Source organism: Radiobacillus sp. PE A8.2, assembly GCF_045635475.1.
Classification (GTDB): Bacteria; Bacillota; Bacilli; order Bacillales; family Amphibacillaceae; genus JBJGXI01.
This window is the reverse complement of the sequence record NZ_JBJGXI010000038.1, coordinates 1-54,210: the sequence shown is the minus strand read 5'-3', so window position 1 is coordinate 54,210 and position 54,210 is coordinate 1. Positions and strand designations below refer to the sequence as shown.

At 37.6% G+C, this 54,210-nt stretch carries 57 protein-coding genes and 1 riboswitch; of the genes, 38 read left to right on the top strand and 19 right to left on the bottom strand.

Translation table 11 applies throughout. From position 1 onward, the window contains the following. Nucleotides 1–114: 114 nt before the first annotated feature. On the bottom strand, nt 115–1,581 hold the full coding sequence (locus ACI6MV_RS18100; protein ID WP_407271741.1) for a catalase: 1,467 nt from the start codon (nt 1,579–1,581) through the stop codon (nt 115–117). A gap of 607 nt (nt 1,582–2,188) precedes the next feature. Between ACI6MV_RS18100 and ACI6MV_RS18095 the strand changes: the two genes are divergently transcribed. Together ACI6MV_RS18095 and ACI6MV_RS18090 are read left to right on the top strand one after the other, a co-directional pair. Beyond that, nucleotides 2,189–2,974, top strand: a complete 786-nt coding sequence (locus ACI6MV_RS18095; protein ID WP_407271740.1) for an ABC transporter ATP-binding protein — start codon at nt 2,189–2,191, stop codon at nt 2,972–2,974. A 25-nt stretch (nt 2,975–2,999) separates the two neighbouring features. Continuing rightward, nucleotides 3,000–3,947, top strand: a complete 948-nt coding sequence (locus ACI6MV_RS18090; RefSeq protein ID WP_407271739.1) for a bile acid:sodium symporter family protein — start codon at nt 3,000–3,002, stop codon at nt 3,945–3,947. A 30-nt stretch (nt 3,948–3,977) separates the two neighbouring features. Here ACI6MV_RS18090 and ACI6MV_RS18085 read toward each other — a convergent pair whose 3' ends face one another. From ACI6MV_RS18085 to ACI6MV_RS18075, 3 genes are all read right to left on the bottom strand, one after another. Further along, on the bottom strand, nt 3,978–4,520 hold the full coding sequence (locus ACI6MV_RS18085) for a GNAT family N-acetyltransferase (protein WP_407271738.1): 543 nt from the start codon (nt 4,518–4,520) through the stop codon (nt 3,978–3,980). Nucleotides 4,521–4,877: 357 nt separating this feature from the next. Beyond that, the gene (locus ACI6MV_RS18080) at nt 4,878–5,003 is read right to left on the bottom strand and encodes a hypothetical protein (protein WP_407271737.1); all 126 of its coding nucleotides are present in this window, start codon (nt 5,001–5,003) and stop codon (nt 4,878–4,880) included. Nucleotides 5,004–5,038: 35 nt separating this feature from the next. Further along, nucleotides 5,039–5,359, bottom strand: a complete 321-nt coding sequence (locus tag ACI6MV_RS18075) for a hypothetical protein (RefSeq protein ID WP_407271736.1) — start codon at nt 5,357–5,359, stop codon at nt 5,039–5,041. Between the two features lie 157 nt (nt 5,360–5,516). Here ACI6MV_RS18075 and ACI6MV_RS18070 point away from each other — a divergent pair, with 157 nt between their 5' ends. Beyond that, nucleotides 5,517–5,870 (top strand): DUF1360 domain-containing protein, encoded by a 354-nt coding sequence (locus tag ACI6MV_RS18070; RefSeq protein ID WP_407271735.1) that lies wholly within the window; start codon nt 5,517–5,519, stop codon nt 5,868–5,870. 71 nt (nt 5,871–5,941) lie between these two features. Here ACI6MV_RS18070 and ACI6MV_RS18065 read toward each other — a convergent pair whose 3' ends face one another. Next, a complete protein-coding gene (locus tag ACI6MV_RS18065) occupies nt 5,942–6,064 on the bottom strand; it encodes a hypothetical protein (protein ID WP_407271734.1) in 123 nt (40 codons plus the stop codon). Between the two features lie 290 nt (nt 6,065–6,354). Between ACI6MV_RS18065 and ACI6MV_RS18060 the strand changes: the two genes are divergently transcribed. From ACI6MV_RS18060 to ACI6MV_RS18040, 5 genes are all read left to right on the top strand, one after another. Next, nucleotides 6,355–7,026: a lysozyme family protein gene (locus ACI6MV_RS18060; RefSeq protein WP_407271733.1), complete on the top strand. Its 672-nt coding sequence runs from the start codon at nt 6,355–6,357 to the stop codon at nt 7,024–7,026. A gap of 6 nt (nt 7,027–7,032) precedes the next feature. Beyond that, a complete protein-coding gene (locus ACI6MV_RS18055) occupies nt 7,033–7,539 on the top strand; it encodes a GNAT family N-acetyltransferase (protein ID WP_407271732.1) in 507 nt (168 codons plus the stop codon). A 57-nt stretch (nt 7,540–7,596) separates the two neighbouring features. Further along, nucleotides 7,597–7,992 carry a DUF2500 domain-containing protein gene (locus tag ACI6MV_RS18050; protein ID WP_407271731.1) on the top strand — a complete coding sequence of 132 codons (396 nt, stop codon included), beginning with the start codon at nt 7,597–7,599 and terminating at the stop codon, nt 7,990–7,992. 176 nt (nt 7,993–8,168) lie between these two features. Continuing rightward, entirely contained in the window at nt 8,169–9,107 is a 939-nt protein-coding gene (locus ACI6MV_RS18045) for a nucleoside hydrolase (RefSeq protein WP_407271730.1), read from the top strand. Nucleotides 9,108–9,118: 11 nt separating this feature from the next. Then, nucleotides 9,119–10,066, top strand: a complete 948-nt coding sequence (locus ACI6MV_RS18040; RefSeq protein WP_407271729.1) for a nucleoside hydrolase — start codon at nt 9,119–9,121, stop codon at nt 10,064–10,066. A gap of 37 nt (nt 10,067–10,103) precedes the next feature. Here the strand turns inward: ACI6MV_RS18040 and ACI6MV_RS18035 are convergent, their stop codons facing one another. The 3 genes from ACI6MV_RS18035 to ACI6MV_RS18025 all read right to left on the bottom strand — a co-directional run bounded on the left by ACI6MV_RS18035 (nt 10,104) and on the right by ACI6MV_RS18025 (nt 14,276). Beyond that, on the bottom strand, nt 10,104–10,904 hold the full coding sequence (locus ACI6MV_RS18035) for an SDR family NAD(P)-dependent oxidoreductase (protein WP_407271728.1): 801 nt from the start codon (nt 10,902–10,904) through the stop codon (nt 10,104–10,106). A gap of 468 nt (nt 10,905–11,372) precedes the next feature. After that, on the bottom strand, nt 11,373–13,976 hold the full coding sequence (adhE, locus tag ACI6MV_RS18030) for a bifunctional acetaldehyde-CoA/alcohol dehydrogenase (RefSeq protein ID WP_407271727.1): 2,604 nt from the start codon (nt 13,974–13,976) through the stop codon (nt 11,373–11,375). A gap of 63 nt (nt 13,977–14,039) precedes the next feature. Beyond that, nucleotides 14,040–14,276: a hypothetical protein gene (locus tag ACI6MV_RS18025; protein ID WP_407271726.1), complete on the bottom strand. Its 237-nt coding sequence runs from the start codon at nt 14,274–14,276 to the stop codon at nt 14,040–14,042. A gap of 268 nt (nt 14,277–14,544) precedes the next feature. On the opposite strand from ACI6MV_RS18025, the gene ltaE reads away from it, so the two are divergent. After that, nucleotides 14,545–15,570 (top strand): low-specificity L-threonine aldolase, encoded by a 1,026-nt coding sequence (ltaE, locus tag ACI6MV_RS18020; protein ID WP_407271725.1) that lies wholly within the window; start codon nt 14,545–14,547, stop codon nt 15,568–15,570. Nucleotides 15,571–15,676: 106 nt separating this feature from the next. On the opposite strand, the gene ACI6MV_RS18015 is transcribed toward ltaE, so the two are convergent. After that, complete coding sequence (locus tag ACI6MV_RS18015) at nt 15,677–16,099, bottom strand: pyridoxamine 5'-phosphate oxidase family protein (protein ID WP_407271724.1); 423 nt, start codon at nt 16,097–16,099, stop codon at nt 15,677–15,679. A gap of 142 nt (nt 16,100–16,241) precedes the next feature. Between ACI6MV_RS18015 and ytzI the strand changes: the two genes are divergently transcribed. Together ytzI and ACI6MV_RS18005 are read left to right on the top strand one after the other, a co-directional pair. After that, nucleotides 16,242–16,412, top strand: coding sequence for a YtzI protein (gene ytzI, locus ACI6MV_RS18010; protein ID WP_407271723.1), 171 nt, complete (start codon nt 16,242–16,244; stop codon nt 16,410–16,412). A gap of 235 nt (nt 16,413–16,647) precedes the next feature. Next, nucleotides 16,648–18,000: a glycoside hydrolase family 1 protein gene (locus ACI6MV_RS18005; RefSeq protein ID WP_407271722.1), complete on the top strand. Its 1,353-nt coding sequence runs from the start codon at nt 16,648–16,650 to the stop codon at nt 17,998–18,000. 100 nt (nt 18,001–18,100) lie between these two features. Here ACI6MV_RS18005 and ACI6MV_RS18000 read toward each other — a convergent pair whose 3' ends face one another. After that, a complete protein-coding gene (locus tag ACI6MV_RS18000) occupies nt 18,101–19,267 on the bottom strand; it encodes an iron-containing alcohol dehydrogenase (protein WP_407271721.1) in 1,167 nt (388 codons plus the stop codon). A gap of 428 nt (nt 19,268–19,695) precedes the next feature. Continuing rightward, nucleotides 19,696–20,586 carry an SDR family oxidoreductase gene (locus ACI6MV_RS17995; protein WP_407271720.1) on the bottom strand — a complete coding sequence of 297 codons (891 nt, stop codon included), beginning with the start codon at nt 20,584–20,586 and terminating at the stop codon, nt 19,696–19,698. Between the two features lie 198 nt (nt 20,587–20,784). On the opposite strand from ACI6MV_RS17995, the gene ACI6MV_RS17990 reads away from it, so the two are divergent. The 3 genes from ACI6MV_RS17990 (at nt 20,785) to ACI6MV_RS17980 (ending at nt 24,618) form a co-directional block, all read left to right on the top strand. Continuing rightward, on the top strand, nt 20,785–21,693 hold the full coding sequence (locus ACI6MV_RS17990; RefSeq protein ID WP_407271719.1) for a TetR/AcrR family transcriptional regulator: 909 nt from the start codon (nt 20,785–20,787) through the stop codon (nt 21,691–21,693). Continuing rightward, a complete protein-coding gene (locus ACI6MV_RS17985) occupies nt 21,686–23,122 on the top strand; it encodes an MDR family MFS transporter (protein ID WP_407271718.1) in 1,437 nt (478 codons plus the stop codon). The genes ACI6MV_RS17990 and ACI6MV_RS17985 overlap by 8 nt, the downstream gene beginning before the upstream one ends. Nucleotides 23,123–23,262: 140 nt before the next feature. Then, the gene (locus tag ACI6MV_RS17980; protein ID WP_407271717.1) at nt 23,263–24,618 is read left to right on the top strand and encodes an amino acid permease; all 1,356 of its coding nucleotides are present in this window, start codon (nt 23,263–23,265) and stop codon (nt 24,616–24,618) included. Here the strand turns inward: ACI6MV_RS17980 and ACI6MV_RS17975 are convergent. Beyond that, nucleotides 24,591–25,325: a YqcI/YcgG family protein gene (locus ACI6MV_RS17975; protein ID WP_407271716.1), complete on the bottom strand. Its 735-nt coding sequence runs from the start codon at nt 25,323–25,325 to the stop codon at nt 24,591–24,593. The two genes, ACI6MV_RS17980 and ACI6MV_RS17975, sit on opposite strands and share 28 nt — an antisense overlap. Before the next feature lie 60 nt (nt 25,326–25,385). Continuing rightward, nucleotides 25,386–26,018 carry a LysE family transporter gene (locus ACI6MV_RS17970; protein WP_407271715.1) on the bottom strand — a complete coding sequence of 211 codons (633 nt, stop codon included), beginning with the start codon at nt 26,016–26,018 and terminating at the stop codon, nt 25,386–25,388. Nucleotides 26,019–26,443: 425 nt separating this feature from the next. Here ACI6MV_RS17970 and pflB point away from each other — a divergent pair, with 425 nt between their 5' ends. The 3 genes from pflB to ACI6MV_RS17955 all read left to right on the top strand — a co-directional run bounded on the left by pflB (nt 26,444) and on the right by ACI6MV_RS17955 (nt 30,429). Next, nucleotides 26,444–28,699: a formate C-acetyltransferase gene (gene pflB / locus ACI6MV_RS17965; protein WP_407271714.1), complete on the top strand. Its 2,256-nt coding sequence runs from the start codon at nt 26,444–26,446 to the stop codon at nt 28,697–28,699. Between the two features lie 57 nt (nt 28,700–28,756). Continuing rightward, nucleotides 28,757–29,497, top strand: a complete 741-nt coding sequence (gene pflA / locus ACI6MV_RS17960) for a pyruvate formate-lyase-activating protein (protein WP_407271713.1) — start codon at nt 28,757–28,759, stop codon at nt 29,495–29,497. A gap of 512 nt (nt 29,498–30,009) precedes the next feature. Further along, the gene (locus tag ACI6MV_RS17955) at nt 30,010–30,429 is read left to right on the top strand and encodes an organic hydroperoxide resistance protein (RefSeq protein ID WP_407271712.1); all 420 of its coding nucleotides are present in this window, start codon (nt 30,010–30,012) and stop codon (nt 30,427–30,429) included. Between the two features lie 289 nt (nt 30,430–30,718). On the opposite strand, the gene yidC is transcribed toward ACI6MV_RS17955, so the two are convergent. The 4 genes from yidC to ACI6MV_RS17935 all read right to left on the bottom strand — a co-directional run bounded on the left by yidC (nt 30,719) and on the right by ACI6MV_RS17935 (nt 34,349). Then, nucleotides 30,719–31,525: a membrane protein insertase YidC gene (gene yidC, locus ACI6MV_RS17950; protein ID WP_407271711.1), complete on the bottom strand. Its 807-nt coding sequence runs from the start codon at nt 31,523–31,525 to the stop codon at nt 30,719–30,721. After that, entirely contained in the window at nt 31,477–31,845 is a 369-nt protein-coding gene (locus ACI6MV_RS17945) for a hypothetical protein (protein ID WP_407271710.1), read from the bottom strand. Before ACI6MV_RS17945 ends, yidC begins: the two co-directional genes overlap by 49 nt. Before the next feature lie 537 nt (nt 31,846–32,382). Beyond that, a complete protein-coding gene (locus ACI6MV_RS17940) occupies nt 32,383–33,828 on the bottom strand; it encodes a flotillin lipid rafts scaffold protein FloT (protein WP_407271709.1) in 1,446 nt (481 codons plus the stop codon). An 11-nt stretch (nt 33,829–33,839) separates the two neighbouring features. Beyond that, nucleotides 33,840–34,349: an NfeD family membrane protein gene (locus ACI6MV_RS17935; protein ID WP_407271708.1), complete on the bottom strand. Its 510-nt coding sequence runs from the start codon at nt 34,347–34,349 to the stop codon at nt 33,840–33,842. 177 nt (nt 34,350–34,526) lie between these two features. Between ACI6MV_RS17935 and ACI6MV_RS17930 the strand changes: the two genes are divergently transcribed. Next, a complete protein-coding gene (locus ACI6MV_RS17930) occupies nt 34,527–35,552 on the top strand; it encodes an EAL domain-containing protein (protein ID WP_407271707.1) in 1,026 nt (341 codons plus the stop codon). Here ACI6MV_RS17930 and ACI6MV_RS17925 read toward each other — a convergent pair. Continuing rightward, the gene (locus ACI6MV_RS17925; RefSeq protein ID WP_407271706.1) at nt 35,544–36,740 is read right to left on the bottom strand and encodes a CynX/NimT family MFS transporter; all 1,197 of its coding nucleotides are present in this window, start codon (nt 36,738–36,740) and stop codon (nt 35,544–35,546) included. The genes ACI6MV_RS17930 and ACI6MV_RS17925 overlap by 9 nt on opposite strands. 115 nt (nt 36,741–36,855) lie before the next feature. Between ACI6MV_RS17925 and lepB the strand changes: the two genes are divergently transcribed. The 15 genes from lepB to ACI6MV_RS17850 all read left to right on the top strand — a co-directional run bounded on the left by lepB (nt 36,856) and on the right by ACI6MV_RS17850 (nt 49,079). Continuing rightward, nucleotides 36,856–37,407 carry a signal peptidase I gene (gene lepB / locus ACI6MV_RS17920; RefSeq protein WP_407271705.1) on the top strand — a complete coding sequence of 184 codons (552 nt, stop codon included), beginning with the start codon at nt 36,856–36,858 and terminating at the stop codon, nt 37,405–37,407. Nucleotides 37,408–37,635: 228 nt separating this feature from the next. Continuing rightward, nucleotides 37,636–38,220, top strand: a complete 585-nt coding sequence (locus ACI6MV_RS17915; RefSeq protein WP_407271704.1) for an LOG family protein — start codon at nt 37,636–37,638, stop codon at nt 38,218–38,220. Between the two features lie 160 nt (nt 38,221–38,380). Further along, complete coding sequence (locus ACI6MV_RS17910) at nt 38,381–38,638, top strand: transcriptional regulator SplA domain-containing protein (protein ID WP_407271703.1); 258 nt, start codon at nt 38,381–38,383, stop codon at nt 38,636–38,638. After that, entirely contained in the window at nt 38,631–39,659 is a 1,029-nt protein-coding gene (gene splB, locus ACI6MV_RS17905; RefSeq protein ID WP_407271702.1) for a spore photoproduct lyase, read from the top strand. The genes ACI6MV_RS17910 and splB overlap by 8 nt, the downstream gene beginning before the upstream one ends. Nucleotides 39,660–39,762: 103 nt before the next feature. Continuing rightward, nucleotides 39,763–39,865: riboswitch (TPP riboswitch) on the top strand. Nucleotides 39,866–39,975: 110 nt separating this feature from the next. Continuing rightward, nucleotides 39,976–40,803, top strand: a complete 828-nt coding sequence (gene thiD, locus ACI6MV_RS17900) for a bifunctional hydroxymethylpyrimidine kinase/phosphomethylpyrimidine kinase (RefSeq protein WP_407271701.1) — start codon at nt 39,976–39,978, stop codon at nt 40,801–40,803. Then, nucleotides 40,800–41,615, top strand: a complete 816-nt coding sequence (thiM, locus tag ACI6MV_RS17895) for a hydroxyethylthiazole kinase (protein WP_407271700.1) — start codon at nt 40,800–40,802, stop codon at nt 41,613–41,615. Before thiD (ACI6MV_RS17900) ends, thiM begins: the two co-directional genes overlap by 4 nt. Further along, complete coding sequence (gene thiE, locus ACI6MV_RS17890; protein ID WP_407271699.1) at nt 41,596–42,273, top strand: thiamine phosphate synthase; 678 nt, start codon at nt 41,596–41,598, stop codon at nt 42,271–42,273. Before thiM ends, thiE begins: the two co-directional genes overlap by 20 nt. 489 nt (nt 42,274–42,762) lie before the next feature. Then, nucleotides 42,763–43,227 (top strand): NUDIX hydrolase, encoded by a 465-nt coding sequence (locus ACI6MV_RS17885; protein WP_407271698.1) that lies wholly within the window; start codon nt 42,763–42,765, stop codon nt 43,225–43,227. Nucleotides 43,228–43,309: 82 nt separating this feature from the next. Beyond that, on the top strand, nt 43,310–43,831 hold the full coding sequence (locus tag ACI6MV_RS17880; protein ID WP_407271697.1) for a type 1 glutamine amidotransferase domain-containing protein: 522 nt from the start codon (nt 43,310–43,312) through the stop codon (nt 43,829–43,831). Between the two features lie 209 nt (nt 43,832–44,040). Next, nucleotides 44,041–45,069, top strand: coding sequence for a LacI family DNA-binding transcriptional regulator (locus ACI6MV_RS17875; RefSeq protein WP_407271696.1), 1,029 nt, complete (start codon nt 44,041–44,043; stop codon nt 45,067–45,069). Between the two features lie 78 nt (nt 45,070–45,147). Beyond that, on the top strand, nt 45,148–45,633 hold the full coding sequence (locus ACI6MV_RS17870) for a DUF456 domain-containing protein (RefSeq protein ID WP_407271695.1): 486 nt from the start codon (nt 45,148–45,150) through the stop codon (nt 45,631–45,633). Between the two features lie 30 nt (nt 45,634–45,663). Then, a complete protein-coding gene (gene thiD, locus ACI6MV_RS17865) occupies nt 45,664–46,467 on the top strand; it encodes a bifunctional hydroxymethylpyrimidine kinase/phosphomethylpyrimidine kinase (RefSeq protein WP_407271694.1) in 804 nt (267 codons plus the stop codon). A gap of 275 nt (nt 46,468–46,742) precedes the next feature. Beyond that, on the top strand, nt 46,743–47,663 hold the full coding sequence (locus tag ACI6MV_RS17860; protein WP_407271693.1) for an ABC transporter ATP-binding protein: 921 nt from the start codon (nt 46,743–46,745) through the stop codon (nt 47,661–47,663). Beyond that, nucleotides 47,656–48,633, top strand: a complete 978-nt coding sequence (locus tag ACI6MV_RS17855) for an ABC transporter permease (protein WP_407271692.1) — start codon at nt 47,656–47,658, stop codon at nt 48,631–48,633. The genes ACI6MV_RS17860 and ACI6MV_RS17855 overlap by 8 nt, the downstream gene beginning before the upstream one ends. A 23-nt stretch (nt 48,634–48,656) precedes the next feature. Further along, on the top strand, nt 48,657–49,079 hold the full coding sequence (locus ACI6MV_RS17850) for a DUF4064 domain-containing protein (protein WP_407271691.1): 423 nt from the start codon (nt 48,657–48,659) through the stop codon (nt 49,077–49,079). 47 nt (nt 49,080–49,126) lie between these two features. Here ACI6MV_RS17850 and ACI6MV_RS17845 read toward each other — a convergent pair whose 3' ends face one another. Beyond that, complete coding sequence (locus tag ACI6MV_RS17845; RefSeq protein WP_407271690.1) at nt 49,127–49,915, bottom strand: carbon-nitrogen family hydrolase; 789 nt, start codon at nt 49,913–49,915, stop codon at nt 49,127–49,129. Nucleotides 49,916–50,243: 328 nt separating this feature from the next. Between ACI6MV_RS17845 and ACI6MV_RS17840 the strand changes: the two genes are divergently transcribed. The 5 genes from ACI6MV_RS17840 to ddlA all read left to right on the top strand — a co-directional run bounded on the left by ACI6MV_RS17840 (nt 50,244) and on the right by ddlA (nt 54,199). Beyond that, a complete protein-coding gene (locus tag ACI6MV_RS17840) occupies nt 50,244–50,624 on the top strand; it encodes a GntR family transcriptional regulator (protein WP_407271689.1) in 381 nt (126 codons plus the stop codon). Beyond that, nucleotides 50,621–51,466 carry an ABC transporter ATP-binding protein gene (locus ACI6MV_RS17835; protein WP_407271688.1) on the top strand — a complete coding sequence of 282 codons (846 nt, stop codon included), beginning with the start codon at nt 50,621–50,623 and terminating at the stop codon, nt 51,464–51,466. Before ACI6MV_RS17840 ends, ACI6MV_RS17835 begins: the two co-directional genes overlap by 4 nt. Nucleotides 51,467–51,626: 160 nt before the next feature. Further along, the gene (locus ACI6MV_RS17830; RefSeq protein ID WP_407271687.1) at nt 51,627–52,313 is read left to right on the top strand and encodes an ABC-2 transporter permease; all 687 of its coding nucleotides are present in this window, start codon (nt 51,627–51,629) and stop codon (nt 52,311–52,313) included. 15 nt (nt 52,314–52,328) lie between these two features. Next, nucleotides 52,329–52,988: an ABC-2 transporter permease gene (locus ACI6MV_RS17825; RefSeq protein ID WP_407271686.1), complete on the top strand. Its 660-nt coding sequence runs from the start codon at nt 52,329–52,331 to the stop codon at nt 52,986–52,988. Nucleotides 52,989–53,095: 107 nt separating this feature from the next. Continuing rightward, nucleotides 53,096–54,199, top strand: coding sequence for a D-alanine--D-alanine ligase (gene ddlA / locus ACI6MV_RS17820; RefSeq protein WP_407271685.1), 1,104 nt, complete (start codon nt 53,096–53,098; stop codon nt 54,197–54,199). Nucleotides 54,200–54,210: the final 11 nt, after the last annotated feature.

Here is a 54,210-nt window from a genome sequence, read left to right as displayed (position 1 = left end):
TGCCCGGAGCGGAAATCACGAGCGCTACGTTACGACGCATTCTAGCTGTTTAGTGTCAAAAAAACAGACAGTAAAAAAAGGCCGTTCTAAGAACGACCTTTCAACTTTACATTATTATTTAGCAGTTTCAGGAACTGACAATCCTAATTCTTCAGCAATACGAGTTCCTAACTCAGGATCTACTTTATAGAAGAGACCAATTTGGCGAAGCTTAATATCGTCTCTTTCTACGTCACGCATATGGTCAGCGAAGTTTTTGATTAAACGAGTACGCTCATCCTCACTCATTACATCTCGGAATAATGCGCCAGGTTGAGAGAAATGATCCTCACTGTCATAAGAAACACTGTCAGCGAATCCACTTACTTCAAATGGAGTAGTTTTGTTTTCTGGTGTTTCCTTTGGTCCTTGAAAACTATTCGGTTCGTAGTTCACGCTACCACCGCCATTACTGTCCGTGCGCATATAACCATCACGTTGATAGTTGTTTGCTTCTACTTTTGGACGGTTAATTGGTAATAATTCATGATTAGCACCAACACGATAACGATGTGCATCAGAATAAGCGAATAAACGACCTTGAAGCATTTTATCTGGTGAAGCTTCAATACCAGGAACGAAATGTCCAGGTGAAAAAGCAGCTTGTTCAACTTCAGCGAAATAGTTTTCAGGGTTACGATCTAATACCATACGTCCTACTTCAACTAATGGATAATCTTCATGTGGCCATACTTTCGTAACATCGAATGGATCGAGTCGATAGTTTTTAGCATCTTCTTCTGGCATAATTTGTACTTTAAGTGTCCAAGTAGGGAAATTGCCATCTTCAATTGAATTATATAAGTCTTCTAAGTGGTAATCAGCATTTTCTCCAGCAAGCTTATCCGCTAGGTCGGCATCTAAGTTTTTAGTGCCTTGATCTGTTTTAAAGTGATATTTAACAAATACAGATTCTCCGTTTGCATTCGTCCATTTGAATGTGTGGCTACCGTAACCATTCATATGACGAAGTGTTGCAGGAATACCACGGTCAGAGTGAAGAATTGTAATTTGGTGTAAAGATTCAGGTGAAAGAGACCAGAAATCCCAAATCGCGTTTACATCTTTGCGGTGTGTTTTTGGGTTACGTTTTTGTGTATGAATAAAGTCTGGGAACTTGATCGCATCACGAATAAAGAAGACAGGTGTGTTGTTACCTACTAGATCATAGTTACCTTCTTCAGTGTAAAACTTAACTGCAAATCCACGAGGGTCACGTACCGTATCAGCAGAACCTAGTTCACCAGCTACTGTTGAAAAACGAATAAACATTGGTGTCTTTTTACCAACTTCTGATAAGAAATCAGCTTTTGTATATTTTGATACATCATTTGTTACCTCAAAGTATCCATGTGCACCAGCACCTTTTGCGTGTACTACGCGCTCTGGAATTCTTTCACGGTTAAAATGTGCTAGCTTTTCTAATAAATGTACATCTTGTATTAGTGTTGGTCCACGATGACCTGCAGTAATCGAGTTTTGATTATCTCCAACAGGAGCACCTGAAGCAGTTGTTAAGTATTTTTTTTCATTTTGGCTCATTATATGAACACCTCTCCCTAATAGATTGATAGATTAAGAATAATACATATCTAATTATAAATCAAACATTATAGAAATCAATATTTAATTATAATTATTATAATTAAATATTTTATTTACCTAATTTACATATATGGTAGTAGGACATGCTTTATGCCTTAATATTAATTCATTCTATGATAAGTGATGAATAAATTGGAAGTTTTAAGTATTCAATTATCCGTCCGACATTTTATAAACAAAAAAATGAGAACCGTAGATTAATACACTACGATTCTCGTGATAATATGGATGTACCCTGAAAAATCAATAATTCAAATTTGTTGGTTGGGGGTAACATAACTCGAATATTTATAAGGAAGACATCCATATGTACAGCATAACTATTGGAAGTAACTATATACATTATACATGATAATGAGAATCATTTTCAATAGTGATTGCGAATATTTTTCGGAAATTCACAAATTTTTTTGATATCTAATGAGAATTTGTGAAAATTACTGATAATGAAAGAAAATAGTTAGAATTTTAGAGATAAATAGTAGATAATGTCTGTTAAACGTATAGTTGATCATAATAATCGATTTAGAAGAGGGGTATTCTTGTGGTGTTACAATTAGAAGGTGTTTCCTTGAAGAGGGAAGGAAGCTGGATCATTAATGATGTGAATTGGGCAATTAACAGTGGGGAGCACTGGGCGTTATTAGGATTAAATGGTGCTGGAAAAACGGCATTATTATACATGATGTGCGCCTATTATTTTCCCACTTCAGGACAGTTGACAGTTTTAAATAGAAGATTTGGTAGGGATGAGCTTGGCGAAAGCTTAAGAAAAAAGATCGGTTTAGTTTCCTCAACCTTAAAAGAAAGATTATACGATTCAGATAATGCGTATCAGATTGTCTTAAGCGGTGCTTTTGCATCAATTGGCTTATATAACACTCCAACTGATGAAATGCGAGAGAAGGCGCAATCATTATTAAAAGAACTTGGTTGCTTTGGGTACGCAAACAGGCGGTATGAAACACTTTCGCAAGGTGAAAAACAACGAGTATTAATTGCTAGAGCGTTAATGGCTGATCCTGAATTATTGATTTTGGATGAACCAACGAATGGTCTTGATTTTATCGCCAGAGAGCAATTGTTAGAAGCGGTCGAGATAATTTCGAGGAAAGCAGAAGCTCCAACAATTATTTACGTAACGCATCATGTTGAAGAGATTTTGCCAGTATTTACACATACCTTACTACTAAAACAAGGGAAGGTGTACAAATCAGGTGAAACTAAGGATATCATTGCCAAAAATGTACTGGATTCATTTTTTGAAATTCCTATTGAATTGAATTGGTACAATAATAGGCCGTGGATTAGGAAGCAAACCAATACATAGAGTATTTTGATTAGGAGCGAAACAAATGTTACATCAGTTTAATCGACAATTAGAACGAATTATGCCTTTGATTGCACCATCTAGTGTGATTGTTGGGGTGTTGTTTGCGGATAGTTTGAGCCAGTTCGCTTTTTTAGTTCCTTGGATTTTTGCATTTATGACATTTGCCGGAAGCCTTAGCTCAAATTTCAATTCCTTACAAAAAGCGATTGCGCATCCGTTACCAATTATTATTGCCTTTTTATCGCTCCATATTATTATGCCATTATGGGCATTTGCAATTGGTCATTTAACCTTTAGTGGGGATATGCTAACGATTACGGGGCTCATCCTAGCAATGGTTATACCAACAGGAATTACGAGTTTTATATGGGTGTCAATCTGTAAAGGAAATATCGCATTAACGTTATCAATTATCTTAATTGATACGATCTTATCTCCGTTTATTGTTCCTTATACAATGTCATTGTTCGTTGGAACGACAGTTGAGATGAATGTAAGTAGTATTATGGTAGGATTATTTTTAATGGTAGTAATTCCTTCTCTTATTGGAATGTGCTTAAATCAGTTCACAAAAGGGCGGATAAAGGATAGTTGGGGAACTAGATTAGCCCCTTTTTCCAAGTTGTGTCTTGCGGTAGTGATTATGATCAATTGCGCTGCGGTTGCTCCTTTTTTGAGAGTGGTTAACTGGAAGCTTATTTTGATTGCTTGTGTGATGTTTTTCGTTGCTTTCTGTGGTTACCTATTAGCATGGTGCATTGGCGTTCTCTTTAAAAGAGATAAAGAAGAGATTATTACGCTTACCTTTACAGGCGGGATGCGCAATATTAGCGCAGGTGCAGTTATTGCAGTAGCATATTTCCCTGCTGCTGTTGCAGTTCCCGTTGTCTTGGGTATGTTGTTTCAACAAATATTAGCATCCATTTATGGACAGCTGCTTGGCCGTTATTATAATAAACAGGTGAGTTAAAGTGGATGAAAAAAGCAGTCGTGAACGAGTCTACGACTGCTTTTCTGTATTTAGCCGGGAGTAAACATATACATCTTGCCCGGTCCCTCTTTGATAATAATAACTACGAAGCAAACCCTCTTGCACAAATCCTAATTTTTTCAAAAGCGCAGAAGAGGCATCGTTGGCAGTGTATACAAATGCGCCAATTCGAATTAACTGTAATTCTTCAAAGCAATACTCGATGACGCGTTGTAAAGCTTCTGAAGTGTATCCACTTCTCCAGTAACTGGGATGGATTTCATAGCCGACCTCCGTACGCTTATGACTTAAGACCAGGTTGTTTAGCCCGATAGTGCCTATGAATTTGTTATCATCTTTTCGTACCATTGCCCATCGGATGCCCCGCTTTTGACTCCACGAGTCTCGGAAAGAATCAATTACTTTATTCGCCTGTTCCATACTCTTTAGAGACTCCATGCCGTAATAATGGGTTACCTCATCTAGAGACATCATTTCATAGAATGGTTCACTGTACATATCGATAACTTCTACCAATTTCAATCTATTTGTTTCAAGATTTGGAAATGTCATAGCCCTTTCATCCTTTCCACTCGGTACGAATATTATATCGAATCAAGAAATTGGAAGCTATAGCAAACAGACAAATATATAATGCTAAGGCTAACAAAAAGGGGCGATAATCAATCTCCACATCCTCTTCTTGCCACTGACTAATAGCCGTATACAATTTCAGGTGCGCAGCAACCAGAAAGCTTTATTCAAGCGTTTGATCAAATAAAAAAACAACAAGTATAAAGAAAAAGCCCTGCATTGATAAAATTGCAGAGCTATTTCATGCCTGATTGCATAAAGCTGTTAAAATACTGTAACCATTAAAAAAGGCTATTCCGGAAATAAATTCTGGAATAGCCTTTCATATATAATGAATTAATGTCTTCTAAAGATATCAATAAATGAATGAATAATCTCTATTCCTTGATAGGCAAACAGACAAAATGCTGTCATAGAGAAAAAGCCAACCAATAGAAAACGAATAAGATGTAAACTAATCATATTATTATTTCCCCCTTATTTAAATGTTAATAAAATTAACGGGGGATGCCGACATAAGACGACTGGTAAAAACTAGCGAGTAGGAAACGCCGCAAAAATTTGCGTCTAATATTTCTAAATGAAAATGAGATGTATAAAATTACGATGCTTTGAAAAATCAAGGCACTATCGAGCGTGATCATCGATGGATATTGATTTTTACTTGTGGGTTCATATTCTGCATCTATTGTAAGAGTAGTGAATTCATCGATCAATCCTTTTTCAGGATAATCATTATTAGAGGGATGTATTTGCTGCGGTGTCAACAACAGAACCAAAACCATTAAACCAACAAATAACAATAAGGTTCTTTTCAAGCAAACCCCTCCTTTTACGAGTATTCGATTAAGTAAACATTGTAGTATACAAATTATCTAATGTAAACAAATAGTTTCATACCATTATTGGTATGCTGATTCCTAAATAACAATACCTGAATATACTATATGAGAATAATATGTTGAGGTGAACTAAATGTTGTCATGGTTTATATTTATGCTGTTAGGTTTGGCCACATTCCGATTAACTCGTTTACTCGTGTTTGATGATATTACCAGTTTTATCCGTGCGCCTTTCCATGAAGAGCGAGAGGAAGTTACTGAAGATGAAACAATAGAGGTCATCATTTATATTAAAGGTAAAGGGTTAAGGAGGTTTGTTGGAGAACTGTTAAGCTGTCATTGGTGTACGGGTATTTGGTGCGCAGCAATTTTATATGCAGGCTTGTATTTTCTCCCAACTATTTTTTTCCCGATTATCGTTATCTTATCTTTAGCTGCAGTATCGTCAATCGTTCAAACGTGGGTCAGTTCTAGGAATGGCGAATGATTTAAAGTAGACAATAAGAAAACCCTAGACCAAGTGCAGTCTAGGGTTACATAATTGTGATTTTTTAAAAATTAACTTAAAGCTTTATTTCTTTTGAATTTTCTTCTTTTCTTTGCACAACCACAACCAGATTTCTTTTTTGCCCCAACTTTTTTCTCTTGTAGGTTTTCATTTAAAGCAGAATTTTTAACCACTTTATTCACTCCTTTTCTCAAATGAACAACCGTAAATCACCATTTAGCCGGTGAATATAGTGGTTGTTCTAAATAATGATGAAACATTAGATGTCATACTACGTATACGATTATATATGTGAGTTCCGGTATATGCGGAAGGGCGTTTCGCACAACATACATAAAAAATTTGATGCGCTGTAAACAAATAGTATCTAGATTTGTTATGGAAAATGATAGAATAGTAGATACTTATCTATAGAGATTACTAACACGTACTAATAGACGATAGAAGTAGGAGCGAATCAATAGTGATAAAAGTTAGAAGAAAACAGAAACAAAAGTTATTTTCTGTAGTTGCTACTACATTTTTTGTCATGATATCTCTTTTCGTTTATATTAGTTTATCAAAACAATTTACAACCATTCCAGACCAACCAGCAGGTCCTAAGCTATCGCAACGAGTAATAGATTATCAGCCTATTGTTGGAGAGGAATTAAGAAAGTATGGTAAGGAAGCATATACCGGTATCGTCTTATCCTTGATGATGCAGGAATCTGCAGGAAGAGGAATGGACCCTATGCAAGCATCAGAAAGTTATTGCGGTGAGGTTGGATGTATTGATGATCCGGCGCTTTCGATTCAGCAAGGGGCTAAATATTTTTCGTATGTCTTAGATAAAGCTGGCGGTGACGTGAAGCTAGCATTACAATCCTATAACTTTGGTGAAGGATTTATTACTTATGTTCAAGAACATGGCGGAAATTACACTAAACAGTTAGCAATCGATTTCTCTGCGATGATGTATGATAGATTACGTGATACTGGTAACTATAGCTGCTTGAGGGACGAAGCTGTGCCTCATGATGCTTGTTATGGAGATATTTTGTATGTTGATGCTGTGCTAGGCTATTACGCAACTGCAAGCAACTTAGACGATAATGGGTCATGGGTTGTTTCATTGACGAATGAAGAGGAGTGAACCACAGTGATTTTGGTTGAAAAGGCAACACCGGACCATGTGGCTGGTATTGCTCATGTCTGTATCGAAGGCTGTCGAGCGACTTATAAAGGATTACGAAGTACGGAGAGCATCGAACGAAATAACAAGCTTTTTTATAATGAAAAACGAATTTTGACTGAAGTTACAGAGGTAACAGACAGCTGGGATGGCTGGTTTGTAGCCTTAGAAGCGGGAGAAGTAATCGGAGCAATTGGCGGCGGAATGACAGGAGTAGATGTTAGTGAAGTTTTCGTACTATATTTAAATCCTAACCGCAGAAATGAAGGGATTGGCACGATGCTGCTTGAGAAACTAACCGAAGTACAGCGGGAAAAGGGCTCTATGAAGCAATGGGTTTCCGTCCAAAAGGCGAATCAAAAAGGTATTCCTTTCTATGAAGCAAAAGGCTTTCATTTGCAGGCGGAACAACCAGCATATGCTAATGCTCCGGGAGAGAACTATGTTTCTTTGCGTTATTGTCGGAGTATTTAACTTGAAACAATAGAGGTTTCTCAATCGTACATTTATATATAAGGGGGGCAGATTATCATGGGAGATCCATTTTTTTCTGGTGGTGGCAGTTTTATGTTTAATTTTGTACCAATTTTTATCGGAATTATTTTTGTTATTGTTATAGGGATGATTTTATTTACTGTAGTTAAAGGGATCACAGAGTGGAGCAAAAATAATCAATCACCGAGGCTTGCTGTACCAGCTCAGGTAAAATCAAAACGTACACATGTTAGTCGGCGGATGCACAGCAACAATGATCACATGCATTCGGGCTCGCGGACATCTTATTATGTAACCTTTGAGTTCGACAGTGGTGACAGATCAGAATTTAGTATGAGTGGTAGCGACTATGGACAGCTTGCTGAGGGAGATTTCGGTACATTGACATTTCAAGGGACGAGGTATTTAGGTTTTGAACGGAATGTAGGGTAAAAAGGGATGGAGATTATTTTTTCCGTTCTTTCCTTTAACAAGTACAAAACACGCGAGTCTTAACAGATTCGCGTGTTTTGTACTTGTTAAAAGTGATAGATTGGTTTCATAAATGAAAAAGTAGTATTATGGGGACAGTGTAGATTTCAATGTTAGCAATGAATAAGGAGGACAACATGTCTAGAAAAATTTACTTTAACCACGATGCAGGTGTGGATGATCTTGTGTCATTATTCTTATTAACACAAATGGAAAACATAGAGGTGACAGGTGTTTCTGTTATTCCAGCAGACGGCTATCTGGAGCCGGGAGCGAATGCGAGTAGAAAAATAATTGATCGTTTTAGCGCTTATCCGATAGAAGTAGCAAAATCTAATTCACGAGGAGCAAATCCTTTTCCTAGTGATTGGAGAATGCATACTTTTACGGTTGATGCCTTACCAATTCTTAATGAAAGTGGAAAAATGGTGGCGCCACTTAGCGACTCTTGGGCGCATCAGCATATGATTGAAAAACTAAAAGAAACTGAAGAAAAAACTACTTTGCTGTTTACGGGCCCTTTAACAGATCTTGCTCGTGCATTAGATGAAGCACCGGAGATTGAAGCAAAGATTGATAAACTGATTTGGATGGGTGGAACATTCCAGGAAGTAGGGAATGTAGAAGAACCCGAGCATGATGGAACAGCTGAATGGAACGCATTTTGGGATCCAGCAGCGGTTCAACGTGTCTGGGCAAGTGGAATCGAAATTGATATGGTAGCTTTAGAAAGCACACAACAGGTTCCATTAACGTTAGATGTTCGTAATAAATGGGCAGCAGAAAGAAAATTTGAAGGTGTTGATTTTCTCGGTCAATGTTATGCTGCAGTTCCACCATTAGTACATATGGAAACTAATTCCACATACTATCTGTGGGATGTGTTAACAACAGCATCTGTAGGGAAGCCGGAACTCGTAAAATCCAAACAAGTGAAAAGTTCGGTCGAAACAGATGGACCAAGCCAAGGGAAAACAGTCTTATCAGATCAAGGCAGAGATGTGCAAGTTGTTTATGATGTAAATGCGGATGCCTTCTTCTCCTATATTACCGATTTAGCAAAAAAGGTTAAATAGGCGGTGTTGATATGAGGAAAGTGATTATTGATACGGATACAGCAGGGGATGACACGATTGCTATTTTAACTGCGCTCCATTATTTCGATGTGCAAGGGATTATGATTACTGGAGGCAACGTTGACTTTGGTCAGCAAGTGGAAAACGCGCTCTACACCGTGCAAGTGGCAGGAAAAGGTGGACAAATTCCAGTCTATAAAGGGTATCAAGCGCCTATTTTACAATTAGGAACAGACAAGCATCTTACTGTCGAGGATGTGCATGGTTCCGATGGTATGGGAGGAGCTAATTTTCCTAAAGCTGAGCAACGTGCGGAGACGATGCATGCGGTTGATTTTTTAATTGATGCTGTCCATGCAAATCCAGGTGAAATCGAGTTATTAGCTATTGCGCCATTAACAAACATTGCGATGGCGATCAAGAAGGATCCATCGATTGTTCCGGAAATTAAACATTTACACATCATGGGTGGAACAAATAACGATCTTGGAAATATTACCCCTGCTGCAGAGTACAACTTCTACGTTGATCCAGAAGCGGCAAGAATCGTACTAAACGCTGGAATCCCAACTACAATGGTTGGTTGGGAGATGTGCACACGTTATTCGATCATGGAGGATCGTGATCACGAGGATATTGAACAACTACATACAGCAGGTTCTGCGTTTTTTGTTGCAGTGAATAAAGTAGTAAAGCAATTTAATAAAGCAGTCCACAAAATTAACGGAACGACACACCCAGATACATTGCTAATGGCAGTGGCAGCCAACCCGACGCTTATGGAAAAATCGGGAAACTACTATGTTGACGTTGAAACAAAAGGCGAGTTCACAAGAGGCTACAGTGTAGTAGATATTAACGGACGCTTACAAAAACCTGCAAATGTTACTGTATGTGAACAAATAAATAAACCAACGTTTAAAGAAATGCTCTTAGAAGTATTGCGAGCGATTAAATAACGCATAAAAGAAAATAGACCCTTGGGGTCTATTTTCTTTATCTCATCACAGAGCCTCCGGAGATCTTCACGGATTCACCGACAATATTACTGGCAGCATCTGATAATAAATAGGCAATTGTATTTGCTACTTCGATTGGGGTGGTAATTCTTCCGGACGGCAATCCTTGTGCAGCTAATGCAAATTGTTCTGCAAATGAACGGCCTTCTCTTTCGCCTTTTGTTCGGATTGCTTGTCTTCCCATAGCTGTATCCACATATCCCGGACAAACAGCGTTAACGCGCACCCCATGTTCAATGGCTTCAAGGGCAAAAGCCTGGGTAAATCCGATTAGTGCAAACTTCGACCCGCAATAAGCTGTTCCTCCGTATGTGCCTCGAAGTCCTGATAAAGACGAGACGTTCACAATGGCACCGTCCCTTTTTTGTTTCATTTTTTCGTAAACGGCTTGCGATAGCAAAATAGGTACCGTGTAATTCAGGTGCATCACATGCTCAAGCTCTTCTTGTGTGAGTTTTTCGACTGTGTCCCCACCTAAGGTACCAGCTGAATTAACGAGTAAAGAAATATGCCCATTAGCTTGTTCGGCATTTTTGAGTAGTGCTTCTCGTTCACTAGCTTCAGCTAAATCGGCAACATAACTGAAAATTGTTGATTCCGGATATCGACTAGTAATCTGGTCTTTTAATTCATTTAGTTTTTTTTCACGTCGACCAGTAATCGTGAGAGATGCACCCATCGAAGCAAGAACTAGCGCAGTTTCATAACCGATTCCTCCCGTTGCACCAGTAATTAGCGCATGCTTACCAAGTAAAGCATCTTGACTATATAAAGACACATGATCATCCTTTCCAGAAATTATGAGTTAGTACTTGTCTTCTAGAAAAATAAAGAAATTCCTCCCTGTTGTAAAACAAGGAGGAATTATTTGATGCTATTCGTCATTGATGGACACATAGAAGTTGTCTTTTCCACGGGGAACGCTGTCATTGGTCAGTAATTAGGACATACAAACAGGCTAAGAATTTCAGTGGACACAGGAACACTTATTTTACCTGAAATGCCGGTTTTGACTATTTGACGGCCACCAGAGCACTTATTTGCTAGAAACAGCATATTACAGCAAGTATTTTATTTAAATAAGTGCACTGGAGTCCGCGCAATTCCACATATAACACTTTTGTCACAGATAAGAGCTGTGGTGTCCGCCGACGTCAAACAAATCCCATTTCGCCTGGACCGCCACACGCTTCGGCGCATTTTCTTGTGTCAATAACAACAATCTTTTAGAAAACAGTCTAGAAGATTAAACGCCTTTATAAGCTTTACGGTATATTTCTGCTAACTCCGTAACAAGCGGTAGCTTAGGGTTTGCCGTTGTACATTGGTCCTCAAAAGCACGATCTGCTAAAAGCTCCACTTTTTGTTCGAAGATTTTTTCATCAACACCACAGCCCTTGATGCTCATTGTGATTTCTAATTCTTTTGCTAATGTAATGATTGCTTGGACGAGGCTTTCTACCCCTTCTTCTGTTGTACGTGCAGGAAGTCCTAGAATTTTTGCGATTTCCGCATAACGTTCATCCGCAATAAAGTGCTCATATTTTGGAAATGCAGCAAATTTTCTCGGTTTTGTTGCATTATATCGGATAACGTGTGGCAACAAGATGGTATTGGCGTGCCCGTGTGCAATATGGAATTCTGCGCCTAGCTTGTGTGCAAGACTATGGTTAATTCCTAGAAAAGCATTGGCAAAGGCCATGCCCGCAATGGTTGATGCATAATGCATTTTTTCGCGTGCTTTTTCATTATCTCCATTTTTATATGAAGTTGGTAAATATTCAAAAACAAGCTGGATTGCTTTAATCGCTAAGCCATCTGTATAATCGTTAGCCATGTTTGAGACGTATGCCTCAATCGCATGGGTTAACACATCCATACCGGTATCTGCCGTTATTTTCTTCGGTACGGTCATTACAAATTGCGGATCAATAATTGCCACGTCTGGTGTTAATTCATAATCAGCTAATGGATATTTTACATTATTAACTTTATCGGTAATAACGGAAAATGATGTTACCTCTGAACCAGTACCTGAAGTCGTAGGAATTCCGACAAATTGTGCTTGTTTTCCTAATTGTGGAAACTTAAATACCCGTTTGCGAATGTCCAAGAATTTTTGTTTTAGACCGTTAAAATCAGTGTCCGGGTGCTCATAAAATAACCACATGCCTTTAGCGGCATCCATTGCAGATCCGCCACCAAGAGCGATAATCACATCTGGTTGAAATTCTCTCATCGCCGCCGCACCGCGCATAACTGTATCACTTGATGGATCTGGTTCTACATCAGAAAAGATCTCACAGTGTACATAATCTGGTCGTTTACGTAGGTAATAAAGAACTTTATCAACATAACCGAATTTGACCATCATCGGATCAGTAACGATAAATGCTTTAGAGATATTCGGCATTTTAGCTAAATATTGGACAGCATTTTTTTCGAAATAAATTTTTGGTGGAACTTTGAACCATTGCATATTCACCGTTCTTTTCGCCATTTTCTTGACGTTCACTAAGTGAACTGCTCCTACGTTTGTAGAGACAGAGTTTCCTCCATAAGAGCCGCAACCAAGTGTTAATGATGGCATATACGCATTATAAATGTCTCCAATAGCTCCTTGAGAAGATGGTGTGTTAACAATTAAACGCCCCGCTTTCATTCTTCTTCCAAACGCATCAATCACTGATTGATTTTCAGAATGGATAACCGCAGAATGACCGAGTCCGCCAAATTCAAGCATTTCCTCGGCGCGTTTCATGCCTTCTTCCGCGTTGTTTACTTTATAGCAAGCTAAAACTGGGCTTAATTTTTCCCTAGATAGGGGATGGTCAGGTCCAACTCCGGTTAATTCTGCAATCAAAATTTTTGTCTCTTCTGGAACGATAACTCCTGCTAACGCTGCAATTTTATATGCAGGCATTCCAACGATGCTTGGGTTAACTGCGCAAGTATTCTCGTTAATTACAAGTTTTTCAACATTTGACTTTTCATCAGTAGTTAAAAAGTGGCAGCTATTATCAATCAATGCTTGCTTCACATCGTTGTAGATTTCTTTATCAATAATTACTGCTTGTTCAGATGCGCAGATCATACCGTTATCAAATGTTTTAGAAAGAATTAAATCATTAACAGATCGTTTAATATTAGCTGATTTCTCCATATAGCAAGGAACGTTACCTGGTCCTACACCTAATGCTGGTTTGCCGGAACTATAGGCAGCCTTCACCATGCCAGATCCACCGGTAGCAAGAATCAAGGCAATACGATCATGCTTCATTAATAGCTGTGTCGCATCTAAGGATGGTTGTTCAATCCATTGGATACAATGCTCAGGTGCACCTGCTTTTATAGCTGCTTCATATAATACCCTGGCAGCGGCAGCACTAGACTTTTGCGCAGATGGATGAAAGGCAAAGATGATTGGATTGCCCGTTTTTATTGAAATAATAGATTTAAACATAGTAGTTGACGTTGGATTGGTCACCGGAGTTACGCCGGCAATTACCCCGATTGGTTCTGCGATCTCTACCATAACTTCATGGGGATTTTCATTAATTACCCCAATTGTTTTGTCGTACTTTACATTATGATAAATGTACTCTGTAGCAAAAATGTTTTTTATGATTTTGTCCTCATAAACACCGCGGCCTGTTTCTTCCACAGCAAGCTTGGCGAGCACCATATGCTGACCTAACCCGGCCAATGCCATCTCTTTTACGATAATATCAATTTGTTCTTGGTCGAGCTTTTTCATTTCCTTTAGTGCTTGCATGCCGTTAGATACAAGTTTATCGATGCTTTCTGCTACATTTTCTTCCGGTTTTTTCATTACTTTTGTAACAACCATAGAAAAGACCTCCTAATTATAATTTAATTGTGAAACATTGAGCAAGTATAACCGTACGAAAAGCTATGGTCGTACGATGTCGAGTGGGTTACGGGGAATCTTGACAAATGATAGATCCTTATACATTCTTGCATTTGGCTTAATGGATACAACAAAATTTGTGGTCCAGATATATGTCGGGATATCTTTTTCTCCTTCGAAAAGCATTGCTTCGAATCTATCACCAATTTCTTTTTCAAATACTTCTTTCGTATACACATCTGTATCTGTACCAAATTCCTTCCATTCGTGTAAAATCATTTTGATCACCTCTTTAAGTTCTTTATGAGGTAATCATAACATGTGAAAACATTAACAAACTTTACCGTTTGTTTCAAATTTGTGAAATGTTTTGCAATAAATATCAATTTCATAATATTGATTTTTATCTTCATCCATATAGTCGAATTAAACCGTCTCCGAACTATATATGGATGAAGATAGCTGTATAAGGTAATTATGAAATTGACTTAATATAGAAGTGTAATAAGTTTGTGATATATTATTAGTAATCAAAGGGGGATATACGATGATCGATTTAAGAAGTGATACAGTTACGAAGCCGTCAGAAAAGATGAGAAAAGCGGCTTATGAAGCAGAGGTAGGAGACGATGTTTATGGTGACGATCCGACTGTTAATAAACTTGAGGAAGTAGCTGCAAACATGCTTGGCAAAGAAGCTGCCTTATTTGTCACAAGCGGCACGCAAGGGAACCAAATAGCAGCGTTAACCCATTGTCGTCCTGGTAACGAGGTTGTTTTAGAAGCTAGTTCGCATATCTTCCTATATGAAGGTGGAGCACTATCGGCATTTGCTGGTGTACAACCGAAAACAATATCTGGCGAACGTGGAGCAATGAAACCGGAAGAAGTGGCGGCAGCTATAAGAGCTGAAGATATCCATTTTCCTGAGACAGGGCTAATCTGTGTTGAAAATACCCACAATAAAGCCGGCGGAGCCTTAGTACCACTAGAAAATATGAAAGCTATTTACGATATTGCGCGAGAAAATAATGTTCCAGTCCACCTTGATGGTGCTCGTTTATTCAATGCATCAGTGGCATCTGGGATTTCTGTAAAAGACTACGCATCATACACTGATACTGTTCAGTTTTGTTTATCTAAAGGTTTAGGTGCACCTGTAGGTTCTATTATAGCAGGCACAAAAGAATTTGTTACTCAAGCTCGTAAGTGGCGAAAACGCCTCGGTGGTGGGATGCGACAAGCGGGTATTGTTGCAGCACCAGGATTAATCGCTCTACAAGAAAATGTCGAACGATTAGCCGAAGACCACGATAACATGAAGGTTTTAGCAAATGGACTTGCAAATATAAAAGGTCTAATTGTTGAAAACCAAGTAGAGACAAATATTTTGTTAGTTAATGTTGCTGAAGCTGGTTACAACGCAGATCAATTTTTAAATGTACTAAAAGATAATCATATATTAGCTAATGCCTTTGGTCCTAATACGATACGGTTTATCACACATCTTCATATTACGAAACAAGACGTTGAAACAGTTCTGAATGTGATCAGTAAAGTAGTAAATAAATGAAACGAACATTGATGTTTAAAAAAACGCTGGTGCTAAAGCTCAACTTGTGCACCAGCGTTTTATTATTTAGTTTGCTCTAAAGTAGAATATATGTTGATCACAAACATTAAAAATCTAATACCTCTGGTTGACCATCTGCTGTGTTCATTAACCGAATTTCTGTTGGAGCAATTTCTAACACGGTATAATTCGGGTCGTTAGGTCCATCAAACCACGGTTCAAGTTCTTCTTTCCAAATTTTTTGCTTTACTTCTTCGGAGTCTTGAATGATTGCTTTTCCTTCAATTTCAATGTATTGGTCTTTTAGTCCTTCGCCTTGATAGCCAAGTAGGATATGGACGTGATTATTTTCTTCTAAGTCCTCCACTTTGTGTGTGTCCTTGTTTGTTGCTGTATAAAGATGTAAGTCGTCATTATAAAACGTCATATAACGTGAAAAGGGTTTATTATCTCGAACTGTAGCAAGCGTTCCGAGAGAGTTCTTTGACAGTATCTCGTCTACCTTTTCAATTATTTCATTTTGTTCCATGTTAATCTTCACTCCTATCTTTGCTTTATAATTAAATTTCCCTATTTATGTGATTCCATCCAGTACCAAAGTTACTTGTTATTTATATCTAATGAAGGTATCCTCTAAGTTAAGAAATAAAAAGAATGAGGAGTTTACCCGCATGTTATTTATCACAATTGCTATCATCTGTACAATCCTTGTTATTGCCGTATTAGGTCTCTCGATTATGACAATCAATAAAGGTTACAGCTATAAACATACCGTTGATCCATTACCTGAAGAAGTAGACAAAGATAATGATAAAAAAGATAACGAAAAAGCAAATCATTAATTTTTAAGTTAAAGTAAAGTTAACGATTAATTAATTGCACGCTCTTTTTACCTACGATATACTTAAATTGCGATATAAATTACTTAACTAATTTCCTGTTACTTATATACCCATTTGCGACAATAAATTAAACATCTCCAAATTCATGTTGTCACGAAAGGTTTTATAAAGTAATGATGAGATTGGCGGATTTAATAATATTTTAAAATAATTATTAGAGAGGTGTTATACGCAAATGACAAACAAAAATGTTATACCAGAAGGATTTTTATGGGGAGGCGCAGTTACTTCATTCCAAACAGAAGGCGCATGGAATGAAGGGGGTAAGGGTCCATCGACCGTTGATGCTAGACCAATTCCGACAGGTCATTCTGATTGGAAAGTAGCAACTGACTTTTATAATCGTTACAAAGAGGACATTGCATTATTTAAAGAAATGGGATTTAACGCTTATCGGACGAGCATTTCCTGGTCAAGAATTTTCCCTGACGGTGAGGGTGAAGCTAACGAAGAAGGCTTGCAATTTTATGACGATGTTTTCGATGAGATGATTGCAAATGGCGTTCAGCCAGTTATTACGCTTTGCCATTTCGATCTTCCTTTATCATTAGCTGAGAAATATAACGGCTTTGCATCTAGAAAGGTCGTAGATTTATTCGAAAAATATGCAAGAACAGTTTTTGAGCGTTATAAAGATAAAGTGAAGTATTGGCTCACGTTTAATGAGCAAAACTTAATCTTATTAAAACCGCAATATTGGGGTGTCGTTCGAGATGCAGATTCAGAGGCACTAAGATATCAAGTCTGCCATAATGCATTTATCGCTCATGCCAAAGCAACAAAAGCACTTCATGAAATTATTCCGGATGGTCAAATGGCGGGAATGATTACGTATTTTACGACGTATCCATTAACACCACAACCAGAGGATGTGCTAGCAAATTATAAAGCAAAAGAATTGCTTAATGATTTTTATTTTGATGTGTTTTCGTTCGGAGAATACCCTACATATGTCACAAGTGACCTGGAAAAGAAGGGTATCATGCCAACCTTCGAGGAAGGTGATACTGCATTACTAAAAGAAAACACAGTCGATTATCTTTCCATCAGTTATTACAAGAGCAACACCGTAGAGGCTAGTGACGATGAAGATATTATGGCCGGTGTGGGACAAAATCCTCATCTAGAAGAGAATGAATGGGGTTGGGCTATTGATCCAATTGGATTTAGACTCGCACTTAAAGATATGTATGCTCGCTATCGATTACCAATCTTTGTTACCGAAAATGGAATTGGACTTAGAGAAGAATTAGATGAAAATAATACCATAGAAGATGATCAGCGTATTAAATATTTAAGCGATCATATCCACCAAATGAAGTTAGCAATGGAGGAAGGCGTGGACATCTTTGGCTACCTCGTGTGGGGTTCTACTGATATTCTTAGCTCTAGTGGCCAAATGACCAAGCGATATGGATTTGTATATGTTAACCGCGGTGAAGAGGATTTAAGAGATTTAAAACGTTATAAGAAGAAAAGCTTCGATTGGTTCAAAAATGTGATTACAACCAATGGTTCGGAGTTGTAAAAAAAATCCCCCTGTGTTTAGATACAGGGGGATTAATTTTGATGTTCTAGCTCCGAGGCCAGTCGCTATGTTTCTAAACCGGCGCCCCGCACTTTTCTTTTTACAAACTAGCTTCAAAAATAGCGGCTGAATCTTCTTTGGTTAGCTTTTTAAAGTTACCAAAAGAAGCATTAGCTATTACCGTTTTTTCTGCCATGAGCTCGACACTATCTTTTTTGATTTCGTAATCAGCTAAAGTAGAAGGAGCACCAATGTTATTCCAGAATGCCCGAAGTTTCTCGATACCTTCTAATGCTACTTCACGGTCAGATTTACCATCCGCACTCACATCAAATACCCGTTCTGCCAATTGCTTAAATCGACCTGCATTTTCATCTAAGCTATACTTCATCCAATTAGGGAAGATAATCGCAAGGCCACCACCGTGAGGGATATCGTGAACAGCAGAAACTGCATGCTCTAGATTGTGTGTTGCCCAATCACCGCTATAGCCCATATTGACAACACCGTTCAATGCCATTGTTCCGCAATATAAGATTGTTTCTCGGTGCTCGTAACTTTCGAGATCTTCGAGAAGCTTTGGAGCTGTTTCCATTACTGTACGTAAAAGTCCTTCACACATACGATCTTGGAATGGTGTATTAGAAACGTGATGGAAATAGTGCTCTAATACGTGAGACATCATATCAACAATCCCGTATATTGTTTGATCTCTAGGTACTGAAAATGTATTAACAGGATCTAAAATAGAGAATTTTGGGAAAGAGTAAGGGCTTCCCCAACCGTGTTTTTCGTTCGTTTCCCAGTTAGTGATAACCGATCCAGCATTCATCTCAGAACCAGTCGCTGCCAAAGTAAGGATCGTTCCGAATGGTAAGGCGTCTTTTGCAGCAACTTTCTTAGTAACGATATCCCAAATATCATGTTCAGATTTCGCTCCTGCAGCAATGGCTTTCGTACAGTCGATCGTACTGCCACCCCCAACTGCTAGTAAAAAGTCGATACCTTCTGATTTACATATTTCAATACCTTTTCTAGCTGTAGTCACTCGTGGGTTTGGCTCCACGCCTGCAAGTTCAAACACCTCTGCATTTATTTCTGCAAGCTTTTCTTTTACTTGATCATATAGGCCGTTACGCTTAATGCTACCACCGCCATAAACGAGCAATACTTTTTTACCATACTGCGGAATTTCCTCGGTTATTTTGTCTATTTGTCCTTTTCCAAAGATTAATTTTGTTGGATTGTAAAATGTAAAGTTATTCATATGTTATCTGCCTCCTTAATAATTATCATGCCCAACAAGCAGTAAGTTGTAAAGAAAATGAACTCGGAATTTTTGTTTGTATGTTGGAGTCTGAGTTATCACTTGTGGCAGGGTGTTCGCGATTTAGTAAGCGGCCACCATGACGCTTATCTGTGACAAAAGGTGCATAATTAGAATTGTACGGCCACTAGCGCACTTATTTGACTGAATCATTGCTGTTTTAGGTTGTTTTTAGTAAATAAGCGCTCTCTTGGCCGCGTAATTAATATATTTTGGTATTTATTCAAAATAAGGGTATATATGGCCGCTCAGGTTCAGTTGCCGTCCCTCACGCATCCACGTAGTGGTTCCCCAGTTTTACATCACTTATGTAGTTCCGTGTCTACACCTTAACGTTTACAAATTGTAGACACAATAAAAATAATCGGTTATGAACTCACCATCGTACCTCCATTTACATGAATAACTTGCCCAGATACATAAGACGAATCATCCGAAGCTAAATACACATAGGCCGGTGCGAGCTCATATGGCTGGCCGGCACGTTTCATTGGCACATCTTGCCCAAAGTTTTCTGCTATATAGTTTGCAGAGAAACTTGATGGAATTAGTGGTGTCCAAATTGGACCAGGTGCTACGGCGTTGACGCGAATGTCCTTATCGGCTAAATTTTGGGACAATGCTCGAGTGAATCCAACGATTGCTCCTTTTGTGGCCGTATAGTCAATTAATTTCTCATGTCCTTCATAAGCAACAATCGATGCGGTATTAATAATTGAACTCCCGCGTTTTAAATGAATCAAAGCGGCTTTGGATAAATAAAAGAATGCATAAATGTTCGTTTTAAATGTATCATCGAATTGTTCACTCGTTATGTCTAACAAGCTATCCTGAGGAAATTGAACCCCGTGATTATTTACTAAGATATCGAGTTTCCCAAACTGATCAATCGTTTGTTTAACCACGTACTGACAATGTTCCTCAGCTCTTAAGTCTCCAACAATTAATAAACATCGTCGTCCAAGTTGTTCGATACGCTTTTTTGTGCGAAATGCATCTTCATTTTCATACTCGTAATAGTAGGGGATAACCAAGTCCGCCCCTTCTTTTGCAAAAGCAATTGCTGTTGCTGCCCCAATACCGCTATCGCCTCCAGTGATAATGGCTACTTTATTTTTAAGTTTCCCTGAGCCTTTATAATTAGTATCTTCTATAATCGGCCGTGGAACCATTAACGATTCGATTCCAGGCTGCTGCGGCTGATGCTGTGGTGGAAAGTGATCATGATGTTTGAATGTACCTCTGTAGTAATTATCCATTAGTAATCCTCCCCATATTTAAAAATGAATACAACCATAATGTATTCTAGGCGATAGTAATGTGTTCATATCGAATTGAGGCTCAATGTTTGACTTTAGTTGAGATGATTTTTATAATGTTCTTTGTGTGTGAAAACCGAGTAGTTTTATTGTGACCAAGTAGTCACGTGGTTTTAAAATAGGGAGAGGTGATACTAATTGACAGATAAACGTACGGAAATAATGAAATCTGCAATCAAGCAATTTTCAATTCACGGTTACTTTTCAACATCGGTACAGCAAATTGCTGAGGATTGCGGGATATCAAAAGGGTCTTTATATAAGTACTTTACTTCTAAGGAAGACTTACTTATTCAGGTGTTTAAATTTAACCATGATCAAATGATTCAAAATATGCAATTTATTCATTTAGATCAATCATTATCACCTGAAAATAAATTAAGAAAAACCGTCGTTATTGAATTAGAAGGAATGATTGAGAATAAAGAGTTCTTTCATTTATTGTCAACCTCCCTCCCGCTAGAAAAGAATATGGATTTTTTTCATTTAATGAAACAAATACGAGTAGAAATGATTAATTGGCATAAGGAAGCACTTATGCAAGCTTACGGTAATAAAGTTATTCCAATCGTTTGGGATTTGGCAATACAGTTTCAAGCGATGTTAAAAGGATATCTTCAATTAATTACGCAAGAAGGGTTATATTTGAAAAGTGAGCTTATCGCAGATTTTGTTGTGTTTAGTCTTGAATCGGTTGTTGCCAGTATGGAAAATAATCAAGTAAATCCAGTCTTGACCACAGAGGTAATGCAAGAATTTGAAGCAGCTGAGACTATTGTGGAAAAAAAATCAATACAAGAGCAATGTACAGACATCGCAGAACAAATCAGACGAGAAGTTAAAAGCAGCCAATTACCAAAACAAGAGAAGCAAGCAGTGGTTGAGTCTATTGATTTATTACATGAAGAGTTGGAAAGCAATAAGCCAAGAGCCTTTTTAATACAAGCGCTTCTTTCTTTTATTGGAAGTAAGATAAATGTGGAGAAGCACATATCACATCTTGCATTATTAAGGGATTTGGAGTTCGGAAATAAAGGGGATGAATAAGTTGAGTGAACAACAAACAAACGGGGAACAAAACTTCAATCGATTACCAATAGTAGCCATATTACTTGCCGGATCATTTGTGGCAATCTTGAATCAGACACTACTTGCTACGGCAATCCCTCATATTATGAGTGATTTTCAAATTTCAGAAAATACAGCACAATGGTTAACAACCATCTTTATGCTAGTGAATGGGATTATGATTCCTGTTACAGCATTTTTAATAGAAACTTTTACCTCACGAAGATTATTTATGTCAGCAATGGTGATTTTTGGGGTCGGTACAATAATATGTATCGTCGCACCTAGTTTTCCAATCTTAATGGTTGGCAGGGTTATCCAGGCTAGTGGAGCTGGTATTCTGATGCCATTAATGATGACGGTATTTCTGATTGTGTTTCCAATAAATAAACGAGGAGCTGCAATGGGGATGGCGGGATTAGTCATATCCTTTGCACCTGCAATAGGACCAACTTTATCTGGATGGATCGTGGAGTCTTACCACTGGAGATATATGTTTGTCATTATCGTTCCAATTATTATTATTGACCTAATTGTTGCTTATTTTCTTATGAAGAATGTGACGAAGCAAACATTTCCTAAAGTTGATATTCTGTCAATTGTACTGTCTACATTAGGATTTGGCGGCCTATTATATGGATTCAGTAGTGCTGGAGATCATGGATGGTCAAGTATGGAAGTTATGCTTTCGTTAATTGTCGGAGCCATCTGCTTAACCATTTTTATTCTACGTCAATTTAAGCTAGAGCAGCCAATTTTAGAGTTTCGAGTATTTAAGAACTCTACGTTCACAATTACTACAGCAATTGGTATGATTATTTTCATGTCTTTAATCGGATCAGAAACCATTTTACCCATTTACATGCAAAATATGGCTGGGTTTACGGCTTTAGAATCTGGGATAATGATAATGCCAGGTGCTATTTTAATGGGAATCATGTCACCGATCACAGGTAGAATATTCGATAAGATTGGCGCTAGAAAATTAGCAATTACTGGATTGAGTATTATTACGGTTACAACACTATTGTTTACAAACTTATCTGAAGAAACAACATTAACATACTTAACTATCGTGTTCGGAATTCGGATGCTAGGGATATCTATGGTAATGATGCCAGTCACCACAGCAGGCTTAAATCAGTTACCGCTACGATTAATTCCACATGGTACTGCGATGAACAATACGATGCGTCAGGTTGCAGCGTCTATTGGAACGGCTATCCTTGTTACGGTAATGACGAGTGCTGCGTTGGATACTGGTGTTAATGCAACCCCAGCGGAGTCGATTCACGGTGTAAATGTAGCCTTTTGGGTTGCTAGTGGTATTGCGATTATAGGCCTTGTTTTGTCCTTGTTTGTAAAAAATCCATCGCCACAAGAGGAAGCAGATCAAGCGAATAATTAATAAAAGAACAATGACTGATACGAAGGTGTATCAGTCATTGTTCTTTTTATGGCAATTATTGTTGTACTTATCGATCTTTATTTCAGAATAATACGCTCCATATTTCCTAGACTAATGAGGGGATGAATGGAGGAATCATAATGGCTAAACAGTCAGGTTCAAATAATAAAAAGATCACATGGTGGCAGCTTTCCCTAATTGGAATTGGTTGTATTATAGGTACTGGTTTTTTTCTAGGTTCAAGTATTGCTATAAAACAGACTGGTCCTTCCGTCATTTTTGCATTTCTTCTTGCTGCAATCGGTACTTATATTGTCTTTGATGCGCTAGCAAAGATGACGGCTGCGCACCCTGAAAAAGGGTCTTTTCGTTCATATGCTAAGCAAGCTTTTGGAAGATGGGCAGGTTTTAGTAATGGCTGGGTGTATTGGTCATCGGAAATGTTAATTATGGGAAGTCAACTGACTGCATTAGCAATTTTTACACAGTTTTGGTTTCCGGATGTTTCACTGTGGATTCTTTCAGCTATTTATGGTGTGCTTGGACTTTTAGTGATTTTAACGGGTGTTAATGGTTTTGAACGATTTGAAAATATATTCGCAGTAGTAAAAGTTGCAGCTATTCTCATGTTTATCATATTGGCGCTTTTAGCCATCTTTGGATTGTTAAATGGAGAAAGAGCGGAAAATTCTTTTAGCATTAACTATGATAGCTTATTTACGAATGGTACTTTAGGTTTTTGGACAGCGCTAATATATGCGTTCTACGCTTTTGGTGGGATAGAAGTGATGGGGATTATGGCAAATGATCTTGAGGATCCTAAGCAAGCTCCGAAATCAGGCAAAATCATGTTATTATCTCTAGGGCTGATCTACATAACATCGCTTGGATTGGCCTTGTTTTTAGTTCCTTGGGACTCATTTACGACGGAAGAAAGTCCGTTCATTGTTGCTTTAAAGGATTATAATTTAGCGTTTATTCCTCACCTTTTCAATGGTGCACTAATAATAGCAGGCTTTTCGACGATGGTTGCATCGCTATACGCAATCACTTCCATGCTTGTTACGTTGGCAAAGGATGGAGATGCGCCCGCCTATCTTGCCAAAACAGGAAGGGTTCCGTTCAGAGCTTTAACATGGACAACATCAGGATTAATTATTTCGATTGTTGTTTCCTTATTATTGCCGGATCAAATATATGAGTATTTTACAACCGCTGCTGGCTTAATGCTGTTATATACATGGCTGTTTATACTTATAACATATCGTAAACTGATGAAACCGCAGTTTATTGGCAAAAGTAAGCAAGGCCTAGGCCTCCTGTTAATCGGATTCGCAATAACAGGAACCTGGATGGATGCAACCAGTCGAAAAGGTTTTCTAATTAGCTTAGCGTTTCTTATTGTAATTAGCCTGGTCACTTTCTCAAGAAGAAAACGTTGGAAAGGACCAGAAATCAAAGAAACACCTCAGTCTTTATTTGATAAAGACCGATGAAATGGACATTGAGACAAGGAAGACTGATCATCTCGCAAGAAATATTGTTTCGCTTCATGATTATCTTTTTCTCCATATAGTTTTAATTCGGGATGGGGTTCAATGGCATCGTAGTCGTTCAATCGTTCCCGAATCCTTTTTTTAATGGCTTGTGCAGACTTTTGTTGTTGAAAGGAATCAAACACCCATCGTGGTGTAATCGCGAACATGAAATACGGAAAGTTTCTACTTTGACGATGTTCGTGTGCTGGTGTAGCAGCAAAAACAAAAAAACGTTCCTGTTCAAAACAAAATTCCCATAACGAATCATTTGAATCCGTTGGTATTTTCTCTGGCCATGTGGATGGGTCATAGTCACTACTTTGGCTAAGTATCTCCCAAAAAAGCGATTCATAATTAGCAATGGAATAGTTTCGGGTGCTTTCTGCATTCTTGAAAAATAGCACGAGCGATGTGTAGTTCCCGATATTCTTATATACATGACTATAATTAGTTAGCAATAAGGCAATGTTTTTATAAGCTTCTTGTTTGGTAGGATCATCAATAAATCCATATCTAAATTGGTCAAGTGCGAGCCCCTGTGTGGCAGGGATACAAGGAAATTTCATCTGTTTGTCTGTCAATTTGGATTGGAATTTCTGGTATGCATCATGTTGCCAAGCATCTTTTGGGAATTCATTAATGATTTGCGCTGAATCGTACAGCATGAACAATCACCCCTTTCGCACTAGTTAGATTATTAGCCGAAGGGGTGATAGGTGACTGTCCTAGGAAAGAAATAATAGTGTAAACGCTTGATAACCAAAGTAACAACCAAAACCAATTAAAGAAATTCCAGATAATACGGATATCCCATATAAAATACGATTGTTTAGAAGTTTGCGGAAGCTACTTGAGATGATAGCCATGGTAACATCCCACAATAATAATCCGAGGATGATTGCACAACTGTACAGGGATAGTTGACTTATTCCATATTCGGAAGCAGTTTTAGCAAGAATAGATCCATAAATACCTAACCAAAACAAGATAGTGAGTGGATTGGAAATAGATAATAAAAAGCCAGTTATGTATGTTCGCAAAGCTGTATTTTTAGAGGACCTTTCACTAGATGTTGTGATTGAATGTGATTTTGTTAAACTTTCGATGCCAGTATAAATAAGTACAAAGCAACCGAAGGACCAGAGAAAAGATTTAATTAGTGGATATTCTAACAGCTGTACAACGCCAAAATATACCGTTAGCATATAAATAATATCTGCGGTTACTGATCCTAAACCAATTAACCACGCATGCAGAAAGCCATATTTTATCCCCTTATCTAATTGCGCTGCATTAATCGGCCCAATCGGTGCGGCCAATGACAAGCCTAGGAAAACGTAACTAATAAAGTGGCTCAAAACTTTCACTCCTTACCTATAACTTGTATATTGTATTCGGACAAGCAATAGATTAGCACTTATTCATTCGCTTTTACCGAAGTAATTTCCCCTTATAGCCTATAATTTAAAAACCGCATTCCTGTACTAATAAGAAAATTAAAAATGAGTGATACAGTATATAACAATCGTGATTGTGAATATGATATTAAATTAAATTGCATATAAAAATCCTTTTATTTATAAAGGTAAATTAGGGATATAAAACGAAAAGAAAAGCTATCACCAAATTTGAACAAAAAATGAACTTTAGCTATAACAGCTCATATTTGTGATAAAAATCACAAACGAAAACTCTTTTGAAGTATATAATCTAATTAAGATAATTAAATGTTCATCATTGAGCAAAGTGATGTACTTTTAAACCTTGAAGGAGGTAAAAAAGAATGAAAACTGCTGACGATGTAAGACAAATGAATCCTTGGGATGGCTTTATGGAAGGTAAATGGCAAAAAGAGATTGTTGTACGTGATTTTATTTTAAAGAATTTTGCGCCTTATGATGGTAACGACTACTTTTTAGCTTTGCCAACGCAAAACACATTAGACCTTTGGAAGCAAGTCATGGAGTTAACAAAACAAGAGCGTGAAAATGGCGGCGTACTGGATCTGGATACGGAAATTGTATCTACGATCACATCACATGGGCCAGGATATTTAAACAAAGAGAAAGAAACAGTGGTAGGCGTGCAAACGGATAAGCCGTTTAAACGTTCATTACAGCCTTTTGGTGGTATGCGTATGGCTGTTGCCGCTGCAGAATCTTATGGATTTAAAATCGATGAAGCGGTAGAAAAGGTATTCACTGAATATCGTAAAACACACAACCAAGGTGTATTTGATGCGTACACGCCAGAAATGCGGTTAGCACGTAAAGCAGGTATCGTTACTGGTCTGCCTGATGCATATGGTCGTGGAAGAATTATTGGTGACTATAGAAGAGTAGCGCTTTATGGTGTCGATAAGTTAATTACAGAAAAGAAAAAAGAACTGAACGTAATCGGAAATGGAACAATGTCTGAAGATATTATCCGTGACAGGGAAGAAACAGCGGAACAAATTCGTGCATTACAAGAGTTGAAGCAGCTAGGTGCAAGCTATGGATTTGATATTTCTAAGCCTGCAACAACAGCGCAAGAAGCGTTCCAATGGTTATACTTTGGTTATCTTGCCGCTATTAAAGAACAGAATGGTGCTGCGATGAGTCTTGGTCGTGTTTCTACGTTCCTAGATATTTATATTGAAAGAGATTTAGAAAACGGTGTCTTAACAGAAGAACAAGCACAGGAACTAGTTGACCATTTTGTCATGAAGCTTCGCTTAGTGAAATTTGCAAGAACACCGGATTATAATGAATTATTTAGTGGAGATCCAACTTGGGTTACAGAATCATTGGGTGGTGTGGCATTAGATGGTCGTCCACTCGTAACGAAGAGCTCGTTCCGATTCTTGCATACATTAGATAACTTAGGACCAGCACCGGAGCCAAACTTAACCGTACTATGGTCTACAAAGTTACCTGATAACTATAAAAAGTATTGTGCGAAAATGTCAATTAAAACTAGCTCGATCCAATACGAAAACGATGACATGATGCGCGATATTTATGGTGATGATTATGGGATTGCTTGTTGTGTATCGGCAATGGCTATTGGTAAACAAATGCAATTCTTTGGTGCTCGTGCCAACCTTGCGAAAGCATTATTATATGCTGTAAACGGTGGTGTGGACGAAAAATTAAAGATTCAAGTGGCACCAAACTATGCACCAATCACATCTGAATATCTTGATTATGATGAAGTGATGAAAAAATATGATAACATGCTTGATTGGTTATCAGGACTATATGTAAATACGCTAAACATCATACACTATATGCATGACAAATACAGCTATGAAAGAATTGAAATGGCACTTCATGACCGTGAAGTCCTACGTACAATGGCATGTGGTATTGCAGGTTTATCTGTAGTTGCCGATTCACTTAGTGCAATTAAATATGCAAAAGTAAAAACGATTCGTGACGAAAATGGTCTTGTAGTAGATTATGAAATTGAAGGCGACTATCCAAAATACGGCAATAACGATGACCGTGTTGACCAAATTGCTGCAGAACTTGTGAAAACATTTATGAACAAAATTAGTAAACATAAGACTTACCGTAACTCTAAACCAACACAGTCTATATTAACGATTACTTCAAACGTGGTTTATGGTAAGAAAACAGGTAATACACCAGATGGACGTAAAGCAGGCGAACCATTTGCACCAGGCGCTAATCCGTTACATGGACGTGACACAAATGGATCGCTAGCATTATTAAGCTCAGTGGCTAAAATACCTTATGAATATGCATTAGATGGTATATCAAATACATTTTCTATCGTTCCAAAAGCGTTAGGTAAAGAGGAAGCAACAAGAATGGCCAACTTAGCAGGCATGCTTGATGGTTATGTAATGAAGCATGGTCACCATTTAAATGTAAACGTATTTGATAGGGAGACATTACTTGATGCCATGGAACATCCAGAGGAATACCCACAGTTAACGATTCGTGTATCTGGATATGCAGTTAACTTTATTAAACTAACAAGAGAACAACAAATAGACGTGATCAATCGGACATTCCATGGAAGCATGTAACGAGGGAAGGTAAATCCGGGGGGATTCTCCCCCGGTCTAAACAAGGGGGCGAACAAAATGAAAGGTCGTATTCATTCAATAGAAACTTGCGGAACAGTAGATGGACCGGGATTACGTTACGTTATTTTTACACAAGGCTGCTTGCTTCGATGTCAGTTTTGTCATAATCCTGATACGTGGAACCGAAATGAAGGAAAAGAAGTCACGGTGGCGGAGCTGATAAAAGATATTAAGAGTTATTTGCCATTCTTCCAATCAACCGGTGGTGGAGTAACGGTCAGTGGGGGAGAGCCATTATTACAAGTGGAATTCTTAACTGAATTGTTCCGAGAACTCAAGAAACTAGGCATTCATACGACCATTGATAGCTCTGGCGGTTGCTTTAGTCGCTCCCCACGGTTTATGAAAAGTTTAGATGAATTGTTTAGCTTAACAGATTTAGTATTGTACGATCTTAAACATATTGATCAAACGAAGCATAAAGAGCTAACGGGTGTTTCAAATGAACACATTATCGACTTAGCCACATACCTATCAGAACAACAAATACCCGTGTGGATCAGACACGTACTAGTTCCAGAGATTAGTGATGTAGATGAGTATTTATACCGTCTATCAGATTTTATTGCAACTTTAAACAACGTTGAAAAAATAGAAATATTACCTTATCACAAGTTAGGAGTCTATAAATGGGAGAGCTTAGGCTTAGAATATAAGCTTGAAGGAGTAGAGCCACCAACAGAAGAACGTGTTCAAAATGCAGAGGATATATTAAAAAGAGTGAAAGTAATGAAGTGAGCCACTTTCATAATTACCATACAAAATTAAAATTGACTAAACTGGTAATAATGATATCTTAGTTTGGAAATATTATTAGGTTTTAACATATAGATGACAAAAAAAGCTGGGTTTACCGAGCTTTTTTGTTTTGATATCTTTTATGTGATGAATATAACTTTAACCTAGCAAAAAAATAAATGTTAATATAGAGTGAAGATCAAATAATTAAACAGTTGGTGGTGAAAAGTCAATGAGTGAGGAAAAACCTAAATTTGGTCCTGTAAGAATTGCTGTTTATATCATAGTTGTAGCAATTGCGATATATTATATCGTTTCTGCAATTGTTTAAACTATTTATGAGATTGATTCAGATAAAAATTTTTTCCTTATAGGTTGATTACTCCGCGTGGCGCATGGAGCATTTGTCTTTGGGTAAATGCTATTACATATCATAGGTTTAGAATTAGGTGAATAAAGGAATAACTACATTAGAAACATAAACAATCAACATATAGATCGGAGTGTTTTTAATGAGTAACGTATTATTTACTTCAACAGCAATAGCAACTGGAGGAAGAAATGGTCACGTAAAATCAGATGATGGTTTGATCGACCTTAAACTAGTAAACCCTGCTGATAAATCCGGTGATAAAGGTTCAAATCCGGAACAACTATTTGCGGCAGGTTATGCAGCGTGTTATGATGGTGCGCTAAATCATATTGCGTCTAGCAAGAAAAAAGAAATTGATTCTTCTATTACAGCCGATGTTAGTTTTATGAAGGATCCAGCTGATAATGGGTTCAAAATCGGTGTAACGTTGAATATTAACATCAAAGGTGTAACCCAAGAAGAAGCGGAAGAATTAGCTAAAGCAGCACATGACTTTTGCCCATATTCAAAAGCAACTAGAGGTAACATCGATGTTGAATTAAAACCTAATGCTGTTTAATAGAAACAATAAAGCCATCGAATCCCCAAGGGGGGTTCGATGGCTTTTCTTTTTAAAAGAAACAAAAGTATAAAAAGTTGTAAAAGTTTCTAGCTCCTAGCGCCAGAAACTAGGCGACTTCACGAATCGTCCTACGATAAGTCATCATTGATTCAAGTTTTATGGAAGGTCGACTAAAAGCGAACTTATCGTCCAACGTCGACATACCCCTTATGCAGGGGCATGATTCCTTTATCTCAGTCGATTCGTTCCAGTTGCTACGTTTCTAAGCGGGCGCGATGTGCTTTTCTTATATTTTACTAGTTGTCGCAAAACTTGGTGAATAGAGCTTTTTAGACAATAACTGTTGGAATATGAGAAAAGTACCACCTACAGCCCAGTATAACGGCAGTGCTGCTGGAGCATTAAACGACACCATGCCGATCATTATTGGCGAAATCAATCCCATGATTGCCATTTGCTTACGCTGTTGAGGCTCCAAGCCGATTTGCGTTGTTTTAAATTGCAAAAAGTAAATTCCAGCAGCGATCAAAGGCATAACAAGGTCGGTTTGCCCGAGATTAAACCACAGAAAAGAGTGTTCAGCAATTTCTGGAGTTCTTCTGATAGCATAGTAAAAACCAATCAATATCGGAAACTGAATAATCATCGGCAAGCAACCCATCGATGCGATTGGATTGAATTGATGCTTTTGATAAAGTTCCATTGTTTCTTGTTGCATTTTTTTCTGTGAATCTTTATCTTTTTTACCTTTATATTTAGCCTGAATATCATCTAACTCTGGCTTGATTGTACTCATTTTATCACGCATTTTGTAACTGCCTTTTTGCTGTTTCAACATGAGTGGCATTAACGCTAACCGTACGATTAGTGTAACAACCACAATCGATAATCCGTAATTTCCATGAAAAAATGACGCAACACTTTTAATTATAATAGAGAACGTGTTAACGAAATATAGATCAAAGAAGCCGGCAGTTTCAGGATCGATTGGCTCATTTGAGGCTGCTTGACAGCCAGAAAGAACAACAATCAAAGAAATAAGAACTAATATGCTATATTTTTTACGGAACGTAAATACAGATGCTTTAAACATAGTTTGCCTCCTCGTTTTTTTATTGCAAAATAAAAAGCTGAGAAGTTGTGATTATCTGAATCGTCTTCTGGTCCTTCTTTTCGTTTCGTTTTCTTTGTAATCCAAATGCGTATATCTTGCATATGAACATGAATATCCGTTCTTGTAGAATGCTGCGCATTCAAGTTGTATCCATCGTACAATTTAGATTGCTTATGACTAAACTGCGTAGTAGAAAGGTATAAAACTCCAAATGAACAAACGATAGATGCGATAAATGTAAAATAAACATACATCGGATAAAGATCATTTTGTAATTCACCAACTATATCAACAAACATCTGTATTCACCTCCTTGTATGTAAAGTGTTGTTTTCTAATAGATTGTAGCTATTGCGTAAAATAGCTAGAATGCGATGTAACCTTGGGATAGTGCTTCCACTCAAAAGTACAAGTGCACCATTCATAGTACGCCTTTTCCGGAACGTGTGGTACGAAGGTTTGGCCTAAGCGGACACCAGGGCGCTTATTTCGCCTGAAATCAGAGATTTGGTGATTTAGCGGACATGAGAGCCCTTATCTACTAAGAATAGATTCTATTCATGTGCCTTTTGGTTAAATAAGGGCTCTGGTGGCCGCCAAACCACCGAACTTGTCTATCAAGCTTTATCGCCACTTTGCATCTAGCACTACGACGCATTTTACTTCAAATATGAAATAAAAAACAACAAGCTCTACGAAAAGAGCCTATTTATTTTTTTGACCTATCTATCATCATATATAAGTAAGGTAAAGTCAAAGGTAGATTTTGTGACATTGTGTTTGAAAATATATAAGGTTTCTCCCGCAATTTATGGGAAGAAACCTTATACAATAAATTATTCAGGTTTATTAGTAGCAGGGTTTACCGCGTTTGCAAGACTTTGTTTTATTCTTGATTCACTTTTGGATGCAACGTTGTCTAGCATACCTTTTAAATCTACGCCAGATACATCTTTTAATGTTTCAGGTAGTTGACTCATTAACTTGGTTACGTAGTTACTCATGCGTGTCGCGCCATCGCCAGTTCCGTTGCCATTATCGATAACGGTAACTTTATCAATTTTACTTACTGGTTCTGCAATCTTAGCAGCAAAGTCAGGAAGCATGTTGATAATCATTTCTAGAATAGCTGCTTCTCCATACTTTTCCATTGCTTCGGCTATTTTCATCTTTGCATCTGCTTCGGCAAGACCTTTAACTCGTATCGCATCTGCTTCGGCTTCCCCGTCTAAGCGGATTTGAGCAGCCTCTGCCTCTGCTTGCCTTACGCGAGTAACTTTGTCAGCTTCGGCTTTCTGTTCTGTGGCATAGCGGTCAGCCTCTGCCTTCTTGGAAATTTCCGCTTCATATTGACGTTGTCTTCTTAATACTTCTTTTTCTTCAATCTCAATTTGCTTGTTTCTTTCAATAAGTCTTATTTGCATTTCTTCCTCGATTACCTGTTGTTCGGATTTTGCAACTTGTAATTTATAAGCCATGTCTGCTTCTGCTTTGGCTGTATCTTGATCACGTTTATAAGCAGCAACCTTTAGTTCCTTTTCTTTTGTTGATTCAGCAATTTGTGTTTCACTTAGTAATTCTGCGCCTTTACTTTCACGTTCTGCTTCCGCTTTTTTGATACGAGCATCACGCATCGCATTTGCTTCGGCGATTTGTGCATCGCGTTTTACTTCAGCAATTCGTGGTTTACCAAGGGCCTCTAAATAGCCATTTTCATCGCGCACATCTTTAATGGTGAAAGAAACAATTTGCAATCCCATTTTTTTCAAATCGACTGCCGCTTGCGTTTGGACCTCTTGTGCAAATCGTTCACGGTTTTTGTATATTTCTTCTACAGTCATTGTACCTAGGATTGCGCGTAGGTGACCTTCAAGTACTTCTTGGGCTTCTTTACGAAGTTCTGAATTGTCCTTGCCTAAAAATTGTTCCGCTGCTGTTGCTATGCCCTCGGTTGTACTTTGTACTTTAATAATTGCTGTGCCATCAGCCATAACTGGTACGCCGTTTTCTGTATATACGTTAGGAGTTGAAATGTCTAAACTATGAGAGCGTAAACTAATTAATTCATGTTGTTGGAAAATAGGTAATATGAATGCACCGCCACCACGGACAATCTTTATGCCACCCCCGTCATCAGATCTATGAACATTTTTACTACCTAAGAAGCTTCCAGTTACGATCATGGCATCATCTGCACCGACTGTTTTATATCGCGCCGCAAATACAATGGTAAACGCAAGAAGTACACCGACAATGACACCGATAATAATTAATAAATCCATTTAACTTCCCCCTAATATAAGTCGTCCATTTTTGAAACATAAACAATTAGATCTTTCACTTCTACAATCACAATCTTATTTCCCTGTTTGATTTCCACTTCATCAAAGCTTTTAGCTGTTTCACTGCGGCTTCCACTAGTAGACTCAATGAATACCTCTCCCATACCGTGAGCAGGAATAGTCGTAATCACTTCGCCTGTTTTGCCTTGAAGATCGTTAATCGATATTGATGTTGACGTTTCTGCATTTGATAAAGGAATAACGAGAAAATAATAAATTAGGAAATATGCAGCAAAACCAATAAGTATACTAATTAATAATACTACGGCTGCTTGCATTCCGGTGTACTTTGTTAGTAGCACACCTGCCCCGCCAATGACAGAAAGCGTCCCAAATAATAGTAGCGGGTGGAAAAATTCGTCTAATCCCCCAAGTATGCCATCAATAATATCGCCAAGAAATAGAAAAATCAGTGCAAAGCCAAGGCTGATCCACAGCATCCACCAATATATATCTAACATAACAATAAGGTCACATCCCTTCTTTCATGGTTGTTTGTCTCCAATAGATGTATACGTGTGAAAAAAGGAAAAGTTCCATTATTTTGAAAAGTTTATCATTCCAAATAACTAGATTAACAGATAAAATTATCATAAAATGAAAGAGTAACAGATGAGAAAGGGTGAATAAACGTGCAAATGGAAAAATGTGTACAGTGTGGATTGCCTTTTCCTATTGTTGAAAAGGGTTATCTTTTTATATCAATTAATAGCGTTAGGTTATTTGAATTAAGAAAATTGTTGCAAAATGGTGAGGTACTAGATGAAAATTTACTTAGCATCCCTTATCAATCAAAAGCAATGCTTTTACGTTTAGTGTCAACAATTGAAACGAATATAGGTAACGATGTGATGACATACGTAAGTAGACATAATATACAAATTTCTCGACCGATGATCCCATTAACAGTATTAAAAGAGAGAATCGAGCAAGAGGATATTGTTGAATTTATAGCAAAAGGAAAATTTATTAGTCATTTTCAGCCGATTATCCAACTATCGGATCAGTCGATCTACGGTTATGAGTCATTACTTCGCTCTGGAGATGCTAATTTTAATGCAACACCTGGTCAGTTATTTGGGGTTGCTAGTAAAACAGGCTTGTTTTCTCTATTGGACCAAAAAGCAAGAGAAGTAGCAGTGAAAACTAGAGTGAACACGATTCCAGCCGGGGTGAAAAGCTTTATTAACTTTTTGCCATCTACGATTTACAATCCGGAATTTTGCTTAAGACATACTTTTTCAATTGTCGAACGCTATCAGGTTGCACCTGGGGATTTAGTGTTTGAAGTAGTTGAGACTGAAAAGATAGAAGACGTTGATTTGCTAAAACGTATATTGCAAACGTATAAAGCATCGGGTATGAAAGTTGCGTTGGACGATGTTGGTACAGGCTTCGCGACTCTTGACATGCTAAAAAAATTAGCACCCGATTATGTAAAGATTGATCGACAGTATATTTCTTATTGTGATCAAGATAAACAAAAACAGGATTTTTTAAAACAGGTAATGGTGATTGCTAATGGCATGGGGATCAAAGTACTCGGCGAAGGTATAGAGCGTCAAGAGGAGCTTGATTACTGCCGTATAATTGGTATGCATCTGGCTCAGGGATTCTATATCGGTAAGCCATCCCCTAAGCCAGTTGAAAATATATTAATCTAGTACTTTTTTATTTCGTCCAGCACCGAGACCAAATACGACAATAAGGCTCGAGAAAATTAATATAGTAAAGAGTGGTAATTTCCAATTACCACTAATATCATATAAGAATCCAATCAATATTGGTCCGGTAGCAGCTAATAGGTAGCCAAATGATTGGGCCATACCCGATAATTCAGCCGCTTGTCGTGCATTATCTGCACGCATACCAAGGAAGGTCAAGGAAAGGCTAATGCTTGCCCCGAGTGCCAATCCGATAAAGGTAATGGAGATCATGTTCAGCCATAGTGAATCGCTAATAAATAGACCACTATAGCCTAGCAATGCACAAGACCCAATTAGAACGACAATACCTTGCTGATTGCGAAACCGACCAGCTAGAATCGGAGTTAAAAATGTTGCTGGTAAACTTATAAATTGCATATAAGATAAAAGCCATCCTGCGGTAGCCTTAGTTATGTCACCAGTTTGTAAGATTTCTGGTAACCAAGAGATGGTAGTATAAAATAAAAAAGATTGCACACCCATAAATAACGTGACCTGCCATGCGAGTGGAGAGGCCAATAGTTTTGTCGCGGATGGTTCAAATAATTGGTTATCTAATTGCTGATCGTCTTTATTTACAATTATGATCCATATAATTAAGCCGATAGTAGCTAGTATTGCCCAACTTCCAAGCGCTTTCTGCCACCCCAAGCCAAGTCCTTGAGACAACGGAATACTTAATCCAGATGCCGTGGCAGCAAAAATAGACATAGATGTTGTATAAATACTTGTCATAAAACCGACTTTAGTTGGGAACTTTTCTTTGATTACACCAGGCAGCAATACATTGCAAATTGCAATCCCTATGCCTATAAGTGTTGTTCCAAGATACAATGTTATTGTAAAAGCAATGGACCGGATACAAATGCCAGCAACTAATATGGACAATCCTAATAATAACGAGCGTTGATTATTAAATTTATTAGCCAATTTTGGGGCTAATGGAGACATGATAGCAAATGCTAATAAAGGTAGACTTGTAATTAATCCAACATTCCAATTGGATAAACCAATGCTGTCTCTAATCGTTCCTATTAGTGGACCCACAGATGTAATTGCAGGTCTTAAATTGAAAGCTATAAAAATAATTCCGATAATAAACAAAATAGAGCGAAATGATGTTGAACTTGTTTTCAAAGAATTCATCAATGTGTTCTCCTATATGATATAGTTACTTTAGTAAGTATAGTTTAATTAATTATAGTCTTCAACTGATGCCTAGATAAATCAGTGAGTGAATGTGATAAAGGGTGTGTTCGAGATGAAAGCAGAAGTGAAAGAGGAAATATGGTCATGGATCAAAGCATTACTTATTGCTCTTATTATTGTATTTATATGTCGACAGTTTCTGTTTACCCCATCAATCGTTAAAGGGGAATCGATGATGCCTAATTTGCGTGATGGAGATCGAATTATCCTTAGTAAATTGAGCCATATTAATCGTTTTGATGAAATTGCCTTTCATGCACCAGATTCAAACGATAATTATGTTAAGCGAGTAATTGGATTACCAGGCGATACGATCGAGGTAAAAGAAGATACACTGTACATTAATGGAAAGGCTTATAAAGAAGAATACCTAGATAAATATAAGAAGTTGCTTGCGAAAGATCACTATTTAACAGAGGATTTTACGTTAGCGGAAATTACGAATAGCGCAAAGGTACCCGAAGGTTATTTGTTTGTACTTGGAGATAATCGAATGGTTAGTAAAGACAGTAGATCATTTGGTTTCATATCAGAGGATGAAGTAATCGGTGATGTGGTGATTCGATTTTGGCCATTAAATGCAATTGGTATCTTAAATAATTAGTACATTCAGTGTTGGTAAGTATTCTCATCAATTAGGACAATATTAATTATTGATAAAGTTTTCTGAAATCTAACCAATAATATTAACGTATATCATACAATATGAGTCAATTTCATAATTACCTTGTATTGCTGTTTGCATCCGACTATATGTGGATACAGACAGCTGAAAATCAGTATTATGAAATTGACTAAATATTGTTGAATAATTGATTATGGTGGTGGGTCTATGAAATCGATATGTGTGTTTGCAGGCTCGAATCTAGGGAAGCATAAGGAATATCAGCAACAAGCGAGAACATTGGGAACGATGATCGCAGGTAAAGGTATACGGTTGATTTATGGCGGTTCAAAAGTGGGCTTAATGGGTGAAGTGGCGAATGCAGTTTTAGCTGCGAATGGCTATGCTGTTGGTGTTATGCCTAAGGGATTATTTAGAAGTGAGATTGTTCATGAGAATTTATCTGAATTCATCGAAGTGGATGACATGCATCAAAGAAAAGCAAAAATGAGTGAACTGGCAGACGGTTATATTGCTTTACCTGGAGGGTTAGGTACGTTTGAGGAGCTCTTCGAAGTGTTGTGTTGGGCACAAATAGGTATTCACTGTAAACCAATTGGCTTATTGAATGTTCGAGGGTATTATGACCCACTCCTTAAACTAATTTCGTATAGTGCAGAAGAACAATTTTCAAACGAGTCCCACATCTCATTAATACAGCAATCTGCAGAACCAGGCACACTCTTGGATTTAATGTCTACATATACACCGCCTATTCTTGAATTGAAATGGAAACAACTCGATAAACAATGATAACTACACAGACGCCTGTGTAGTTTTTTTCGTATTCGACACAATTTCATACTTTTGCAACGAGGTTTAGATGCTAGGAGCATATGTAAGATTTATTTATTCTCATAAAAATTAAATTTTGAGTAACAATAAAATCAAATTGTCTAAAGTAGGTGAGAGAATGGATTGGAATCAAGGTTATCAAGCAGGTGATGTGGTATATGTTATTATCCGTAACCCTCATGTGCAGGGCGTAGCAAATGTACAAGAAGCTGCTGTAGTTAATAATCCAGATCAACCTGGTGAATTAGCATTGTTTATTTATGAAACTTATTATCCATTAACAGATGAAGTGGCGATTTACACTACAGAGGATGAAGCAGAAGCAGAATATCGTGACGTATTTGGCTCAGCGGATGTAGAGGGTTATTATGGTTAAGCCATTTGTTCCTCAACTCGTTTATTTTGAACCTAGGGCATTGGAATATGATTTAGGAAGAAAGTTAGAAAAAAAATTTCTGGATCAAGGCATCGAAATTAGACATACGACCTCTCATAACCAAGTCCGTGATTTACCTGGAGATAATGATTTTCAAAAGTACAGAAATGCTAAGTCGACATTAGTAGTAGGTTTACGAAAAACACTGAAATTTGATACATCGAAGCCGTCGGCAGAATACGCAATTCCACTGGCTACAGGTTGTATGGGGCATTGTCACTATTGTTATCTGCAAACTACAATGGGCAGCAAGCCTTATATTCGCACATATGTGAATACAGATGAAATCTTTGATGCTGCTGAAGGGTATATGAAAGAACGTGTGCCGGAAATAACACGTTTTGAGGCATCTTGTACCTCTGACATCGTAGGCGTAGATCACTTAACACATTCATTAAAAAGGGCAATTGAGTTTTTTGGTAAATCAGAGCACGGTTTACTTCGTTTCGTAACGAAATTTGCTCACGTTGATCACTTGCTGGATGCAGATCATCAAGGGCGTACAAGGTTTCGCTTTAGTATTAATGATAATTACATGATAAAGTATTTTGAACCAGGAACGTCCAGGCTTGATGAACGAATTGAAGCGGCAATCAAGGTTGCTGAGGCGGGCTATCCGCTAGGTTTTATCATTGCGCCTATCTATTTGCATGAGGGATGGCAGGAAGGCTATACCGAAATGCTTGATAAACTGGAAGCGGAGTTACCTGCATTCGCTAAAAAGGATTTAACGTTCGAATTGATCCAGCACCGTTTTACAAAACCAGCAAAACGAGTTATTCAAAAAAATTACCCGATGTCAAAGCTGGAATTGGATGAGTCCAAAAGAAAATATAAATGGGGAAGATACGGGATTGGTAAATACGTTTATACTGATAATGAACAAGAGCAAATCAAAGACACCATTCAAAGCAAATTAGCGACGCTCTTTCCAGAAGCAAAAGTTGAATATTTTACTTGAGAGATTTTAGTCAATTTCATCATACTGATTTTTACTGTGAATGGTATTGCCTCATTTGACAACTATTCTAAAACATGGTTTATTGAAACAAATGGAATAGTTATACATCCGCTAGGGGCGCTGTACGGCTGAGATAAGGAGAATTCCTTTGTCCCTTAGAACCTGAACTGGTTAATACCAGCGTAGGAAAGTGGAGCAGGAAATTATATATGAATGATCAATGGTTCATTTTAAACCGCTCCAGTTTCTTGGTAGCGGTTTTTTGTATGGGGAAAAACGCTTTAAAGTTCTGACTTAAAGGGAGGAGAATAGATAAATGAACCAGATAACTACTGCACTAACGATTGCTGGAACAGATCCTACAGGAGGAGCTGGTATACAGGCAGATTTAAAAACATTTCAGGAAAGAGAAGTTTACGGTATGAGTGTTGTCACTTCTATAGTGGCACAAAACACACTAGGTGTTGATGCAATTTATAATCTACCCGTTTCTTTTATTGAAAAGCAATTGCATGCGGTATTTAATGATATCGAGCCAGATGCAGTTAAAACAGGCATGATTGCAACAATTGAAATGATGGAAATGCTGGCAGATTTTTTGAAAGACAAATCCGTAGATTATGTAATTGACCCAGTAATGGTAGCCAAAAGTGGCCATGCTTTAATGGAAGAACCATCGCGGAAAGTAATTAGAGATATGTTAGTGCCATTAGCTACGGTTGTTACACCAAATATCCCGGAAGCAGAAATATTAGTAGATTTTAAAATTGATAATATCGACGATGCAAAACGTGCTGCCAAGGTTATTGTTAATGAGCTTGGGGCGAAAGCGGCTGTCGTTAAGGGTGGTCATCTATCCGGAGAAGCGATTGACGTGCTATACGATAAACAAGATTTTCATTATTATAAGTCTGCTCGCACAGAGACGAAGCATACGCATGGAACAGGCTGTACGTTCTCGGCAGTTATTACAGCAGAACTTGCCAAAGGAAAATCGATTGCGAAAGCTGTAACAATTGGGAAAAAATTTATTACTGATGCCATCCAATATTCGCTAGGTGTTGGTAAAGGCAATGGTCCAACTAATCATTGGGGATATCGGTTAAAAGGGCTACCAAATCAGGTGAAAGGAAGAGAAGAATGATCAAGAATGCTTCTTTGATAGATCAGCTTCGAACCAAAAAGCCGTTGGTACATAACATTACAAATCAAGTCGTTAGCAATTTTACAGCTAATGGATTGTATGCGGTCGGTGCTGCACCGGTGATGGCTAACGCTGTAGAAGAGGTTGCTGAGATGGTGCAGCATGCGGATGCACTAGTATTAAACATGGGTACATTGACCTCACTACAGCTTGAAGCAATGATCATAGCCGGTAAAGCTGCAAATAAAAAAGGTATCCCTGTTGTTTTGGACCCAGTAGGCATCGGTGCAACTAGATTTCGAGTAGATGCCGCACAAAACATTTTAGAAAACGTACAAGTTTCTCTTATTCGAGGAAATCTCGGAGAAATTAGTTTTCTAGCAGGGGTTGATATGAAGATGAAGGGTGTTGACGCTGTATCGCCAGGAGACCATGTAGCGATTGCGCATCAAGCCTCCCGTAAACTTAATGTCCCTATTGCAGTGACTGGAAAACAAGATGTTATTACAGATGGCTTCACAAGTTATATAGTGGAAAATGGGCACCAATTACAAACAACCGTCACAGGCGTAGGTTGTTTGTTAACTTCTGTGATTGCTGCTTTTCTAGCTATCGGTGATAACACAATTAGAACAGCAGCAGAAGCAATTAGCTTTTACGGAGTGGCTGCTCAACTGGCGGCAGAGAAAGTAGATGGACCAGGAAGTTTCCAAATCGCATTTTTAGATTCTTTATATAAATTGGGTGATGAAATCTATAGGGAAAAATCAAACATAAAGAAAGAGGTATCTTATGGGGAAGACTATAAATAATCATCTGTCAGACCTTCTTCGGGTTTATTTCATTATGGGCACGAATAATAGTAGCCTACCCCCACTTGCAGTATTAAAATCGGCTTTGGTAGGTGGTATTACCTTATTTCAATTTCGAGAAAAGGGGCTTGGGGCACTAAAGGGTGAGGACAAAAAACAAATCGCCCTTCAAATGAAACAACTGTGTGATGACTATTCCGTTCCGTTTATCGTAAATGATGATGTTCAATTAGCAATTGAAATAGGTGCAGCAGGCGTGCACGTTGGACAGGATGATGAACCAATTACAATGATAAAAAAACAATGCCCCGATCACTTTATTGTCGGTGTATCTGCTACAAATGAAGCGGAAGCAGCACAGGCTTTAAAGGATGGAGCAGATTATATTGGAGTAGGTCCAATATATGCAACAAATACGAAGGCAGATGCAAAAGTGCCAATAGGACTAAAAGGTATTTCCAACATCCGTTCTACCGTTGGCAAACTTTCGATGGTGGCGATAGGTGGTATAAAGAAGGAGCATGTAAACGGGATTATAAAAGCAGGGGCTAATGGTGTAGCGATTATTTCAGCGATTAGTCAAGCAGATGCAGCCAAGGAAGCTGCACGTAGTTTCTTGGACATGGTTGATGATGCCGCTGGAGATATCACTCAGTAGTCATCTGACTGCTTTGGTTAGATTGTCGTTATTGCGCAAAATAGCTAGAATGCGTCGTAACGTGTTGGACAGCCGCTGTAGAAAATACGCTTGCCACGCGGCGGTGGTTAGTCGCTAACGGCCACCACTGCACTTATCTGTGACAATATAGGTAATATTAGAATTGTGCGGCCATCAGCGCGCTTATTTGAATAAAATCCTTGCTGTAGTATGCTATTTTTAGTAAATAAGGTCTGTGGTGGCCGCCAAATCATCATAACTGGTATATTACGTGAAATAAGGTCTCCTGTGGCCGCTAAAAGTTTTTTAGATTCTCGTTCTAAAAATCCTGTCAGGCATCCATTCCCAGCGGAAATTACGAGCACTACGACGCAATTTACTTCAACTTAGAAGTTTGAAAAATGACGAACTTTACAATAAAATCATTGTTTCATAAAGGGTTAATAGCTGCTGATAAAGAAACTATAAATAGCAGAGGGAGGGTGTCTGATGGCAAATTACTTAGCTGACCTGAGAAAAGAAATTGGCTCACGTCCGGTAATTATGGTTGGAGCAGGGGTTTTGGTATTTAATAGTAGCAATGAGCTGTTACTCCAACTTCGATCTGATTCCGAAGACTGGGGGCTTCCTGGTGGTGCGATGGAGCTAGGGGAAAGCTTTGAACAAACTGCTAAAAGAGAATTATTTGAGGAAACAGGACTAACTCCAAGACTTCTAAAGTTTGTTCAACTTCTGTCTGGGGAACACCTTTATTATGAATATCCAAATGGTGATGAAGTTTATAACGTGATTGCTTTATATGAAACAGCAGAACCAGAAGGTGAGCTGGTAATGGATGATGGCGAAAGTATGAATTTGAAGTACTTTCCATTGGATCACTTACCAATAAATTTGCATAAAATTACACAAATTATGTTAGCGGCGTTTCTTGATCAGAAAAATAACCAAGATTGATCAAACGTTTGATCATAGGACGTATTGCTCAAACATAGTGTCTTTCTTTGTTAAAATGAAGAAATAGGAGGTTGAATTAATTATGCGTTTACAAGATAAAAAAGTAATAGCTCTAGTAGAAGAAGATTTTGAGGACTTAGAACTGTGGTATCCGATTTTACGTTTACGTGAAGAAGGCGCAACCGTTGACTTGGTAGCAAAAGAAGCAAATAAAGTTTATAAAGGTAAATACGGTGTGCCAGCGGAATCTGATTATGCATTTACAGAAATACAAGCATCTGATTATGACGCGATTTTAGTACCAGGTGGATGGGCTCCAGATAAGTTAAGAAGATATTCGGAAGTGCTCGATTTTGTTCGCCACATGAATGAGCACAAAAAGCCAATCGGCCAAATCTGTCATGCCGGTTGGGTGCTTATTTCTGCAAATATCTTAGATGGTGTTAACGTAACAAGCACACCAGGTATTAAGGATGATATGACGAACGCCGGTGCTACGTGGTTTGATGAAGCGGTTATTGTGGATGGACACATCATATCTAGCCGTCGTCCACCAGATTTACCACCTTACGTAAAAGCATTTGCAGACAAACTCGCTGAATAATAGTCGTAAATCCCATCAATCGATTGATGGGATTTGTTTTTGGCAAATAGGTACATATATGCGTGAGTTCGTTGACAAACAAGGGGAAGCTAAGTAGTATTTCTATATAAAGTTACCGATAAACTAATTATAAGGATTATAGATGTCTTGATTTAGGGTATAAGGTGTTAGTACAATCTATTTATTTCATAGTTTCGGGGTGGACACAAATGAAGACGAATATCACAATGCGGGATATTGCCAACAAAATAGGTGTTAGTAGTGTAACGGTTTCTAAAGCACTCAATGATAAAGAAGGTGTCAGTGAGGAGCTTAGAAATAAAATAAAGGCACTCGCTGATGAAATGGGTTATCGATACAATACGATGGCTAAATCAATGAAGGACGGACGTTCCTACAACATCTGCGTAGTCATACCCGAACGTTTCACAGGTGATTTAAGACAATCTTTTTATTTAAAGATTTATCAATACATAGCAAGCGTGTTAGAAGAAAATAATTATTATGGAATTATACACATATTATCTAGTACAGAAGAGGGAAATCTAACACTACCCAGAATTTATCATGAAAATCGAGTAGACGGTTTTATTTTACTCGGACAAACGAAAAGAGAGTATATTGAGTTAATGCAAGGGACCGGTATGCCACTCGTGTTATTAGATTTTTATGATCAATATGATGATGTGGATACGGTTATTTCGGATAGTTTCTATGGAGCATATGAAATAACAAATTATTTAATTAACAGTGGACATAAAGAAATTGGCTTTATTGGTAATATATATGCAACGAGCAGTATCCAGGATCGATTTCTAGGTTATTATAAGTCACTCTTGGAACATAAAATAAAACTCAATGACAGCTTTGTATTGAATGACCGGGATGATCATGGTGCGCTCGTTGATGTAACCCTTCCAAAAAAACTACCAACTGCCTTTGTGTGCAATTGTGACAAGGTAGCCCACACATTACTAACAAAGTTGAAAAGCAATGGCTATCATGTTCCGGAGGATTGTTCGATCGTAGGATTTGATAACGATATTTATGCTACATTAACAACACCCCACTTAACAACCGTGGAAGTGGATATCCAAGAAATGGCGAGAACAGCAGTGAAATTTATGTGTGGAAAAATGGAAGATCGTTCAACTACGTTTGGTAGAGCAACTATAAAAGGTAAGATTATTTATAGAGATTCGGTAAAGGTTATTCAAGATAGTAATACAAAGGCATGATAACTTGTGATTCAAGGCTAAAAGGCACTTCAAAAGTTTGATCTTTTAAACAACTTTTAAAAAGAAAGGGGAATAATAATGGTAGATATCTTATTTTGGTTACTTATTATTGTGTGTTTCGTATTAAGCTTTATTGGGATTATTTATCCAATCATACCTTCACCTTTAGTATTGTGGGTTGGATTTTTAGTATATTTCTTTTTTGTAAATGGAGATAACTTGTCGTGGGTGTTTTGGAGTGCGATGGTCATCTTAACAGTGGCGCTCATTGTTTGTGATATTATAGCGAATAGTTATTTCGTTAAAAAGTACGGAGGTAGCAAGTGGGGAGAACGTATAGCTGCAATTGCGGTGATTGTAGGTTCATTCATCATACCTCCGTTTGGGATTATCGTAGTACCTTTTGTTGCGGTTCTTGTCGCTGAACTCGTTCAAAAACGATCGATGAAAGAAGCTTTCCGAGCATCGATAGGTTCCTTACTTGGATTTCTTGGTGGTGCTTTTGCGAAGGTCATTATTCAACTGTTTATGATTATCTGGTTTATTATCGCAGTTATTTTTTAAGCTTATATCAACTAGAAGGGAGTACATCGTATGACAATTCCTAGAGTCCTTAGCATTGCGGGATCGGCAGCACACGGAAGTGCAGGCATTCAAGCAGATCTTAAGACATTTCAAGAACGCGATGTATATGGAATGGCTGCTATTACTGCAATCGTTGCCAATGTAGCAAATGCTAACAAGAATATCTTTATTCAAGAGCTAGAGGCAATTGAAGCACAGTACTATACTTCGGTTGAAAATGTAGGTGTTGATGCAATAAAAACGGGCATGTTGTTTTCTAAAGAGATCATAGAGCTTGTCGTTAAGTTGTTGAAACATACAGATATAAATAATATAGTGGTCGATCCCGTGATGATCGGTAAGATGGGATCTCAGCTTTTAAAGGACGACGCAATTGATTCAATGATTGTGCAATTGTTTCCACTTGCAAAAATAATTACACCGAACTTGCATGAAGCTGCTAGAATAACAAGGATCAAAAAAATCGATTCAGTTGCAGATATGAGGGAAGCAGCAAAACGGCTTTACGAATTGGGTCCTGACAATGTATTAATTAAAGGTGGCGCCTTAAAAAATGCCGCTATTGATCTTTTGTATAACGGCAAAGAATTTGTAGTATTAGAAGTAGAAAGAATTCCTACTGTACATACTAGTGGTGCAGGTTGTAGCTATTCTGCAGCGATTGCAGCGGAAATTAGTAAAGGTAAATCAGTTGAAGAAGCAGTACGATTAGGTAAAAAGTATGTAACGGCAGCTATAAAGCATGCACTTGCTTTTAACAAAGGTATTGGGTCTACCTACCATGCTGCATATAGGAAAAGTGGTGAAGAATGATAAATAGCGATTGCTAACTCTGAGCAAGCGCTAATTTAATTTAACTAAATTTAATATTATTCAATTTGTCTGTTAATCCGAAGCTTTTGGGAGTTGTGGTGCAGTATCAGTTAGTATTGTTTCTTTTCATTCATACACGCTGGAACCGTGTTCTGTGAAATCAAGAAATGAAGCAAAAAAATTAATTTAATTTTTTACATAAAAAATGGCATTTGTGTGAAACATTTTTAAAACTATAACGTAATACATGTAGATAGTCTTATGGAGGTGTAGTAGTGGAACAAGTAGCAATGCAATTACAAAATCTGAAGAAAACAATTGGAAATAAAGAAATCATTAAAGGTTTGAGCTTCGACATCCGTCCTGGGGAAGTATTTGGTTTCTTAGGTCCAAATGGTGCAGGGAAGACGACAACAATCCGTATGATGGTAGGGTTAATGGGCATTACAGAAGGTGATGTGCTTATACAAGGGAAAAGTATTAAATCTGATTTTAAGCAGGCAATTCGTAATGTCGGTGGTATTGTCGAAAATCCAGAAATGTATCCATTTATGAGTGGTTGGAAGAACTTACAGCATTATGCAAGGATGATACCGGAAATCCAAGAGGAGCGTATCCAAGAAGTTGTTTCTCTAGTTGGTTTAGACAAAGCAATTAAGGAAAAAGTAGGTAGATATTCTCTTGGTATGCGCCAACGTTTAGGTATTGCGCAGGCGCTGTTGCATCGTCCGACAATTCTTATATTAGATGAACCGACCAATGGTTTAGATCCATCAGGGATACGGGAAATTCGTAAATACATAAGAAGATTAGCAGAAGAGGAAAACGTAGCAGTCATTGTGTCTAGTCACTTGTTATCTGAGATTGAGTTAATGTGTGATCGAATTGGTATTATTAAAAATGGTGAACTGATTGCAATTGAGACGATGAAGGATACAATGCAGGACTCTAAAGTAAAGGATGTTCTTATAGAAGTAACCCCTGTCGAACAGGCCGAGGCATTCTTAAAAGAGCAATTAGAAATTCCGGTTAAAGTAGAAGACAATATGATTGCGATATCTACAGAGAAAAGTGAAATCCCGGGAGTCGTGAAAAAACTAGTATCCAATGAATTTCAAGTGTTCGGTGTGTATGTTCAAAAATCAACTTTAGAAGATAAATTTTTGGATTTGATAGGAGAGAATACGATTGAGTAACTTAATGCAATTAGTTTGGAACGAGCAAATAAAATTATACATTAGAACATCAACCTGGATTCTCTTTGTTATTTTGGCAGTTATCGTTTTAGCTGCGGGAATAATTACTAAGGTTATGCAAAATGATGTTGAGATGAACACCTATGATGATGATTGGAAGGTAGAATTACAGCAGGAAAACGAGCAACTAACAAAAGAAATGGAAGAAGTAGCTGATATGGGAATGGGTATGGAAAGTGCCAATTCTTATCAACAATCATTGATTGACAAAAACAATTACTATATAGACAATGATATTAAGCCGAAGAATTTTGATGGATGGCAATTTGTCTTGGATATGGTAAATTTTTCGACAATTATAAGTTTGTTTACAATTATCATTGCAGCTGGGATCGTAGCAAATGAATTTAAATGGGGAACAATAAAATTACTCTTGATACGACCAGTTTCAAGAACTAAAATATTGTTGTCTAAATATCTATCAGTATTGCTATTCGCGGCAGCGATGCTTCTTTTTACTTTACTATTTTCATGGATCGTCGGGTCTGCATTATTCGGATTAAGTGGATTGAATCCTTCCTCCGTACTAAGTCGTGATGGACAGTTCACAGAGGTATCGTTAATCACTCAAATTTTTAGTAACTATGGTTTTAAGATGGTTAATTTAGTTATGATGGCAACCTTCGCGTTTATGATTTCATCTATTTTTAGAACGAGTGGTTTAGCTATTGGTCTATCGATCTTTTTAATGATGGCAGGAAGTTCGGTTGTGGTGTTTGTTTCTCAATACGATTGGGCGAAATATATTCTGTTTGCTAATACGGATTTAACAGTGTATATAAATGGAATGGGCCCAATGATAGAAGGAATGACGATGACATTTTCAATCATCGTATTACTAGTTTACTACGCAATTTTCCTTGCATTATCTTGGTTAGTGTTTACTAAGAGAGATGTTGCAGGTCAATAATTTATAAAGGGAGTAGGATAAAGATGAAAAGAACTGGTGAAATTGTTTTAGGAATCATAGGAATTATTATGTACGCTATTTCGGCAGGAATTGGTTGGTTTATGATTTGGATGACTAATAATGAAGACATGTTTCGTGAAGAGATGGAAAATGCAGAACAAGGGTCTGAAGTGCCAATGGCGGATATGGATGCATTATTTGACATGATCGGCTCAGGTGGAACGTTACTGCTAATTGTATCGCTTGTCGCTACGGTGCTAGGTATTGTCGCTATGATCTTACTACGAGGTAATAAAAATCCAAAGCTTGCAGGGATCATATTGATTGTAGTAAGTGTGGCAGTCGCCCTTATTACAGTTGGTGCAGCAATCTTCCCAGGAATATTCTACTTGGTTGCTGGTATTATGTGTTTAGCAAGAAAACCAAAACAAATGTTAGAAATGTAATGTAGAAAAAGGCAGCGTCAGAGTGATCTGATGCTGCCTTTTTAAATTTACTTAAGTCGATAAATGTCAGATCTGCGATCAGAGAAAATAGGTATGCTATCTCTAACTTTATCAACTTCACATGTATTAATTTCTCCGTATAAGATGATTTCTTCTTCGGCTGCTTCCACTACTATTTCTCCCCATGGATCGATAATCATAGATTTCCCGCCAAATAAATTGGAGGGATCTGAGCCAACGCGATTACACGCGATAACAAAGCATTGGTTTTCTATTGCTCTACTTATTAATAATGCTCGCCAATGGTCAATTCGCACTTTGGGCCATTCGGCGACAACGTATAATAGCTTGGTGCCGGCTAGCATATGAGTACGAACCCATTCAGGGAAACGAAGGTCATAACAAATTAAGCCTGCACTGGGAATTTCATTTAAGGTGAATAATCCATCACCGCTCCCCTCGATCAAGTGCTTCTCTTCATTCATTAGGCGGAACAAATGTGCTTTACTATATTCCTTCACTAATTGGCCATCCCGATTAATAATCAGTAAGGTGTTTGTCACACCTTGTGAAGATTGCTTGGCAACAGAGCCGGCAACTATATCGACATCATGCTTCTGGGCTAATGTTGAAATGAATGATATTGTTTGCTTTGCCTCTACATCTGCTATTTCAGCTAACCTCGTAAGGTCATAGCCTGTTGTCCATAATTCCGGCAATATAACGATATCTGTATCTTTATGAAGGTTATGAAATATCCTTTCCACTTTTTCGAAATTTGCTTCTGGTTTCCCATAAGAGATGTCTATTTGTAGCAATGCTAAGTGTTGAATCAAGGTAGATGCCTCCTAATACGCTTCCTTTAATTTTTTGTGAACTTATTTTCTCATATATTGCATTTCTAGGAAAGTTCACTGATATCACCATTCATGTCGAAAATAACGGTAAGATTCGAGTATTTCCTTGGAAATATTGTTTTAAATGATACATTCTCTTACGTGAATCTTCCGAAACGCTGAAAACGCTACAATATTGTGTTACCTAAGCTTACTGTTATAGATGCAGCTTTGTAAAAAAATATGATTACCACATTGACAAATTATATCTATGTGTATATATTGTACATATACAGTATATACAATATTAATATTGAAGGAGATTGCGATGAATATACTTATCTCCACGTCGAGTAAAGATCCACTTTTCTTACAAATCAAAGAGCAGATCAAACAGCAAATCTTTGCCGAAGCGTTGCACGAAGGTGATGCGTTGCCGTCCATGCGTGTATTAGCGAAACAGTTTAATGTTAGTGTGATAACAACAAAGCGAGCGTACGAGGAATTAGAGAAGGAAGGCTTTATCGTTTCCTCTGTTGGAAAAGGATCATTTGTAGCAGGACAGCAACCGCACATCCTGAAGGAATGGCAAATTCGCGAATGGGAAAATGATTTTGAACGATTGGTGAAGGAAGCGAAGCAACTAGGGTTAAAGAAACAAGATATTAGCGAAAGACTAGAGATTTTCTTTGAGGGGGATGACGAATGAATGCAATTGAATTAAAAGAGGTTAGTAAATCATTTCGAAGCTTTTCTGTTAACAATCTAAATATTAAAGTTCCAGAAGGATATATTACCGGGTTTATTGGTCCGAACGGTAGTGGTAAAAGTACGACAATTCATATGATGATGGATGTGTTAAAAGCAGATGAAGGAACAATCCGCTTATATGATGCACCAAATGATCAAGTAGATGTGAAACAAAGAATTGGATTTGTTTATGATGAACTGTATATGTATGAAAATTTTACCATCAATAATATGAAATCATTTATAAAGCCTTTGTACAAAGACTGGAATGAGGAATTATTTTATCAATATTTAAATAAATTCAATCTTCCTTATAAAATCAAAATTAAAGAGTTTTCTAAAGGGATGAAAATGAAGTGCTCCTTGTTGTTTGCATTAGCACACGATCCCGATTTAATAATTATGGATGAACCAACAGCAGGGCTTGATCCAGTATTTCGAAGAGAATTGATAGATCTACTTCAAGAGTTAATGGTGAAAGAGAATCGGACGATCTTTTTTTCTACCCATATTACAACCGATTTAGACCGGATTGCTGATTATATTGTTTTCATCAATAGAGGTAAAGTTATTTTGCAAAAAAGTATGGAAGAAATACGAGATTATTATCATGTGGTAAAAGGAAAAAAGGAATGGTTAGACCCAGATGTAAAGCGAATGTTCCGCGGGATTCAAGAAAATGAACAGGGATTTACCGGTTTATTTGAAGGAGATATATCTTTATTCAATGATTTTGAAAGTGAGATTGTTATAGAGCAAGCTACCTTAGAAGATATTATGTATTTTATGACGAAATTTTAGTAGTAGCTAAGAGATGAGAAGGGTGATTGGGTGGTTGAAGCATCTCATTGTTTTACTTTCTCCATTAATGATTGCAATTATTATGTACTTCCTGTCGATGAAAATAACCGAGCTATTATTTCAAAATATGAACCATATATAAGGGGGGAAGGGTAATCGTATGTTAGCTTTACTAAAACGTGAATATCACTCAAACAAAGGTGCGATTATAACTATATTATTGGTAACTGTGTTGTTCAGTGTTTATGTGCAACAAGAATTAGTACTTATTATCGGAATGTTAGGATTAGCAATTAGCTTGTTTTACGATGAAAACAAAGCGAAAGTCACCCGATTTGTTGCCAGTTTGCCGGTTGAAAAGAACATGATCGTGAGAAGTAGATATGCCTATATTTTATTCATGACCTCCATAATATTATGCTTGCAATGGGTCATTGCTGTTCTGTTAAAGAATAATCCTTGGATCAATCAGCCGCATGTATTTACTTGGACAGAGGCAATCATCATTCTATCTGCTAGCATACTCGTAAGTGCAATCTGTCTTCCGGTATATTATTGGTTTCGATCGTTTAATCTGGCGTCATTTATTGTGCTAATCTTATGTGTAACGAGTAATATTTTCATCGTAGATGCACTACTTACTGCCAAATATGATAAAGCATTTGAGAATTTTGAAGAAACTGGGTACGTTGAAATTAGTGTCGACAGCAGTACCATTTATTTTACGGAATGGATTGAACAAATCATTCCTTATCTACCATACGTTTGGTTTCCGCTCCTAGCAATTGCTGTCTACATGTTGTCTATGAAGCTGTCAGAGCAATTCATAACAAGAAGGTATGTTTAGAATGGAGGTAGAATAATGCTAGCACTAATGAAACGGGATACGTTAGTGAACAGAGGAGCGATTATTGGGGTAGAGATCATCATGATCTTTGGGGTTGTTTTACAACAGGAGATTATCCTATTAGCGGGTGTATTAGCTTTATCGATAAATTTATTTTACTATGACAGCAAAGTGAAGGCTGATCGGTTTATGGTTAGTCTACCGATAGAACGAATCAATTTAGTTAGAAGTAGATATTTGAGTATTGTTAGTAATGGCATCTTACTCATTATGACCCAATGGATCGTTACTGTGATAATTAATAGGCTGTCAAGCGAAGCCTGGATATATGAATATACAGGGCAAGATGTACTTATAATATTCTCCTTTATTTTACTCGTAAGTGCATGTGTTTCTGTTTATTATTTATTCCGTGCCTTCAACGTTGCGAATTATGTGTTGATTGGAATTCTTTTCTTTGGCTACTTGTCTATTCTAGGAGCGATATTTACTAGACAATTAGATGAGAATGGAGAAAGCATCATTTATTTTAATAGTGAAACTGTCTACTTGCCCGATTGGGTGGAAGCTACATTTACTTTCCAACCGTATATCACGTTCCCATTTATCGCAATTTGTGTGTTCTTGCTTTCGATGAAGCTATCGGAATGGTCGATTAAAAGAAAGTTAGTGTAAAGGATGGTTAGTGTGCTGCTAAATTATCCAAAATTATCTTTTCTCAAAACAAGCATTGATATGGTATCTTAAGAGTATGTCATTTTATATGTAGAAAGAGGGATACCATGGCGAAAGCAAAAGTAGGAATTATCTTTGGTGGTAAATCGGCAGAACACGAGGTATCGTTACAGTCTGCAAAAAATATCGTGGACGCAGTTGATAAGGATAAATATGATGTTGTATTAATTGGTATAGATAAAGATGGAAAATGGCACTTAAATGATCAATCATCTTATCTTATAAATGAAGAAAATCCGAAGCTAATTCAATTAAATAAATCAAATACAGGTGTTGCCGTTATACCGGGCGAAAGTGAAAAACAATTACTTAATTTGTCTAGCTCCGAAGGTTTGGATCAGTTAGATGTTGTTTTCCCTATATTACATGGTACATTAGGTGAAGATGGTAGTATTCAAGGGATGCTGCGTATTGCCAACTTGCCTTTCGTTGGAACGAGCGTGTTAGGCTCTGCGGTATGTATGGATAAAGATATTGCTAAGAGACTTTTAAGAGAAGCGGGAATTTCTGTTGCTAAGGGTGCTGCCTTTACTCTTGCTACTCGTAAAAAAATTGATTTTGCTTCATTAGAAAAGCAGCTAGGATTACCAATGTTCATTAAGCCGGCAAACCAAGGGTCTTCTGTTGGAGTAAGTAAAGTAAGAAATGAGCAAGAGTTTGATGCAGCGGTTCATAGTGCATTTCAATATGATAACAAAATCGTGATCGAAGAAAACATTGTCGGACGTGAAATCGAATGCTCAGTGCTAGGAAACGAGGATCCCATTGCATCGATACCGGGTGAGATCCTTGCGCAAACAGATTTTTACTCTTATGAATCAAAGTATATAGATGAAAAAGGTGCTGATTTAGCTATTCCAGCTGAATTAGACGAGGCACAAACAAACAAAGTGCAGCAAACTGCAGTTGAGGTATTTCAGTCATTAAACTGTGAAGGAATGGCGAGAGTCGATTTCTTCCTAAAAGAAGATGGCGTGTTAGTTGTCAATGAAGTAAATACATTACCAGGCTTTACGAAAATCAGTATGTATCCAAAGCTGTGGGAAATAAGTGGTATTGGATATTCGGAACTAATCAATCGTTTGATTGATTTAGCAATCGAGCGTTATGAGCGCGATCAACAACTGAAAAATGCAGTATGGGATGATTAAAAATACAAAAT

Coding starts and splice junctions, on each gene's coding strand:
- ACI6MV_RS18100 (WP_407271741.1), bottom strand. CDS start 1,581: ATGAGCCAAAATGAAAAAAAATACTTAACAACTGCTTCAGGTGCTCCT.
- ACI6MV_RS18090 (WP_407271739.1), top strand. CDS start 3,000: ATGTTACATCAGTTTAATCGACAATTAGAACGAATTATGCCTTTGATT.
- ACI6MV_RS18085 (WP_407271738.1), bottom strand. CDS start 4,520: ATGACATTTCCAAATCTTGAAACAAATAGATTGAAATTGGTAGAAGTT.
- ACI6MV_RS18080 (WP_407271737.1), bottom strand. CDS start 5,003: ATGATTAGTTTACATCTTATTCGTTTTCTATTGGTTGGCTTTTTCTCT.
- ACI6MV_RS18070 (WP_407271735.1), top strand. CDS start 5,517: ATGTTGTCATGGTTTATATTTATGCTGTTAGGTTTGGCCACATTCCGA.
- ACI6MV_RS18050 (WP_407271731.1), top strand. CDS start 7,597: ATGGGAGATCCATTTTTTTCTGGTGGTGGCAGTTTTATGTTTAATTTT.
- ACI6MV_RS18045 (WP_407271730.1), top strand. CDS start 8,169: ATGTCTAGAAAAATTTACTTTAACCACGATGCAGGTGTGGATGATCTT.
- ACI6MV_RS18040 (WP_407271729.1), top strand. CDS start 9,119: ATGAGGAAAGTGATTATTGATACGGATACAGCAGGGGATGACACGATT.
- adhE (WP_407271727.1), bottom strand. CDS start 13,976: ATGGTTGTTACAAAAGTAATGAAAAAACCGGAAGAAAATGTAGCAGAA.
- ACI6MV_RS18025 (WP_407271726.1), bottom strand. CDS start 14,276: ATGATTTTACACGAATGGAAGGAATTTGGTACAGATACAGATGTGTAT.
- ltaE (WP_407271725.1), top strand. CDS start 14,545: ATGATCGATTTAAGAAGTGATACAGTTACGAAGCCGTCAGAAAAGATG.
- ACI6MV_RS18015 (WP_407271724.1), bottom strand. CDS start 16,099: ATGGAACAAAATGAAATAATTGAAAAGGTAGACGAGATACTGTCAAAG.
- ytzI (WP_407271723.1), top strand. CDS start 16,242: ATGTTATTTATCACAATTGCTATCATCTGTACAATCCTTGTTATTGCC.
- ACI6MV_RS18005 (WP_407271722.1), top strand. CDS start 16,648: ATGACAAACAAAAATGTTATACCAGAAGGATTTTTATGGGGAGGCGCA.
- ACI6MV_RS18000 (WP_407271721.1), bottom strand. CDS start 19,267: ATGAATAACTTTACATTTTACAATCCAACAAAATTAATCTTTGGAAAA.
- ACI6MV_RS17995 (WP_407271720.1), bottom strand. CDS start 20,586: ATGGATAATTACTACAGAGGTACATTCAAACATCATGATCACTTTCCA.
- ACI6MV_RS17985 (WP_407271718.1), top strand. CDS start 21,686: ATGAATAAGTTGAGTGAACAACAAACAAACGGGGAACAAAACTTCAAT.
- ACI6MV_RS17980 (WP_407271717.1), top strand. CDS start 23,263: ATGGCTAAACAGTCAGGTTCAAATAATAAAAAGATCACATGGTGGCAG.
- ACI6MV_RS17975 (WP_407271716.1), bottom strand. CDS start 25,325: ATGCTGTACGATTCAGCGCAAATCATTAATGAATTCCCAAAAGATGCT.
- pflB (WP_407271714.1), top strand. CDS start 26,444: ATGAAAACTGCTGACGATGTAAGACAAATGAATCCTTGGGATGGCTTT.
- pflA (WP_407271713.1), top strand. CDS start 28,757: ATGAAAGGTCGTATTCATTCAATAGAAACTTGCGGAACAGTAGATGGA.
- ACI6MV_RS17955 (WP_407271712.1), top strand. CDS start 30,010: ATGAGTAACGTATTATTTACTTCAACAGCAATAGCAACTGGAGGAAGA.
- yidC (WP_407271711.1), bottom strand. CDS start 31,525: ATGTTTAAAGCATCTGTATTTACGTTCCGTAAAAAATATAGCATATTA.
- ACI6MV_RS17945 (WP_407271710.1), bottom strand. CDS start 31,845: ATGTTTGTTGATATAGTTGGTGAATTACAAAATGATCTTTATCCGATG.
- ACI6MV_RS17940 (WP_407271709.1), bottom strand. CDS start 33,828: ATGGATTTATTAATTATTATCGGTGTCATTGTCGGTGTACTTCTTGCG.
- ACI6MV_RS17935 (WP_407271708.1), bottom strand. CDS start 34,349: ATGTTAGATATATATTGGTGGATGCTGTGGATCAGCCTTGGCTTTGCA.
- ACI6MV_RS17930 (WP_407271707.1), top strand. CDS start 34,527: ATGGAAAAATGTGTACAGTGTGGATTGCCTTTTCCTATTGTTGAAAAG.
- ACI6MV_RS17925 (WP_407271706.1), bottom strand. CDS start 36,740: ATGAATTCTTTGAAAACAAGTTCAACATCATTTCGCTCTATTTTGTTT.
- lepB (WP_407271705.1), top strand. CDS start 36,856: ATGAAAGCAGAAGTGAAAGAGGAAATATGGTCATGGATCAAAGCATTA.
- ACI6MV_RS17915 (WP_407271704.1), top strand. CDS start 37,636: ATGAAATCGATATGTGTGTTTGCAGGCTCGAATCTAGGGAAGCATAAG.
- ACI6MV_RS17910 (WP_407271703.1), top strand. CDS start 38,381: ATGGATTGGAATCAAGGTTATCAAGCAGGTGATGTGGTATATGTTATT.
- splB (WP_407271702.1), top strand. CDS start 38,631: ATGGTTAAGCCATTTGTTCCTCAACTCGTTTATTTTGAACCTAGGGCA.
- thiD (WP_407271701.1), top strand. CDS start 39,976: ATGAACCAGATAACTACTGCACTAACGATTGCTGGAACAGATCCTACA.
- thiM (WP_407271700.1), top strand. CDS start 40,800: ATGATCAAGAATGCTTCTTTGATAGATCAGCTTCGAACCAAAAAGCCG.
- thiE (WP_407271699.1), top strand. CDS start 41,596: ATGGGGAAGACTATAAATAATCATCTGTCAGACCTTCTTCGGGTTTAT.
- ACI6MV_RS17885 (WP_407271698.1), top strand. CDS start 42,763: ATGGCAAATTACTTAGCTGACCTGAGAAAAGAAATTGGCTCACGTCCG.
- ACI6MV_RS17880 (WP_407271697.1), top strand. CDS start 43,310: ATGCGTTTACAAGATAAAAAAGTAATAGCTCTAGTAGAAGAAGATTTT.
- ACI6MV_RS17875 (WP_407271696.1), top strand. CDS start 44,041: ATGAAGACGAATATCACAATGCGGGATATTGCCAACAAAATAGGTGTT.
- ACI6MV_RS17870 (WP_407271695.1), top strand. CDS start 45,148: ATGGTAGATATCTTATTTTGGTTACTTATTATTGTGTGTTTCGTATTA.
- thiD (WP_407271694.1), top strand. CDS start 45,664: ATGACAATTCCTAGAGTCCTTAGCATTGCGGGATCGGCAGCACACGGA.
- ACI6MV_RS17850 (WP_407271691.1), top strand. CDS start 48,657: ATGAAAAGAACTGGTGAAATTGTTTTAGGAATCATAGGAATTATTATG.
- ACI6MV_RS17840 (WP_407271689.1), top strand. CDS start 50,244: ATGAATATACTTATCTCCACGTCGAGTAAAGATCCACTTTTCTTACAA.
- ACI6MV_RS17835 (WP_407271688.1), top strand. CDS start 50,621: ATGAATGCAATTGAATTAAAAGAGGTTAGTAAATCATTTCGAAGCTTT.
- ACI6MV_RS17830 (WP_407271687.1), top strand. CDS start 51,627: ATGTTAGCTTTACTAAAACGTGAATATCACTCAAACAAAGGTGCGATT.
- ACI6MV_RS17825 (WP_407271686.1), top strand. CDS start 52,329: ATGCTAGCACTAATGAAACGGGATACGTTAGTGAACAGAGGAGCGATT.
- ddlA (WP_407271685.1), top strand. CDS start 53,096: ATGGCGAAAGCAAAAGTAGGAATTATCTTTGGTGGTAAATCGGCAGAA.